General features: G+C 61.8%; 47 protein-coding genes and 1 tRNA gene (1 of these 48 running past the window's edge). 29 read left to right on the top strand and 19 right to left on the bottom strand.

What is annotated here, in order from left to right:
* The 3 genes in view from pgaB to pgaD are tightly spaced (at most 1 nt apart) and all read left to right on the top strand, a layout consistent with a single transcriptional unit that may run on beyond the window.
* Positions 1-378, top strand: partial view of a poly-beta-1,6-N-acetyl-D-glucosamine N-deacetylase PgaB gene (gene pgaB, locus F7R20_RS30695; RefSeq protein ID WP_081352598.1) — the final stretch only. The gene continues 1,620 nt to the left of window position 1, outside the view; 378 of the gene's 1,998 nt are visible here — the last part of the coding sequence; its start codon lies beyond the left edge, outside the window; its stop codon occupies positions 376-378.
* Position 379: 1 nt separating this feature from the next.
* On the top strand, positions 380-1,735 hold the full coding sequence (gene pgaC, locus F7R20_RS30690; RefSeq protein WP_003196462.1) for a poly-beta-1,6-N-acetyl-D-glucosamine synthase: 1,356 nt from the start codon (positions 380-382) through the stop codon (positions 1,733-1,735).
* Entirely contained in the window at positions 1,732-2,238 is a 507-nt protein-coding gene (gene pgaD, locus F7R20_RS30685; protein ID WP_003196464.1) for a poly-beta-1,6-N-acetyl-D-glucosamine biosynthesis protein PgaD, read from the top strand. The genes pgaC and pgaD overlap by 4 nt, the downstream gene beginning before the upstream one ends.
* A gap of 55 nt (positions 2,239-2,293) precedes the next feature.
* On the opposite strand, the gene F7R20_RS30680 is transcribed toward pgaD, so the two are convergent.
* Positions 2,294-3,826 carry an apoptosis inducing factor family protein gene (locus tag F7R20_RS30680; protein WP_003196466.1) on the bottom strand — a complete coding sequence of 511 codons (1,533 nt, stop codon included), beginning with the start codon at positions 3,824-3,826 and terminating at the stop codon, positions 2,294-2,296.
* Between the two features lie 139 nt (positions 3,827-3,965).
* On the opposite strand from F7R20_RS30680, the gene F7R20_RS30675 reads away from it, so the two are divergent.
* The 3 genes from F7R20_RS30675 to F7R20_RS30670 all read left to right on the top strand — a co-directional run bounded on the left by F7R20_RS30675 (position 3,966) and on the right by F7R20_RS30670 (position 6,208).
* Positions 3,966-4,526 carry a YbhB/YbcL family Raf kinase inhibitor-like protein gene (locus F7R20_RS30675; RefSeq protein ID WP_003196468.1) on the top strand — a complete coding sequence of 187 codons (561 nt, stop codon included), beginning with the start codon at positions 3,966-3,968 and terminating at the stop codon, positions 4,524-4,526.
* 155 nt (positions 4,527-4,681) lie between these two features.
* Positions 4,682-4,855, top strand: coding sequence for a hypothetical protein (locus F7R20_RS31760; protein ID WP_003196469.1), 174 nt, complete (start codon positions 4,682-4,684; stop codon positions 4,853-4,855).
* A gap of 39 nt (positions 4,856-4,894) precedes the next feature.
* Positions 4,895-6,208 carry an MFS transporter gene (locus F7R20_RS30670; protein ID WP_003196471.1) on the top strand — a complete coding sequence of 438 codons (1,314 nt, stop codon included), beginning with the start codon at positions 4,895-4,897 and terminating at the stop codon, positions 6,206-6,208.
* 9 nt (positions 6,209-6,217) lie between these two features.
* Here the strand turns inward: F7R20_RS30670 and F7R20_RS30665 are convergent, their stop codons facing one another.
* The gene (locus F7R20_RS30665) at positions 6,218-7,096 is read right to left on the bottom strand and encodes a LysR family transcriptional regulator (RefSeq protein WP_003196472.1); all 879 of its coding nucleotides are present in this window, start codon (positions 7,094-7,096) and stop codon (positions 6,218-6,220) included.
* A gap of 107 nt (positions 7,097-7,203) precedes the next feature.
* On the opposite strand from F7R20_RS30665, the gene F7R20_RS30660 reads away from it, so the two are divergent.
* The 5 genes from F7R20_RS30660 to F7R20_RS30640 all read left to right on the top strand — a co-directional run bounded on the left by F7R20_RS30660 (position 7,204) and on the right by F7R20_RS30640 (position 12,090).
* Positions 7,204-8,178 carry a zinc-dependent alcohol dehydrogenase family protein gene (locus F7R20_RS30660; RefSeq protein WP_033028043.1) on the top strand — a complete coding sequence of 325 codons (975 nt, stop codon included), beginning with the start codon at positions 7,204-7,206 and terminating at the stop codon, positions 8,176-8,178.
* A 123-nt stretch (positions 8,179-8,301) separates the two neighbouring features.
* Positions 8,302-8,883, top strand: coding sequence for a hypothetical protein (locus F7R20_RS30655; protein WP_003196476.1), 582 nt, complete (start codon positions 8,302-8,304; stop codon positions 8,881-8,883).
* Between the two features lie 176 nt (positions 8,884-9,059).
* The gene (locus F7R20_RS30650) at positions 9,060-10,733 is read left to right on the top strand and encodes a vWA domain-containing protein (protein ID WP_003196478.1); all 1,674 of its coding nucleotides are present in this window, start codon (positions 9,060-9,062) and stop codon (positions 10,731-10,733) included.
* Positions 10,734-10,903: 170 nt separating this feature from the next.
* The gene (locus F7R20_RS30645) at positions 10,904-11,476 is read left to right on the top strand and encodes an RNA polymerase sigma factor (protein ID WP_003196480.1); all 573 of its coding nucleotides are present in this window, start codon (positions 10,904-10,906) and stop codon (positions 11,474-11,476) included.
* The gene (locus F7R20_RS30640) at positions 11,473-12,090 is read left to right on the top strand and encodes a hypothetical protein (RefSeq protein WP_003196482.1); all 618 of its coding nucleotides are present in this window, start codon (positions 11,473-11,475) and stop codon (positions 12,088-12,090) included. The genes F7R20_RS30645 and F7R20_RS30640 overlap by 4 nt, the downstream gene beginning before the upstream one ends.
* A 62-nt stretch (positions 12,091-12,152) precedes the next feature.
* Here the strand turns inward: F7R20_RS30640 and F7R20_RS30635 are convergent.
* Positions 12,153-12,229, bottom strand: a tRNA-Arg gene (locus F7R20_RS30635).
* A gap of 350 nt (positions 12,230-12,579) precedes the next feature.
* Here F7R20_RS30635 and gabD point away from each other — a divergent pair.
* From gabD to F7R20_RS30620, 3 genes are all read left to right on the top strand, one after another.
* A complete protein-coding gene (gene gabD, locus F7R20_RS30630) occupies positions 12,580-14,022 on the top strand; it encodes an NADP-dependent succinate-semialdehyde dehydrogenase (RefSeq protein ID WP_003196484.1) in 1,443 nt (480 codons plus the stop codon).
* Between the two features lie 171 nt (positions 14,023-14,193).
* Complete coding sequence (gene gabT, locus F7R20_RS30625; RefSeq protein ID WP_003196486.1) at positions 14,194-15,471, top strand: 4-aminobutyrate--2-oxoglutarate transaminase; 1,278 nt, start codon at positions 14,194-14,196, stop codon at positions 15,469-15,471.
* Positions 15,472-15,609: 138 nt separating this feature from the next.
* Positions 15,610-16,824: a response regulator gene (locus tag F7R20_RS30620; protein WP_003196488.1), complete on the top strand. Its 1,215-nt coding sequence runs from the start codon at positions 15,610-15,612 to the stop codon at positions 16,822-16,824.
* A 148-nt stretch (positions 16,825-16,972) separates the two neighbouring features.
* Here F7R20_RS30620 and F7R20_RS30615 read toward each other — a convergent pair whose 3' ends face one another.
* Together F7R20_RS30615 and desA are read right to left on the bottom strand one after the other, a co-directional pair.
* Positions 16,973-17,962, bottom strand: coding sequence for a GGDEF domain-containing protein (locus tag F7R20_RS30615; protein WP_027912073.1), 990 nt, complete (start codon positions 17,960-17,962; stop codon positions 16,973-16,975).
* Between the two features lie 286 nt (positions 17,963-18,248).
* On the bottom strand, positions 18,249-19,436 hold the full coding sequence (gene desA / locus F7R20_RS30610) for a delta-9 fatty acid desaturase DesA (protein ID WP_003196493.1): 1,188 nt from the start codon (positions 19,434-19,436) through the stop codon (positions 18,249-18,251).
* 143 nt (positions 19,437-19,579) lie between these two features.
* On the opposite strand from desA, the gene dibA reads away from it, so the two are divergent.
* The gene (gene dibA, locus F7R20_RS30605) at positions 19,580-21,487 is read left to right on the top strand and encodes a phosphodiesterase DibA (RefSeq protein ID WP_003196496.1); all 1,908 of its coding nucleotides are present in this window, start codon (positions 19,580-19,582) and stop codon (positions 21,485-21,487) included.
* A gap of 499 nt (positions 21,488-21,986) precedes the next feature.
* Here the strand turns inward: dibA and F7R20_RS30595 are convergent, their stop codons facing one another.
* Positions 21,987-22,370, bottom strand: a complete 384-nt coding sequence (locus F7R20_RS30595) for a DUF6124 family protein (protein WP_003196498.1) — start codon at positions 22,368-22,370, stop codon at positions 21,987-21,989.
* A gap of 486 nt (positions 22,371-22,856) precedes the next feature.
* On the opposite strand from F7R20_RS30595, the gene oscA reads away from it, so the two are divergent.
* From oscA to F7R20_RS30555, 8 genes are all read left to right on the top strand, one after another.
* Positions 22,857-23,039, top strand: a complete 183-nt coding sequence (oscA, locus tag F7R20_RS30590) for a sulfur starvation response protein OscA (RefSeq protein ID WP_003186967.1) — start codon at positions 22,857-22,859, stop codon at positions 23,037-23,039.
* Positions 23,040-23,178: 139 nt separating this feature from the next.
* A complete protein-coding gene (locus tag F7R20_RS30585; RefSeq protein WP_003196501.1) occupies positions 23,179-24,192 on the top strand; it encodes a sulfate ABC transporter substrate-binding protein in 1,014 nt (337 codons plus the stop codon).
* A 177-nt stretch (positions 24,193-24,369) separates the two neighbouring features.
* Positions 24,370-25,188, top strand: coding sequence for a sulfate ABC transporter permease subunit CysT (cysT, locus tag F7R20_RS30580; protein ID WP_003196503.1), 819 nt, complete (start codon positions 24,370-24,372; stop codon positions 25,186-25,188).
* A gap of 12 nt (positions 25,189-25,200) precedes the next feature.
* Entirely contained in the window at positions 25,201-26,070 is an 870-nt protein-coding gene (gene cysW, locus F7R20_RS30575) for a sulfate ABC transporter permease subunit CysW (RefSeq protein ID WP_003196505.1), read from the top strand.
* Positions 26,071-26,073: 3 nt separating this feature from the next.
* Positions 26,074-27,063 carry a sulfate/molybdate ABC transporter ATP-binding protein gene (locus F7R20_RS30570; RefSeq protein ID WP_003196507.1) on the top strand — a complete coding sequence of 330 codons (990 nt, stop codon included), beginning with the start codon at positions 26,074-26,076 and terminating at the stop codon, positions 27,061-27,063.
* A 281-nt stretch (positions 27,064-27,344) separates the two neighbouring features.
* Complete coding sequence (locus tag F7R20_RS30565; RefSeq protein WP_003196508.1) at positions 27,345-28,706, top strand: hypothetical protein; 1,362 nt, start codon at positions 27,345-27,347, stop codon at positions 28,704-28,706.
* Positions 28,703-29,215 carry a hypothetical protein gene (locus F7R20_RS30560; RefSeq protein ID WP_003196510.1) on the top strand — a complete coding sequence of 171 codons (513 nt, stop codon included), beginning with the start codon at positions 28,703-28,705 and terminating at the stop codon, positions 29,213-29,215. The genes F7R20_RS30565 and F7R20_RS30560 overlap by 4 nt, the downstream gene beginning before the upstream one ends.
* Positions 29,212-31,389 carry a GMC family oxidoreductase gene (locus F7R20_RS30555; protein WP_003196512.1) on the top strand — a complete coding sequence of 726 codons (2,178 nt, stop codon included), beginning with the start codon at positions 29,212-29,214 and terminating at the stop codon, positions 31,387-31,389. The genes F7R20_RS30560 and F7R20_RS30555 overlap by 4 nt, the downstream gene beginning before the upstream one ends.
* Before the next feature lie 171 nt (positions 31,390-31,560).
* Here F7R20_RS30555 and F7R20_RS30550 read toward each other — a convergent pair whose 3' ends face one another.
* Entirely contained in the window at positions 31,561-32,085 is a 525-nt protein-coding gene (locus tag F7R20_RS30550; protein WP_003196514.1) for an Mpo1 family 2-hydroxy fatty acid dioxygenase, read from the bottom strand.
* An 87-nt stretch (positions 32,086-32,172) separates the two neighbouring features.
* Between F7R20_RS30550 and F7R20_RS30545 the strand changes: the two genes are divergently transcribed.
* On the top strand, positions 32,173-32,859 hold the full coding sequence (locus F7R20_RS30545; RefSeq protein ID WP_003196516.1) for a Crp/Fnr family transcriptional regulator: 687 nt from the start codon (positions 32,173-32,175) through the stop codon (positions 32,857-32,859).
* A gap of 66 nt (positions 32,860-32,925) precedes the next feature.
* On the opposite strand, the gene F7R20_RS30540 is transcribed toward F7R20_RS30545, so the two are convergent.
* Complete coding sequence (locus tag F7R20_RS30540; RefSeq protein WP_003196518.1) at positions 32,926-33,930, bottom strand: AraC family transcriptional regulator; 1,005 nt, start codon at positions 33,928-33,930, stop codon at positions 32,926-32,928.
* Between the two features lie 100 nt (positions 33,931-34,030).
* Here F7R20_RS30540 and F7R20_RS30535 point away from each other — a divergent pair, with 100 nt between their 5' ends.
* Positions 34,031-35,104, top strand: coding sequence for a fatty acid desaturase (locus F7R20_RS30535; RefSeq protein WP_003196520.1), 1,074 nt, complete (start codon positions 34,031-34,033; stop codon positions 35,102-35,104).
* Between the two features lie 127 nt (positions 35,105-35,231).
* On the opposite strand, the gene F7R20_RS30530 is transcribed toward F7R20_RS30535, so the two are convergent.
* From F7R20_RS30530 to F7R20_RS30520, 3 genes are all read right to left on the bottom strand, one after another.
* Positions 35,232-37,736, bottom strand: coding sequence for a TonB-dependent siderophore receptor (locus F7R20_RS30530; RefSeq protein ID WP_003196522.1), 2,505 nt, complete (start codon positions 37,734-37,736; stop codon positions 35,232-35,234).
* A gap of 85 nt (positions 37,737-37,821) precedes the next feature.
* Positions 37,822-38,823, bottom strand: coding sequence for a FecR domain-containing protein (locus F7R20_RS30525; RefSeq protein ID WP_003196524.1), 1,002 nt, complete (start codon positions 38,821-38,823; stop codon positions 37,822-37,824).
* The gene (locus F7R20_RS30520) at positions 38,813-39,313 is read right to left on the bottom strand and encodes a sigma-70 family RNA polymerase sigma factor (protein WP_003196525.1); all 501 of its coding nucleotides are present in this window, start codon (positions 39,311-39,313) and stop codon (positions 38,813-38,815) included. The genes F7R20_RS30525 and F7R20_RS30520 overlap by 11 nt, the downstream gene beginning before the upstream one ends.
* A 253-nt stretch (positions 39,314-39,566) precedes the next feature.
* Between F7R20_RS30520 and F7R20_RS30515 the strand changes: the two genes are divergently transcribed.
* On the top strand, positions 39,567-41,447 hold the full coding sequence (locus F7R20_RS30515) for a methyl-accepting chemotaxis protein (RefSeq protein WP_003196528.1): 1,881 nt from the start codon (positions 39,567-39,569) through the stop codon (positions 41,445-41,447).
* Positions 41,448-41,677: 230 nt separating this feature from the next.
* Here F7R20_RS30515 and F7R20_RS30510 read toward each other — a convergent pair whose 3' ends face one another.
* The 5 genes from F7R20_RS30510 to F7R20_RS30490 form a co-directional block, all read right to left on the bottom strand.
* Positions 41,678-42,148 carry an SRPBCC family protein gene (locus F7R20_RS30510; RefSeq protein ID WP_003196529.1) on the bottom strand — a complete coding sequence of 157 codons (471 nt, stop codon included), beginning with the start codon at positions 42,146-42,148 and terminating at the stop codon, positions 41,678-41,680.
* 32 nt (positions 42,149-42,180) lie between these two features.
* On the bottom strand, positions 42,181-45,720 hold the full coding sequence (locus F7R20_RS30505) for a non-ribosomal peptide synthetase (RefSeq protein WP_003196530.1): 3,540 nt from the start codon (positions 45,718-45,720) through the stop codon (positions 42,181-42,183).
* A gap of 10 nt (positions 45,721-45,730) precedes the next feature.
* Positions 45,731-46,663 (bottom strand): diiron oxygenase, encoded by a 933-nt coding sequence (locus F7R20_RS30500; RefSeq protein WP_003196532.1) that lies wholly within the window; start codon positions 46,661-46,663, stop codon positions 45,731-45,733.
* Positions 46,660-47,436, bottom strand: coding sequence for a DUF3050 domain-containing protein (locus F7R20_RS30495; RefSeq protein WP_003196534.1), 777 nt, complete (start codon positions 47,434-47,436; stop codon positions 46,660-46,662). The genes F7R20_RS30500 and F7R20_RS30495 overlap by 4 nt, the downstream gene beginning before the upstream one ends.
* Positions 47,437-48,120: 684 nt before the next feature.
* Positions 48,121-48,813, bottom strand: a complete 693-nt coding sequence (locus tag F7R20_RS30490) for a GntR family transcriptional regulator (protein WP_003196536.1) — start codon at positions 48,811-48,813, stop codon at positions 48,121-48,123.
* 269 nt (positions 48,814-49,082) lie between these two features.
* Here F7R20_RS30490 and lapG point away from each other — a divergent pair, with 269 nt between their 5' ends.
* Positions 49,083-49,706 (top strand): cysteine protease LapG, encoded by a 624-nt coding sequence (gene lapG / locus F7R20_RS30485; protein WP_371856198.1) that lies wholly within the window; start codon positions 49,083-49,085, stop codon positions 49,704-49,706.
* Positions 49,707-49,720: 14 nt separating this feature from the next.
* Positions 49,721-51,667, top strand: a complete 1,947-nt coding sequence (gene lapD / locus F7R20_RS30480) for a cyclic di-GMP receptor LapD (RefSeq protein ID WP_003196539.1) — start codon at positions 49,721-49,723, stop codon at positions 51,665-51,667.
* 599 nt (positions 51,668-52,266) lie between these two features.
* On the opposite strand, the gene F7R20_RS31755 is transcribed toward lapD, so the two are convergent.
* Entirely contained in the window at positions 52,267-52,434 is a 168-nt protein-coding gene (locus F7R20_RS31755; protein ID WP_155252622.1) for a hypothetical protein, read from the bottom strand.
* Positions 52,435-52,805: 371 nt separating this feature from the next.
* On the opposite strand from F7R20_RS31755, the gene F7R20_RS30465 reads away from it, so the two are divergent.
* Positions 52,806-53,150: a DUF6124 family protein gene (locus F7R20_RS30465; protein ID WP_003196543.1), complete on the top strand. Its 345-nt coding sequence runs from the start codon at positions 52,806-52,808 to the stop codon at positions 53,148-53,150.
* 151 nt (positions 53,151-53,301) lie between these two features.
* Here F7R20_RS30465 and F7R20_RS30460 read toward each other — a convergent pair whose 3' ends face one another.
* A complete protein-coding gene (locus tag F7R20_RS30460; RefSeq protein ID WP_003196545.1) occupies positions 53,302-53,640 on the bottom strand; it encodes a hypothetical protein in 339 nt (112 codons plus the stop codon).
* A gap of 141 nt (positions 53,641-53,781) precedes the next feature.
* Positions 53,782-57,671, bottom strand: a 3,890-nt coding sequence (locus F7R20_RS30455; protein WP_151180626.1) for a beta strand repeat-containing protein, incomplete at its 5' end; no start/stop codon positions are given.

Below are 57,671 nucleotides of genomic sequence, written 5' to 3'. Positions count from 1 at the left end.
ATGCTCAATCCGGAAAGCGAAGCCTGGTTCGCCCAGAACCTCGACGACTTCCTCGGCGCCTATGACTGGACGGCGCCGATGGCCATGCCGCTGATGGAAAAGCAGACCCTCCAGCAATCCGGCCCCTGGCTCGAGCGCCTGGTGGACACCGTCAAGGCTCGCCCCGGCGCGCTCAAGCGCACGGTGTTCGAATTGCAGGCCCGGGACTGGCACAGCAAGCCGGTCAGCGACATCGACGGCGAACAACTGGCCGACTGGATGGGGCGCCTCAAGCGCAAAGGCGTGACCAGTTTCGGCTACTACCCGGACAACTTCATCGAAGACCAGCCCGCTGTGAAAACCGTGCGGCCGGCGCTCTCCAACAAGTGGAATCCTTGACATGCTCGACAGACTGCTCGCTCTGCTGGTGCTGGCGATCGTCCTTGGGGTGCCCCTGGGCCTGATCTTCCTGGTCACCGGGCAATTCCTGATGGACTTCGTGTTTTTTTACCCGCTGTTCATGTCCGGGCTGTGGATCGCCGGCGGCCTGTATTTCTGGCTGCACTGGGAGCGCCACTGGCTGTGGAAGGACGACACCTTGCCACCGCCCTTGGCCGGCGAGCCGCTGATCAGCATCCTGATTCCATGCTTCAACGAAGGCGACAACGTCGCCGACACCATTCACGCGGCGCTGGGCCAGCATTACCCGAACATCGAAGTCATCGCCATCAACGACGGCTCGAAGGACAACACAGCCCAGATGCTCGATCAGTTGGCGGCTGAAGACCCGCGCCTGCGCGTGTTGCACCTGGCAGAGAACCAGGGCAAGGCCGTGGCCCTGCGCATGGGCGCCATCGCGGCGCGCAGCGAATACCTGGTGTGCATCGACGGTGACGCGCTGCTGGCGCCGAACACCTGTGCCTACCTGGTGGCGCCTATGCTGGACAACGCCCGCCTCGGCGCGGTGACCGGCAACCCGCGAATCCGTACCCGCTCGACTCTGATAGGCCGGGTCCAGGTTGGCGAGTTCTCCTCGATCATCGGCCTGATCAAGCGCACCCAACGGGTGTTCGGGCGGATCTTCACCGTGTCCGGCGTGATCGTCGCGTTCCGGCGCACCGCCCTGCACCGGGTTGGCTACTGGAGCCCGGACATGATCACCGAAGACATCGACATCAGTTGGAAGCTGCAACTGGATCACTGGAGCATCTTCTACGAGCCGCGCGCGTTGTGCTGGATCCTCATGCCCGAAACCCTGCGCGGCCTGTGGCGGCAACGGCTGCGCTGGGCCCAGGGTGGCGCCGAGGTGTTGTTCAAGAACATCCGTGGCATCTGGCAATACCGCCACCGCTACCTGTGGCCGCTGTTGTTCGAATATTGCCTGTCCACCGGCTGGGCGTTCACGTTCCTGCTGTCGGTGATTTTCTGGGGTGTCGGCAAATTCGTCGAAATGCCGGCGGCCATCGCGGTCGATCACCTCATGCCGCCAGCCTTCACCGGGTTGTTGCTGGCGGTGGTGTGCCTGCTTCAATTCGCGGTGAGCATCCTGATTGATCGGCGGTACGAAAAAGGCCTGTGGCACATCATGTTCTGGGTGGTCTGGTATCCGTTGGTGTTCTGGCTGATCAGCCTCTTCACCACCCTGGTGAGTTTTCCAAAAGTGCTGTTCGGGCAGCATCAGAAGCGTGCGCGCTGGATCAGTCCGGATCGCGGTATCAAACCGTTCGATGATCAGGAAGAGGAAGTGATCCGATGAAAATTATCAGGACCCGGCAACGGCCTTTTCTGGTGGTCATCGATGCGTTTTTCACCGTGCTGGCGTGGGTGGGGCTGTTGTACCTGCTGGTCAATGGGCTGTGGCCGCTGTTCGCGAGCCAGGCCGGTCCGCGCCCGGGTGGGTCTCTATTCGATACCCTGGGGACCTTGCAGGTCTATGGCTGGATCGCCTTGGTCAACGCGGTGCTGTTGATTACCTGGGCACGTTACCAACAGCGTAAAAGTCGCGGCTTCGCTCAGCGCCGGTCGCCGGCCCCGGTCGTGAATGACCAGGGCTTGAGCGCCAGTTTCAAGTTGACCGACGAACGCCTGGACACGCTGCGCCAGCCAGGCTCGAAGACTATTCACAACAACCAGGACGGCGACATCAGCCACGTCGTACCGCACTTCCACTTGCTCAGCCCCGACTTGCAGCCACCGCCCCTGGCGCCAATGGAGCGGCCACGGGTTATCCATTTGCCGGCGGATCAGTCCGTGCATTGATGCAAGCCGCGCCGGCGCTATCGCGAGCAAGCTCGCTCCCACAGGGGATTTGGGGCTAGGACGAAAAATCCCGGATCAGCCGCCATGCCTCGTCCACCGGCAATGGTTGTTTCATGCGCTGGGCCAACGCCGCCATGGCCCGGCCTTCATCACAGGCCACTGCGGCGGCAACGAGGCCGTCCTTGCCCAGCAGGGCAATAAAGGGCGGATGCTCGGGCGTGCCCTTGAATTCCACTTCGTCCCAGTGCTCGGCGTGGCCAAGATAGTCGTAGCGTTTGCCGAAGTGATAGGTCCAGAAAAACGGCACGTCCAGATAGTGCTCGTCGCCGCCGAGCATGTTCGCAGCGGCAATGCGCGCCTGTTGCTGGGCCAGGCGCCAATGCTCGATGCGCTGGGGCTGGCCGTTCAGAGGGAAGGTCGCGATATCGCCGACGGCCCATAAGCCATCAGTCACTCGCATGCCCGCGTCAACGGACAGTGACTGGTCCTGTTCCCTTGGCAATGCGGCGAAGGGCTCGGTGGCCGGGCGCACGCCGACGCCGATGATCACCAGGTCCGCGGCAACGCGCTGGCCGTTGTCCAGTACCACGGCTTCGACCTTGCCCGCGCCCTCGATCTGCGCCGCTTCGCTGTCGGTGCGGTACACCACACCATTGGCCCGGTGTCGGGCCAGGATGGCCTGGCCGACGCTCTCGCTCAATTGTGCGGCGAACGGCACCGGATGCCGGGCCAGGACCGTAACGTTCAGCTCGCGCTTGCGCAGGGACGAGGCGACCTCCATGGCGATGAAACTGTCGCCGATGATCACCGCCTGTTGCCTTGGCCGGACGGTGTCGAGAATCTGCCGGGCGTGGGCGATCGAACGCAGCACGAAGACTTGCGGCAAATCGATGCCGGGCAACGCTGGCATCTTGGGTACGCCGCCAGTGGCGATGAGCGCGGCGTCGTAGTCCAGGCTTCGGCCATCGGCGAGTTGGATGTGCCGAGCGTCGGGGTCCAAATGGGTGACCTCGCCGTGAAGCCTTTCGATGCGTTGCTGGGTGAAATAAGTTTCATCGCGCAGCGGCGACGTCTCGTTGACCGCCATGTCGCCGGCCAACACATACTTGCTCAGCACCGTACGGTCGTAGCCGGCTTCGGCTTCGCGGTCGATCATCAGGATTCGCCCGCCAAAACCTTTCTCGCGCAACGCCGCCGCGCAAGCCGTGCCGGCAGCACCGGCGCCGATGATGACAAACGTGCGCGGGTCATCGGCCGGCGGGACTTTATCGGTTGGCAGTGGTTGATCGTCGACCCAGACGTCACCCTCCCGCACCTCGACGTGATAGCGCGCCAGGCTGTCGAGGGCCGGCGGTTCGCACAGGGCGCCGTCCTCAGCCCGGAACGCGGCCTTGTGCCACGGGCAAATCAGCCTTCCGTGGCACACCGCGCCCTTGGCCAGTGGTGCGCCGGCATGCGGGCATTTGCCCTGGAAGGCGCGCACCTGATCGCCGGAGCGCAACAGCAGGATGGATGTGTCGTCGATTTTGACTTCGAGGCCGCGGTCTTCACGAACGTCGGCGAAACGGGCGACTTGATGCAGAGACATGGTCATTCTCCGGCAGGCGTTTCCCTTTGGAGTCGCAGGGCCGGAACGAGTTTCAGCATAATTGTCACTGCAACCTTGGCGAAGCTGCGGCTATAGTTCGCAGGCCGTCCATGGCCAGACACGCACAAGGTGCCCCGGTATGACCCGATTGAACTCTCTCTCCCCTTGGCTGGCGGCCGTCGCCCTGGTGCTGTGCGCACAAGGGGCTGTCCAGGCCGAGGAGCGTTTTACCCTCAGCATCCCCGGCGTGTCGGACGACCGCCTCTTCACGGCGGCAGCAGCCAGTGATGCCAACACCTGTGGTGGCAAGAACATTTCTCCAGCCTTGAGCTGGAACGCCGGCCCGCCCGGCACCCTCAGCTACGCCATCGTCATGTTGGACCCGGACGGCCAAAGGGGCCAAGGTGTCGACCACTGGATCCACTACGGCATCAAGGCCTCCACGCGGCAGATTCCGGCGGGTGCCGGCACCAAGTCCTCGTTGGAGGGCATGAGCGGTATCAACAGCAAGAACACTCACGGCTACATCGGTCCTTGCCCGCCTGTCGGCGACAGCGCTCACCACTACCTGATCCAGCTTTTCGCCCTGGACCTGCCGCCGGAAGCCCTGCCCGCCGACCTCACACGCGCCCAACTGATGGAAAAAATCAAAGGTCACGTCCTGCGCAACAGCAGCGTAGTGCGCCGCTACCACCGCTGACCCGAACAGCACAAACCCCTGTGGCGAGGGAGCTTGCTCCCACTGGGCTGCGACGCAGCCCCCCACAATGGCGCTGACGCTCCGACACAACATTGGCATCACGCGCCAAAAGCGAGCACTATCGAGTCCCTGTTCACTCATGCCGGAGGATGGCGATGACGCAGAAACCCGACGGCATCGCCCGCCTCCTGAACTGCCCCACCAAGGGCGACGAGATGCGCCGGGCCATCGCCCAGAGCCGCAAGGATTTCCTGCCTGCCGACGAGGCCGAAGACGCCGAGCCAGGCCAGCCACCGGTTGAACCGGTGATTAATGATCGCGACGACTGAGCCGTCGCCCTCTCTCAAACTTATCGTTCAAATCTGCCTATGACTGCCACCCCTGTTCTACCCGGTGACCGATTCAGCCGATCCGATTACAAGACCCTGGGCCTGGCCGCCTTGGGAGGCGCGCTGGAGATCTACGATTTCATCATCTTCGTCTTCTTCGCCCTGACCCTCAGCCAGTTGTTCTTTCCGCCGGAAATGCCCGATTGGCTGCGCTTGCTGCAAAGCTTCGGGATTTTCGCCACCGGCTACCTGGCCCGGCCCCTGGGCGGCATTCTCATGGCGCACTTCGCTGATCGCCTGGGGCGCAAGCGCGTGTTCAGCCTGAGCATCCTGATGATGGCCTTGCCGTGCCTGCTCATCGGCGTGATGCCGACCTACGCGCAAATCGGTTATTTCGCACCGTTGCTGTTGCTGGCGCTGCGTATCCTCCAGGGTGCGGCGGTGGGCGGCGAGGTGCCCAGCGCCTGGGTGTTCGTGGCTGAACATGCGCCGCTGCATCATCGCGGCTATGCCCTGGGTTTCCTCCAGGCCGGCCTGACCTTCGGCTACTTGCTGGGCGCCTTGACCGCAACAGCGCTGGCGCGGATCTACACACCGGCAGAGATTCTCGATTACGCCTGGCGCCTGCCGTTCCTGCTAGGGGGCGTTTTTGGCGTGATCGGCGTCTGGCTGCGTCGTTGGCTGAGCGAAACGCCGATCTTCATGGCCCTGCAAGCCAATCGCGAAGGTGCTGCGGAACTGCCGCTGCGCACGGTCCTGCGCGACCACCGCCAGGCGTTGCTGCCCGCCGCCATCCTGACCTGCGTGCTGACTTCTGCCGTGGTGGTGTTCGTGGTCATCACCCCGACCGTGATGCAGAAAAGCTTCGGCATGACCGCCAGCCACACCTTCGCCCTGAGCAGCCTGGGCATCGTGTTCCTGAACATCGGCTGCGTCCTGGCCGGCCTCATCGTCGACCGCATCGGCGCCTGGCGCACCGTCATGCTCTACAGCCTGCTGCTGCCTGTGGGCATTGCCGTGCTCTACGCCAGCCTGATCAGCGGCAGCGCCTGGCTGGGCCTGGCCTACGCCGTGGCCGGACTGGGTTGCGGCGTGGTCGGTGCGGTGCCTTCGGTGATGGTCAGCCTGTTCCCACCGAAGATCCGCGTGTCCGGTATCTCGCTCACCTACAACATCGCCTATGCCCTGTGGGCCAGCATGACACCGCTGATGCTGATAGCACTGGTGCCGTGGAGCCCATGGGTGTGCGTGGCCTATTGCGGGGTGATGGGCGCGGTGGGCGTGGCTGCGGCGGCGTATTTTCCAGGGCGCCATGGGAAAGCTGCGCAACCGTCATTGGCCTGTGGATCCTGATCCGGCTGTTCAAAGACGCTCGCGCAAAAAATCCACAAAGGCCCGGGTGCGTGCCGAGCGGCGTCGATCGTGACTGAACACGGCGCTGACGGGAAGCGCCAGCGGCTGGTAATCGGCAAGCACGGTGCAGACGGTTCCCTGGCGAATATCGGCAGCGAACAACCACTGCGGTGACAGCGAAACGCCCAGCCCCGACAGCACCATTTCCCGGATTGCCTCGCTGCTGTTGCAGGTAACGTTGCCCTTGATCGTGACGCTGTGCTGTCGGCCATCCTGGTCGAACCGCCAGACGTCGTAGTGCTCCAGCAGCGTGAACGCCAAACAGTTATGGCCGACCAGGTCAGCCGGTGCGAGGGGCTTGCCATGCTGTTGCAGATAGGCGGGGGAGGCGTACACCCGGCGCGGGCTGTCGCCGAGGGAAATCGCTACCAGCCCTTCGCTTTTTACCACGCCGATGCGAATGGCCAGGTCGATGTTCTCCTTCAACACATCCTCGTTCTGATCGCTTAGCCTCAAGTCGATCCGAAGCTGTGGGTGACGCGCGAGAAACTCGCCCACCAACGGCGCAATGCACAAGCGGCCGAAACTGACGGGCGCTGCCACGCGCAGAAGGCCGGCGATCTGTTCCTGCCCACTGGCGAAACTGAGCCGTGCCGCGTCCAGGCTGGCGAGTATGTCCTTGCTTTCGGCGTAGAAGCGCTGCCCCTGATCGGTCAGCGCGAGATGGCGGGTGCTGCGGGCAAACAGCGCCCCGCCCAGGTGTTGCTCCAACGCGCGGATCTGTTTGCTCACCGCCGGTTGGCCCAGGTTCAGTTCCCTGGCGACGGCCGAGAACGAGCCGCGCTCCACCACCCGCACGAACACCTGCATTGCGTCGAACAGATCCATCAGGATTTAGCCTCTGTCTGGAATAAATCCTATCCATTGTTGCTCACTTATCGGAATGCGTCTTCCCTCGCACTATGAACCTGCCCACTCATTGGAGGTTTACCGTCATGAACAACACCATGTCCGCCGCCGTTGCCGAAACCGCTCAGGCTGCGCTGATTGTCCGTTCCATCTCCCGGCCCATTCCCGGCAAAGGCCAGGTATTGATCAAGGTGCATGCCGCCGGAATCAACCCGCTGGACACCAAGATCGCGGCGGGAGGCGGTGCCCACGCACGCCAGCCGCTGCCCGCCGTATTGGGGATTGACCTGGCCGGGACGGTGGTTGAACGGGGAGAGGGCGTGAATGACTTTGCGCCTGGCGACGAGGTGTTCGGTATGGCCGGCGGGATCGGCGGGGCCCAAGGCGCGCTGGCCGAATACATCGCGGTCGATGCCCGCCTGATTGCGCCCAAGCCCCGCTCACTGAGCATGCGCGAAGCGGCCGCCTTGCCGCTGGCCTTCATCACGGCCTGGGAAGGCTTGGTCGATCGCGCCAACGTCCGGGCCGGGCAACAGGTGTTGATACATGGTGGGGCGGGCGGTGTCGGTCAAATGGCCGTGCAAATCGCCAAGGCCCGGGGCGCCGAGGTCTACGCCACGGGCTCGGCCAACAGCCTGGATTTCATCCGCGAACTGGGCGCGTCAGCCATCGACTACCGGACCCAGGACACCGACAGCTACGTGGGCCTGTACACCGATGGCGAAGGCTTCGACATCGTCTACGACACCGTGGGCGGCCCGACCCTGGATGCGTCCTTCAACGCGGTAAAGACCTACACCGGCCATGTGCTCAGTTGCCTCGGCTGGAGCCAACACAGCCTCGCGCCGTTGTCATTCCGCGGGGCGAGCTATTCCGGAGTTTTTACGTTGATGCCGCTGCTGACGGGCAAGGGGCGCGAGCATCATGGTCAGATCTTGCGGGAGGCCGCCGCTCTGGTTGAGTCAGGGCAGCTGCGGATCAAGCTGGATCAGCGCCGGTTTGGCCTGGAGCAAGTCAATGAGGCCTTTGCCCAGGTGGCCGAGGGGCGTGGAAAACGGTAGTGGACATTGGGATCGAGTGAGACGGGACCGCACTTCCTCAGGGCCAAACAACTTGAGCGCGTGTTCAAACGCCGTAGAATGCAGCCGCCATTATGCCGCTACCTCTCAAGGACGAATTCAAACATGCGAGTTTTTACCCTGTTGCTGGCCCTCTGCCTTATGGCAGGTTGTGCTTCCAAGCCTGATTACTACATTTCCCCTGCGCCAGTGGCGATCCCCGAGACCGCCACCTATTGGATCGACACGTTCAACGTTGAAGTCGTCGGCAAAAACGAACGCTTCCTGCCCGACGAAAAAGTCCGTGACCAGTTACACACCGACCTGATCGTCCGCCTGCTCGACGGCAATCGTTATGCCTCCAGCAAGGAAACCGCTGACTATCTGCTGGACATCAACGCCGTCTATGCGCGCCGTATTCAAGACACCCAAGGTGGTTTCATGAACAAGATCGTCGCCGACGGTACGTACCTGGCCAGTGTCGATTTCAATTATCAGGTCAAGGTGAAGAAGGCCGGTGTCGAAGTGCTGCACTTTGCCCAGGCCCGCCAGGGGCTGATGCCGGGTGGGGCGATCGGGCAACTTGAGGTTCTGAAAGGCATGACGGGGGCGCTGACGAACAGAGGCAACTCCGATGTCGAAGACTATTACACCAGTCATTTGAGCGGATTCATCGCCGATGATCTGCGGGGCATTCCGTCCCGCTAACAATGCCTGCTGCAACGTGCTGGCGATTGCTCCAATCGCGGTAACGGCCTGGCCACTCTGGGGTGGCCGGCGCAGTCTTTTCAGCACATCAAAAAAATCTTTTGGTCGTTAACCCGAACCCCATGCGCCCTGCGTCTGACTCTGTGAACGGATCATTCATTCACGAGGTTCAGCCCATGTCCCGTCCACTTCCCTTTATGCGTCCTGCTGCCCAAGGCTTCGCCGTGACTTTGCTGGTGGCGTTGGCCGGTTGTGGGTTGTCTTCCCGGGAGGCTGCCAAGCCGTCCGAACCGGTAGCCGTGGTGCCCAGTGTTGTGCCGCAAGGCGAGATTGTCGAAATGCACCCGTCGGCGGTCAAACGCATGGCGATGAAGCCGACATTGATGCCCGCCCCGAGCGTGGCGAACGATGCCCTCGCCGGGGGGTACCGCACTGAGCCGCGCGAGCAGTACGAAAAACTGCCGGACAACCCCATCCATAGCGTCGCCGAAACGCCGGTCTCGACCTTCAGCGTGGATGTCGACACCGGCAGCTATGCCAATGTGCGACGTTTGCTCAATCAAGGCAGCCTGCCGCCCGAAGGTGCCGTGCGACTGGAGGAAATGGTCAATTATTTTCCGTATAGCTATGCCCTGCCCACCGACGGTTCACCCTTTGGTTTGACCACCGAGGTGGCACCATCGCCGTGGAACCCTCACACCCGCTTGTTGCGCATCGGCATCAAGGCCAGCGACCGTGCTGTGGCGGATCTGGCGCCGGCCAACCTGGTCTTCCTGGTGGATGTTTCCGGTTCCATGGACCGTCGCGAAGGCCTGCCGCTGGTCAAGAGCACGCTGAAATTGCTGGTGGACCAATTGCGCGATCAGGACCGGGTATCCCTGGTGGTCTATGCCGGCGAATCCCGGGTGGTGCTCAAGCCCACTTCGGGGCGCGACAAGGTGACAATCCGCAACGCCATCGACCAACTCGACGCCGGTGGTTCCACCGCAGGCGCCTCGGGTATCGAACTGGCCTACCAGATGGCTCGGGAGAGCTTTATCGACAAAGGCATCAACCGCATCCTGCTGGCCACCGATGGCGACTTCAACGTCGGCGTCAGTGATTTCGACAGCCTCAAGCAGATGGCGGTGGACCAGCGTAAAAGCGGCGTTTCCCTGACGACGCTGGGCTTCGGTGTGGATAACTACAATGAACACCTGATGGAGCAATTGGCCGATGCTGGTGACGGCAACTACGCCTACATCGACAACCTGCTCGAAGCGCGCAAAGTCCTGGTCGACCAACTCAGCTCCACCCTGGCGGTGGTGGCGCGGGACGTGAAATTGCAGGTGGAGTTCAACCCTGCCCAGGTCAGCGAATATCGCCTGCTCGGTTATGAGAACCGCGCGTTGAAGCGTGAGGATTTCAACAACGACAAGGTCGATGCGGGCGAGATCGGCGCCGGGCATACGGTGACGGCCTTGTATGAAATTGTCCCGAAAGGCCAACCGGGCTGGTTGGAGCCGCTGCGCTATGCCAGCACGCCCCAATCGGAGGGTAAATCAGGCGAATTGGCGATGTTGCGCGTACGCTACAAACCCGCTGAGGGCGGTAGCAGTCGATTGATCGAGCATCCGATTGCGGGCGTGCAGGACGAACACAAGGCCAGCGATGACCTGCGTTTCTCGGCTGCCGTGGCGGCCTTCGCCCAGCAGCTCAAGGGTGATGGGCGTTACACTGGGACGATGAGCTTGAAGGACACTGCGCAATTGGCGCGCTCGGCCCGTGGTGATGACCCGTTCGGGCTGCGTGCCGAGTTCGTGCAGTTGGTGGAACTGGCCCAGAGCCTCGAGCCCGCGGCCAAGCGCTGATCCCGAGCACAACGAGGACCAAAATGTGGGAGCTGGCTTGCCTGCGAAGGCGGCGTTTCAGGCACAGCAGTTTCGCCTGACACGCCGCCTTCGCGGGCAAGCCCTGCTCCCACAGAGTCCTCTGCAATCTGCAAGACCGTGTTCTACATCGAAAGGAGTTCGTCCCCCACATGCCCGCTGCGCTTGATTCTCCCAGCGACGAATCGCTGCTGGCCCGCTACCGCAATGGCGATGGGGCTTCTTTCGAAGTCCTCTACGCCCGCCATCGGCAAGGGCTCTACCGTTTCCTGGTGTCCTTGAGCAACAAGGCCGAACTGGCCGAAGAAGTGTTCCAAGACACTTGGCTCAGCCTGATTCGCAGCACCACCCAGCCACAAGGCCGGGCGAGTTTTCGCACCTGGCTGTTCCAGATTGCCCGCAACCGCTTGATCGACCACTGGCGCAAGCATGGTGTCCGCAACCCGTTGCACGACAGCTACGACGAGCAGCTTCACGTCCAACCCGACGACACCAGCAGCCCTGAGCGACAGTTGACCCTGAGTCGAGACCAGGCGCGTCTCGACGCTGCATTGCAGGCTTTGCCCGAAGATCAGCGGGAAGTCTTCCTGCTGCGCCTGCACGGCGACCTGGAGCTGCCACAGATTGCCGCCTTGACCGGCGCCCCGCTGGAAACGGTCAAGAGCCGCTTGCGTTACGCCCAGCAGAAATTGCATCGCCTGCTGGCCGAGGAGGTACCCGCATGATCGACCCCAAAAACACCTCGGCCCCCGACGATGAAGTGCTGATCGAGCATTTCCGCCAACACGCCAGCGCCGAGCCGCCGGCCTCCCTGGACGCCTTCATCCTGGCCGCTGCCCGCCGTGAAGCCCCGACGCCCGCGCCAAGCCTGTGGCAGCGCTGGCTACAGGCCTGCCAACGGCCGCGCTGGCAAATGGCATTCGCCACGGTTGCCGGCGTGGCGCTGATGATCGGCCTGGTACTGCGTTCGCCCGTGACCCACGACGAACTGTCCGCACCCGCCTCGATGGAGTTTTCCGCCGATCGGCAAGCGCCCGCCGTTGCCGCTGCACCGCCGCCGGCGATGCCCGCCCCTGCACCGATCATCCGCATGGCGCCCCAGGGCGAACTGGCCCGAGCCCCGGCAAGCCCTGACCAGACCCTTGCGGAAAAGTCGGCGGCGAAAATGAGCAAACCCGCGCCCGCTGCACTGCCATCGTTGGAGCAAGGCTTGCTGGAGATACTGCGCTTGCGCGAGGCGGGAGAGAGCAAGGCTGCTGATGAAAAGCTGCTGGCGCTGCATCAGCGCTTTCCCGAGGAGGACTTGCCGGCGCGGTTGGAGGCGTTGCGCAAGCGTTGAGTAAGATCAGCGCCCACAAAAAAGCCCCAGGCCTTGCGACCTGGGGCTTTTGATTCTGAAGATGGTGCACCAGGCGGGATTCGAACCCACGACCCCTGCCTTCGGAGGGCAGTACTCTATCCAGCTGAGCTACTGGTGCGACGCGGGCGCCATGATACTCATATGCATCGCGGGCGTCCATGCTGCTGATTTGCCGGTGTTTTCATGAGGCTGGGCGGGCATCGGCTACGCTGATCAGAAAAAACGGGCAAATTCGTTTTTTTCGTTCTTTTTTTCGAACAGCCTATTGTCCTTCACCCCTATCGGCCCTAGGATTCGTTTGAGATTTCAAACGCTCTTGTCTGGGTGCTGAACCGCACGTCTGTGCTTTTGTGCGTTATTTCTGTGCTTCAGCCCGGTGAATGATTTCCCTGACGGCAGCCCCCCGAGGCGCCTTTCTACAAATCTAATTCGCTCCGCGCGTGCGCGGTGCTGTTAAGGAAAGCCGACATGCAGCTTAAAGACACCCAGTTGTTCCGCCAACAAGCCTTTATCGATGGCGCTTGGGTCGATGCGGACAATGGTCAGACGATCAAGGTCACCAACCCGGCAACGGGCGAAGTGCTGGGCACTGTGCCGAAAATGGGCGCCGCCGAAACCCGCCGGGCGATTGAAGCCGCCGACAAGGCACTGCCGGCCTGGCGTGCACTGACCGCCAAGGAGCGCGCCAACAAGCTGCGCCGCTGGTACGAATTGCTGATCGAAAACCAGGACGACCTCGGTCGCCTGATGACCCTGGAACAAGGCAAGCCACTGGCCGAAGCCAAGGGCGAAATCGTCTACGCCGCCTCGTTCATCGAATGGTTCGCCGAAGAAGCCAAGCGCATCTACGGTGACGTGATTCCCGGCCACCAACCCGACAAACGCCTGATCGTGATCAAGCAGCCGATCGGCGTGACCGCAGCCATTACCCCGTGGAACTTCCCGGCCGCGATGATCACCCGCAAGGCCGGCCCGGCCCTGGCTGCCGGTTGCACCATGGTCATCAAGCCAGCTTCGCAAACCCCGTTCTCGGCCCTGGCCCTCGTGGAACTGGCGCACCGTGCCGGGATCCCGCAAGGCGTGCTGAGCGTGGTCACCGGTAGCGCCGGCGACATCGGTGGCGAGCTGACCAGCAACCCGATCGTGCGCAAGCTGTCGTTCACCGGTTCGACCGAGATCGGTCGCCAGTTGATGGCCGAATGTGCCAAGGACATCAAGAAAGTCTCCCTGGAACTGGGCGGCAACGCGCCGTTCATCGTGTTCGACGACGCGGACCTGGATAAGGCCGTCGAAGGCGCGATCATTTCCAAATACCGCAACAACGGCCAGACCTGCGTCTGCGCCAACCGCCTGTACATCCAGGATTCGGTGTACGACGCGTTTGCCGAAAAACTGAAAGTGGCGGTGGCCAAGCTCAAGATCGGCAACGGCCTGGACGATGGCACCACCACCGGTCCCTTGATCGACGGCAAAGCGGTCGCCAAGGTGCAGGAACACATCGCTGATGCCGTCAGCAAAGGCGCGACCGTGCTGTCGGGCGGCAAGGCAATGGAAGGCAACTTCTTCGAGCCGACCATCCTGACCAACGTGCCGAAGAACGCTGCAGTGGCGAAAGAAGAAACCTTCGGCCCGCTGGCACCGCTGTTCCGTTTCAAAGACGAAGCCGAAGTGATCGCGATGTCCAACGACACCGAGTTCGGCCTGGCCTCGTACTTCTATGCTCGCGACCTGGGCCGTGTGTTCCGTGTGGCCGAAGCCCTGGAATACGGCATGGTCGGCGTCAACACCGGGTTGATTTCCAACGAAGTCGCGCCATTCGGCGGCATCAAGGCTTCGGGCCTGGGCCGTGAAGGCTCCAAGTACGGCATCGAGGATTACCTGGAAATCAAATACCTCTGCCTGGGTATCTGATCTGCTTCAAGCGCAAAGGGCACGAGAGCGCTGTCCCTTTGCGCGTTTCACCCGTTCTGTTTCTTGTGGCCGGAACGCTGCGGCAGTCGATCATCGCATGCTGTCGCAGTTGCCTCCCCGCCATGTATTCCTTGAGCCACGCCGACCGATGAGCGGCGAATGAGGACTGTAATGAGCAAGACTAACGCTGACTTGATGGCCCGCCGTACCGCCGCTGTTCCACGCGGTGTTGGCCAGATTCACCCGATCTTTGCCGAATCGGCGAAGAACGCCACGGTAACCGACGTTGAAGGTCGTGAATTCATCGACTTCGCCGGCGGCATCGCCGTGCTGAACACCGGCCACGTACACCCGAAAATCATCGCCGCCGTGACCGAGCAGCTGAACAAGCTGACCCACACCTGCTTCCAGGTCCTGGCCTACGAGCCCTACGTGGAACTGTGCGAAAAAATCAACGCCAAGGTGCCGGGTGATTTCGCCAAGAAAACCCTGCTGGTGACCACCGGTTCGGAAGCGGTGGAAAACGCCGTGAAAATCGCCCGCGCCGCCACGGGCCGTGCCGGTGTGATCGCCTTCACCGGCGCTTACCACGGTCGCACCATGATGACCTTGGGCCTGACCGGTAAAGTCGTGCCGTACTCGGCCGGCATGGGTCTGATGCCCGGCGGCATCTTCCGCGCGCTTTACCCGAACGAACTGCACGGCGTGAGCATCGACGACTCCATCGCCAGCATCGAGCGTATCTTCAAGAACGACGCCGAGCCGCGTGACATCGCGGCAATCATCATCGAGCCGGTACAGGGCGAAGGTGGTTTCTACGTAGCACCCAAGGAATTCATGAAGCGCCTGCGCGCTTTGTGCGACCAGCACGGCATCCTGCTGATCGCTGACGAAGTGCAGACCGGTGCCGGCCGTACCGGCACCTTCTTCGCCATGGAGCAGATGGGCGTTGCCGCCGACCTGACCACCTTCGCCAAATCCATCGCTGGCGGCTTCCCGTTGGCCGGTGTGTGCGGCAAGGCCGAGTACATGGATGCAATCGCGCCGGGTGGCCTGGGTGGCACCTACGCCGGTAGCCCGATCGCCTGTGCGGCGGCGTTGGCGGTAATGGACGTGTTCGAAGAAGAACACCTGCTGGACCGCTGCAAGGCGGTGGGCGAGCGTCTGGTGACCGGCCTCAAGGCGATCCAGAAGAAGTACCCGGTCATCGGTGACGTGCGTGCCCTGGGCGCGATGATCGCCGTGGAGCTGTTCGAAAACGGCGACTCCCACAAGCCGAACGCGGCAGCGGTAGCCCAAATCGTGGCCAAGGCGCGCGACAAGGGCCTGATCCTGCTGTCCTGCGGCACCTACGGCAACGTACTGCGGGTGCTGGTGCCGCTGACCGCGCCGGACGAGCAACTGGACAAAGGCCTGGCGATCCTCGAAGAGTGCTTCTCCGAACTCTGAGTGACGGTTGTGCGCTGATCCACAAAAACCCGCCTTCTGGCGGGTTTTTTCATGTCCGCGAACCTGCCCGGTGGATTTTGAGCTGTCTGGAACGGCCACCAAGGTCTAAGGTGCAAGTATGGCAAGGGAGCATGCTGCATGACTGCTGTGGATTTACCCGCTGTACCGCGTGTGTTGATCGCCGAGGCCGATCCGGCGTCCCGTGAGCTGCTTGAGCAGGTGTTGTCGGGTGTGCGCTGCGATGCTCGGGTGGACACTTGTGGCGACGGCAAAGAGGCTTTGGATTTGCTGGCGAAACATCCCTACGACCTGGTGATCGCCGATTGGGAGCTGCCGGGGGTTGATGGCCTGGCGATTCTGCGTGGCCTTCGCCAGCAGCATCGCACCCCGCCGTTGCCGTTCATCCTGATGAGCCGACGCAACGACAGCGCCAGCGTGCGCGAGGTCTTGCCGCTGGCGCCGACCGCGTATCTGACCAAGCCCTTGAACCGGGAGAACCTGACCCAGCGTTTGCAGGGGTTGTTGGTGGGCGGTGAAGAAACCTCCAACGATGCGCCGGTTCCGGGGCCGGGGTTGACCCTGATAGCTTTTCTGGAGCGTCGGCGTGATCTGTCCGAAGGCGCGCCGCTGATGACCGATGTGCAGGTGGCAGTCAAGCGCTGCCTCAACCCCGCTGGCCTGGATCTGAAGCTGCTGGAAGAAGAGATTCGTACCGACCCGCAAATCACTGGGGTGCTGATTGCGGCGGCCAACAGCGCTGCCCAGCATCAGGGCGGCGGCCCGGTGCAGACCGTGGCCCAGGCGCTGCACCAGCTCGGCACCGGGCAAAGCATGAACCTGATTCTCGGCCTGACCCTCAAGCGCTGCGCCCGGCTCACCGTTCCCTGTCTGGCGGACTATGCCAAGCGCTACTGGGAATTGTCGCTGCACACCGCGGAGTACGCCCGGATCCTGGCGCGGCTACTGGATCTGGAACCGGAGCGTTGTTACTGCGCGGGGCTGTTACACCGCCTGGGCGACCTGGCGCTGTTGCGTTGCCTGGAGGAGTGGACCCAGGCGGGTGGCGAGTTGGATGAGTTGGAGGAAGTAGGGAGTTGCCTAGATCAATACGGCGCCGGTTTCGGCTCGGCGCTGCGCACTCGCTGGCGCCTGCCGCTGGAGCTGCGTGAGTTGATCGCGGCAGCCTATAGCCTGGGTGGTGGGGTTTATTCCCGCGAGGCACTGGTGATGAACATGGCGGCGCAGATGGCCCACCTGACCGAGCATGAAGGACTTGAAGAGCTGGCCCGGGGGCGCACGGCACGGTTGCTGAAGATCGGCTTGCCGGAGTTGATGCGGTTGCGCCGCAAGTAGCACCACCACCTAACCCCCCTGTGGGAGCGAGCTTTGTGGGAGCAAAGCTTGCTCGCGATGCAGGCAACTCGGGTTCAAGTGGACACCGAGGCGCTGCTATCGCGGGCAAGCCTTGCTCCCACAGGGGTTCAGTGGCGGGACAACTCACTCAAGCCGCGATGATGCGGTTCTTGCCCTGGCGCTTGGCTTCGTACATGGCCGCGTCGGCGCGGGCGAACAGGCTGTCGAGGCTCTGGTCGTCGGCCGTGATGCCGGTCAGGCCCTGGCTGACGGTAATACCGAAGCCCCGTTCCCCGCTGCGGAAGGCCAGGCGCTGGATCTCCCGTTGCAACCGCTCGGCCACTTGCAGCGCCATGTCCGGGGCGCAGCCGGGGAACACCGCGGCGAACTCTTCGCCGCCGATCCGCCCGAACAGGTCACCGCGCCGGAGCACGGACCGCCCGCTTTCGGCGATTCTCTGCAACACGGTATCGCCTTCCTGGTGGCCGTAGGTGTCGTTGATCACCTTGAAGTCATCGATGTCGAGCAACAGGAACGCCATGGGCATGCCTTGTAGCCGTGCCTGCTCGAATTCACGGTGGGCGCATTCGAAGAAATGCCGGCGATTGCTGCTTTGGGTCAGCACGTCGGTGGTCGCCAGGCGCTGGAGTTCGCTTTCCAGCAGCTTCTTTTCGGTGATGTCTTCGGCAATGCCCACCACAATCACCGGTTGCCCTGGCTCGGCCTTGCGGTTGATGAAGCATTTGTCGCTCAGCCAGCGGATCTGGCCGTTGCCGGCGATGATGCGGTATTCACGGTCTTCGACGGCGCCTTTGACCAATACTTCGGCCAGGCTGCGTTCGGCGTATTCCAGGTCGTCGGGGTAGATTGCGTCGCGCCATTCGTTGAAGTCAGCCAGGACCAGGCCGGCGGGGCGGCCGAAGATCCGCTCGTAGGCGGGGCTGACATACAGCACTTGGCGGGTTTCCCAGTTGAACGCCCACAGCACGGCATTGACGCTGACCAGCAACGAGCTGAACAGCTGCTCACGCTCGCTCAGGCGCGCCACTTCACCCTGGGCATGCATCAGCGCCATGAGCGTCTGGGCTGCCTCGGGCCAATGAGGTAGGGAGTAATCCTGTAGGTTCTTGTCGACCATCGGTACAAATCTCAAAGAGCATGCACTGCTGTTGGTTCGCACGCGCTTTCTCCAAAACCCGCCTGGATGGCGAAGTGCTCTTTGAGATAGGGGATTTGGGGCGAAGTTCCTTTTCAGGCGACGAAGGGCGGGGGATTTAGCCGGTCAGTTTATGGGGGCTGAACTTGTGGCCAGAGATTGCCCCCGCTGGGCCTGTAGGAGCTGTCGAGCGGAGCGAGGCTGCGATCTTTCCCCTGACGCTTGAATCTCAAGCGAAAGATCGAAAGATCGCAGCCTTCGGCAGCTCCTACAGGGCCGTGGCAGGCCGTAGCGAGTAGGTCTTGAGCTGGTCGGCGAAGTCCCGCAGGGACTGGATGCCGCTGGCCTCGGCCTCGTGGACCCATTCCTTGATGGCGGCGAGCATGTCGTGGCCGTTGCTGCTGGTCTTGACCCAGATCTGCTGCAAGGCCAGGCGTTTCTCGTAGATCACCTTCAGCGCCTGGCTGTGTTCGAGCATGTTCTGGATGCGCACGTGGTGACGGTCGTCCAGCAGGCTGGTTTCCCGCGACAGCAGGCGTTTGGCCCGGTGGAACTGATGACGCACCGAGTGATCGACCTTTTCCAGTTCCTGCTTGACCAGCGGCGCGATGACCAGCCGGCGGTACTGCGCCATGATCTGGAAACGGTTGTTGAGAATCGCCATGGCCGTGTCCATGTCCAAGTGGCCCTTGCCTTCGACCCGGTGGGCGATCGGCGCAACCCGCTGGACCTTGGCCAGGCGCAGGACACTGAACACCCGGATCCAGGCCCAGCCCAGGTCGAACTCCCATTTGCGTACCGACAGCTTGGCCGAGTTGGGGTAGGTGTGGTGGTTGTTGTGCAGTTCTTCGCCGCCGATCAGGATGCCCCAGGGCACCAGGTTGGTCGCCGCATCGCGGCATTCGAAGTTGCGGTAGCCCACGGCATGGCCCAGGCCGTTGACCACGCCGGCGGCCCACACGGGAATCCACATCATCTGGATGGCCCAGATGGTGATGCCGATGGTGCCGAACAGCAGCAGGTCGATGACGCCCATGATCGCCACGCCCAGCAGCGGGAAGCGGCTGTAGAGGTTGCGCTCGATCCAGTCGTCGGGGCAGTTCTTGCCGTAGATGCGCAGGGTTTCCGGATTTTCCGCCTCGGCGCGATACAGCTCGGCGCCTTTGCGCAGCACGGTGGACAAGCCTTTTATGACCGGGCTGTGGGGGTCGTCGACGGTTTCGCATTTGGCGTGGTGCTTGCGGTGGATGGCGGTCCACTCGCGGGTGTTCTGTGCCGTGGTCAGCCACAGCCAGAAACGGAAGAAATGTTTGAGACCCGCATTGAGCTCCAGGGAGCGGTGCGCCGAATAACGGTGCAGGTAGACCGTGACGGCAATGATCGTGACGTGGGTCATCAGCAGGGTGACTGCCACCAGTGACCAGGCCGACAAGCCAAGAAAACCTTCGTACCACATAGGCTGTAGGGCCCTCATAAAGATAGAAACAGCCGTTGCATTATCACCGGCCCTACAGATAAAACCAGTCGGCCTTTCAGATAAGAGTGGCTGGATGTTTCTTCCTCTATAATCCACCTCTTTGTAGGGACATGGATGGCCGAATGACTGTCTATCAACGCAGTGCCATGCGCGTAGCGCTGCTTTATCTTGTGCTGTCAGTCATCTGGCTGCAACTGACTGGTTATTTATCGACCAGTTTCTTCGATCAATTCGCCGACAGACAACGCTGGCTACTGATCAACGGCTATGCCTGGGCTCTGTTCAGCGCCGGGTTGGTCTTCCTGGCGCGGGCGCGGATCTCGCGATTTTTCGCCAAGGGCGAGCACGGCGCCGATCGAGAGCGCCTGCGCCAGGCTGCCGCCGTCTTCGATTGCACCCGCGAAGGGGTGTTGGTGACCGACCGCAACGGCCTGATCGTGCACGTGAACCGGGCCTTCATCGCGATCACCGGTTATGTGCGGGACGAAGTGCTGGGCCAGCGCCCCAGCCTGTTCAAGTCCGGTCGCCACGGGCCGGAGTTCTATCGCGACATGTTTGCTTCCCTGAACAGCCAGGGCGAATGGAGCGGCGAGATCTGGAATCGGCGTAAAAGCGGTGAGATCTACCCGCAATGGCAGACGATCCGCGTCATTCGCGACGACAGCGGCGAGGTCAGCCATTATGTCGCGGTGTTTTCCGACATCAGCGCCATCAAGGACTCCGAGCACGAACTGGCTTACCTGGCCCATCATGACCCGTTGACCGGCTTGCCCAACCGCCTGCTGTTTTCCGATCGCACCGAGCAGGCCCTGGCGTCAGCGCAATTGCACAAGCGTGGCTGCGCCCTGTTGCTGCTGGACCTGGATCACTTCAAGAACATCAATGACAGCCTGGGTCACAACGTGGGCGATGAATTGCTCAAAGGCGTGGCCGAGCGGTTTCGCGGGCTTTTTGCGCCAGGGGTGACCCTGGCCCGGCTCGGGGGCGACGAATTTGCGGTGCTGGTGGAAAACTGCTCGCAGCCAGGCCAGGCAGCGGCGTTGGCCCGGCGCATCCTCGATGCCTTGAAAGAGCCCCTGCGGTTCGATGACCACGCATTGTTCATCAATGCCAGCATCGGCATCAGCCTGTTTCCCGGCGATGCCCTGAGCGCCGGGCAACTGCTGCGCAATGCCGATTCGGCGTTGTTCAAGGCCAAGAACGCCGGACGCGACGGCTATGCCTTGTACACCGAAGAACTCACGGCCCACGCCCAGCAGCGGGTCGAGATTGCCTTCGAATTGCGGCGCGCGCTGCAGCAACAGGAGTTGCGCGTTCACTACCAGCCGGTCCACGAGCTGGCGACCAGTCGTCTGATCGGTGTCGAGGCGCTGGTGCGATGGGAGCATCCCACGCGGGGGCTGGTGTCGCCGGCCGAGTTCATTCCCATCGCTGAACGTACCGGCCTGATTGCCCAGGTCGATGCCTGGGTCATGGACCAGGCCTGCCGGCAGATGTGTCAGTGGCAGCAGGCCGGCGTGGCGCTGTCGTTTGTCGCCGTCAACGTATCGAGTCGGTTGTTTGCCCGTCGCGAGTTGTATGACCAAGTCGCCCAGGTGTTGCACGACACGGGCCTGGATCCGGGTTGCCTGGAACTGGAAGTGACGGAAAGCGCGGTGATGGAAGACCCAGAGGTGGCACTGGAGCAGATGCATCGCCTGCGGGAGCTGGGCGTGCGCCTGGCCATCGACGATTTTGGCACGGGGTATTCGTCGCTGCTGCGGCTCAAGCGTTTGCCGGTGCAGAAGCTGAAGATCGATCAGGGTTTTGTCGCGGGGTTGCCGTGGGATGAGGATGATGCGGCGATCGTCCGGGTGATCATTGCCCTGGCCCACAGCATGGGTATGCAGGTGCACGCCGAGGGCATCGAGCAGCGTGAGCAGGCGGCTTTTTTGCTTGGCCAGGCTTGTGAGCTGGGGCAGGGTTACTGGTTTGGCCGGCCCGTGGCGGCGGCGCTGTTGGATTGGGATCGGGTGCCGGTTATTGCTTGATCCTCAGGGGTATTGATGTTGGTCGAGTGCATATCTGTTGCTGCGGTAACGGCGGCTTAGGGTTCCGCCCTGACGGCGGCTCACTTTTGAAGAGCCCGGAAGCCGGCCCAGTCAAAAGTAAGCAAAACGCTTTTGCCCCACCACTCGGCACCTCGCTTGGGCTCGGTGTGCCCTCACTCCGGCATTGCTCCGTGGGCCCACTCCACAATGCCTGCGTTCGGCCATCGTGGTTAACGGGGCGCCCGAGATCAACGTCCACCGCGAGGCGGCCTAGTAGCCGACCTGGCTCTGGGTGAGACCGCGTTTCCCCTGTGGGAGCGAGCTTGCTCGCGAAGGCGTCGGTTCAGCTTGCATCATTGTTGCCTGACACTCCGCTATCGCGAGCAAGCTCGCTCCCACAGTTGTTTTGGGTTGACTGTGGTATCCGCGACAACCCAATTCCCCTGTGGGAGCGAGCTTGCTCGCGATGGCGTCGGCTCAGCTTGCATCAATGCAAGCGCTACCCCTTGGCCCCAGGCGCCGCCATCTCCTTGGTTTCCAGATGATCCAACGCCCGCTCGACCAACAACTGCACCCCATCGGCCATGCGGCTGATCGCCAGGGCGACGCAGCGGCGTGAGTCATCCACGTCGTCAGCCAGGTCGGCGGCGATGGTGCTGATGGAGAGCAGGTCTTCGGAGGCGTTGGCGAGCAGGGTTTCGGTGTCGATGTGAGGGGCGACGATGAACAGCTTGGTGCTGTCGGGTTCAGGCGGTGAGGCGGGCTTGGGGTTGAGGTAGTAGTCGAGGGCGCGGGTGGCGGCGTCATCGAGCTTTTTTTCTTCCTGCGCTTGGACGCGGGATTTGTGGCCGTTTTGCGGCGGATTAGGTGATGGCTTGAACATAGTTGTACTCCGAAGTTTTCAGGAGCCAACACCGCTTCGCTTGCACAGTCGAGAGAGGTGGCAGCTATGCATAGGTGTGCAAGACCGGTCGGAGTACCCGGCAGACCCGAAGATCTCCCATACACAGCTGCCATAACGACTCGCGAGCATAAAAAAATGCCCGATGAATAGCCATCGACAATTGTGTCCTCCGCCGGACTTGCACGTCCGTGTCACCGTTTTTTGCGATGACGAACAGAGGTTATCCGCGCCATAGAGCGCTGCCTAGTTCATGAACAGCCCGGCGTTTTGAAGGAAATATCCGAGGGTTTGGCAGGGAAAAGCCCCCAATCACCCCTGCCGTAGGGCGTCGGCTACTTTATGTAATTTTGGTTATATAAAAATTCTTAAATAGTCTTTTTAAGAATATCCGCACTTATCTAGTATTGCTCCCACGCCGCAAGCAGTGCCGCCCACTGCCAGGCATTCATTCAAAGGAGCAGCAGCATGAGCGCATCTCTACGTAGCGTTGACGGCCAGGACGAAGCAACCATCTTGCGCGAGATCCAGAGCGCATTGCGCGATCTGCGTTTTGGGGCGGTGGAAATCACCGTGCACAACGCGCAGGTGGTTCAGATCGAACGCAAGGAAAAATTCCGGCTGCAGCAGCCGAGTCATAAGCCGTCTTGAAGAAAGACAAAAGATCGCAGCCTTCGGCGGTGCCTACGGGGGGCTGAGTGTAGGAGCTGCCGAAGGCTGCGATCTTTTTCTACAAGCCAAACGAATTTCCAGAAGCCATAAGAAAACCAGAATTCCAGGAGCTTTCACCATGTCGTCCATTCGTCGTTATGCCCTGGCCGCGCTGGCCAGTGCTGTTTTTGCAGGTTCCGCCGTCGCCAAGGATTACGAGCTGCTCAACGTGTCCTACGACCCGACGCGTGAGCTTTACCAGGATTACAACGCCGAATTCGCCAGTTTCTGGAAGAAAGCGCACCCGGACGACAGCGTGAAGATCCAGCAGTCCCACGGTGGTTCGGGCAAGCAAGGCCGGGCGGTGATCGATGGTCTGCGGGCCGACGTGGTGACTCTGGCCCTGGCTGGTGACATCGATGAAATCGCCAAGCTGGGCAAATCCCTGCCAGCGGACTGGCAAACACGCCTGCCGGAAGCCAGCACGCCCTACACGTCCACCATCGTGTTCCTGGTGCGCAAGGGCAACCCCAAGGGCATCAAGGATTGGGGCGACCTGATCAAGAACGACGTGTCGGTCATCACCCCGAACCCGAAGACCTCCGGCGGTGCGCGCTGGAACTTCCTCGCCGCCTGGGCCTATGGCCTGAAGGCCAACGGGGGTGACGAAGCCAAGGCCAAGGAATACGTGCAGGCACTGTTCAAGCACGTGCCGATCCTCGACACCGGTGCCCGTGGCTCGACCATTACCTTCGTCAACAACGGTCAGGGCGACGTATTGCTGGCCTGGGAAAACGAAGCCTTCCTGGCGTTGAAAGAGGACGGTGGTGCGGACAAGTTCGACATCGTCGTGCCGTCGCTGTCGATCCTCGCCGAACCGCCTGTGGCGGTGGTGGACAAGAACGCCGAGAAAAAGGGCAACCTGGAGATCGCCGAAGCCTACCTCAAGCACTTGTACAGCCCGGCCGGCCAGGAAATCGCCGCGAAAAATTTCTATCGTCCACGGGACAAGGATGTGGCCGCCAAGTACGCCCGGCAGTTCCCGAAACTGGACCTGGTGACCATCGACAAGGACTTCGGCGGCTGGAAAAGCGCCCAACCGAAATTCTTCAACGATGGTGGCGTGTTCGACCAGATCTATCAGGCGCAGTAAGCTGAAACAAAGCTAAATCCGGACACCGAATTTGTGGCGAGGGGATTTTGTGGGAGCAAGGCTTGCCCGCGATGGATGCGATGCGGTCCTTCAGAAACCGAGTCGCCTCTATCGCGGGCAAGCCTTGCTCCCACCCAGTCTTGCTTCCATGTTTAGTGTTTTTAACCAAGGACCTTTATGTCGCGTCGCATATCCCCCGTCATACCCGGCTTCGGGCTGACGCTGGGCTACACCCTGGTGTACCTCAGTCTGATTGTGCTCATACCCCTGGCGGCGATGTTCGTGCATGCCGCCCAGCTCACCTGGGAACAGTTCTGGGCGATCATTTCGGCGCCGCGTGTGCTGGCGGCCCTGAAACTCAGTTTCGGCACCGCGCTGTACGCCGCCATCATCAACGGCGTGATCGGTACGTTGCTGGCCTGGGTACTGGTGCGCTACACCTTCCCCGGTCGCAAGATCATCGACGCGATGATCGACCTGCCGTTCGCCCTGCCCACCGCCGTGGCCGGTATTGCCCTGACGGCGTTGTATGCGCCGACCGGCCTGGTCGGCCAGTTCGCCACTGACCTGGGCTTCAAGATCGCCTATACGCCGCTGGGCATCACCCTGGCGCTGACCTTCGTGACGTTGCCGTTCGTGGTGCGCACGGTGCAGCCGGTGCTGGCCGATATTCCCCGTGAAGTCGAAGAAGCCGCTGCCTGCCTCAGCGCCAAGCCATGGCAGGTGTTCCGCCACATCCTCGTGCCGGCGTTGTTGCCGGCCTGGTTGACCGGCTTCGCCCTGGCCTTTGCCCGTGGCGTGGGCGAGTACGGTTCGGTGATTTTCATCGCCGGCAACATGCCGATGAAAACCGAGATCCTGCCGCTGCTGATCATGGTCAAGCTCGACCAATACGACTACACCGGCGCCACCTCCATCGGCGTGCTGATGCTGGTGGTTTCCTTCGTCCTGTTGCTGCTGATCAACCTGCTGCAGCGGCGCATCGAAACCCCATAAGGAGGTGCGAACATGTCCCAATCGTCTATTTCCGCGGCCTCCACCAATGCCGCTCGCCGCGGCAGTGCAACGTCGCGGCGCGTGTTGATCGGCCTCGGCTGGCTGATTTTTGCGCTGTTTCTGCTGTTACCGCTGTTCATCGTGGTGTCCCAGGGCCTGAAGCTCGGGCTGGGGGCGTTCTTCACCGCGATCTTTGAACCCGACGCACTGTCGGCGTTGAAGCTCACGGTGGTTGCGGTGCTGATCTCGGTGCCGCTGAACCTGGTGTTCGGCGTCAGTGCCGCGTGGTGCGTGAGCAAATATTCATTCCGCGGCAAGAGCATGCTGGTGACGCTGATCGACCTGCCGTTCTCGGTGTCGCCAGTGATCGCGGGCCTGGTCTACGTGCTGATGTTTGGCGCCCAGGGCTTGTTCGGGCCGTGGCTGTCGGATCACGACATCCAGATCGTGTTTGCGCTGCCGGGCATCGTCCTGGCGACCATCTTCGTCACCGTGCCGTTCGTGGCTCGTGAACTGATCCCGCTGATGCAGGAGCAGGGCACCCAGGAAGAGGAGGCTGCGCGCCTGCTCGGCGCCAATGGCTGGCAGATGTTCTGGCATGTCACCGTGCCGAACATCAAGTGGGGCCTGATCTATGGCGTAGTGTTGTGCACCGCCCGGGCCATGGGTGAGTTCGGCGCGGTGTCGGTGGTGTCCGGGCACATTCGCGGGGTGACCAACACCCTGCCGCTGCACGTCGAGATCCTCTACAACGAATACAACCACGTGGCCGCGTTCGCTGTGGCGAGCCTGTTGCTGATCCTGGCGCTCTTCATCCTGCTGCTCAAGCAGTGGAGCGAAAACCGAATCAACCGCCTGCGCGCCAGCGCCGCGGAGGAATAAGTCATGTCGATCGAAGTCCGTAACGTCAGCAAGAATTTCAACGCGTTCAGGGCCCTGGACGAGATCAGCCTGGATATCCAGAGCGGCGAGCTGGTGGCGCTGCTGGGCCCGTCGGGTTGCGGCAAGACCACTCTGCTGCGGATCATCGCCGGCCTCGAAACCCCGGACCAAGGCAGCATCGTGTTCCACGGCGAGGACGTGTCCGGCCACGACGTGCGTGATCGCAACGTCGGTTTCGTGTTCCAGCACTACGCCTTGTTCCGCCACATGACGGTGTTCGACAACGTTGCCTTCGGCCTGCGCATGAAGCCCAAGAACCAGCGCCCGAACGAAAGCCAGATCGCGACCAAGGTCCACGAGCTGTTGAACATGGTGCAGCTGGACTGGCTCGCCGACCGTTACCCGGAGCAGCTGTCCGGCGGCCAGCGCCAGCGTATCGCCCTGGCCCGCGCCCTGGCGGTGGAGCCCAAGGTGTTGCTGCTGGATGAACCGTTCGGCGCCCTCGACGCCAAGGTCCGCAAGGAACTGCGCCGCTGGCTGGCGCGGCTGCACGAGGACATCAACCTGACCTCGGTGTTCGTGACACACGACCAGGAAGAGGCCATGGAAGTCGCCGATCGGATCGTGGTGATGAACAAAGGCGTGATCGAGCAGATCGGCTCGCCCGGCGACGTCTACGAAAACCCGGCCAGCGATTTTGTGTATCACTTCCTCGGCGACTCGAACCGCCTGCACTTGGGTGAGGACCGGCATGTGCTGTTCCGCCCTCACGAAGTTTCGCTGTCGCGCTCGGAGCTGGAAGACCACCACGCCGCCGAAGTGCGCGACATCCGTCCGCTCGGCGCCACCACTCGGGTGACCCTGAAGGTGGAAGGCCAGAGCGAGCTGATCGAGGCGGAAGTGGTGAAGGATCACGACAGCCTGGTGGGCCTGGCGAAGGGCGAGACGCTGTTCTTCAAGCCGAAGGTCTGGCAGAAAGTCGCCAACCTCTAAAAGCAAAAGCATCGTCGGAACGCCGCCCGGAGCAAGCTCGCTCCCACAGGGGATTTGTGTGTGGCGCAGATCCATTGTGGGAGCGAGCCTGCTCGCGATGGCGTCCTCGACATTACCTCGATCTGAATCTGAATAACGACGTTTCTGTTTGCTTCAATCGGTTCTACTTCTGCACCTGTCCTTGAATCAAACCCTACCTAGACTCTGACTTGCCAGGAGGCAGTGAGAGTCCAATGACGGACCGGTGTTATCTCCTGGCGCCTGATGCCAAGGAGATGAGTATGAGAGTGGAAGTCAGTCGGCATGGCCCGCTTGGCTGTGCATTGTTAGGCGTCTTGCTGGCCCCGGCCGCCAGCGCCGCCCCCTCGTTGTCCCCCCAGATACCCTTCGATGTCACGGTGACCAAGCCCGTTTCACTGGTCAGCCTGCAAGCCAATTTCGATGAGCTGTCGTGGCAGACCTTCATCGCCCTGAGCTGGCCGGCGCTGGATAACGGCGACCCCAATACCGGCACCTCCATCGGCAAGCAGGATGGCGCCACCGTGTGGGAAAGCTGGAAAGAGAGCTACCAGATTTTCCGCGCCAAGGGCCAGGCCCCGCTGCCCTGGAATGCCCCGGCGACCCTGCCCGAAGCGTGCAAGTCGCTCAAGCCCGGTCGCCTGTTGCAGCAAATGGGCAAGGTGCCCGATGTGCTGGATGAATTTATCCAGCCCTTCGAGAGCGGCCCGCTGGTGGACCAGAACGGTACGTACACGCGCAACGAAATCGTGGTCAACCAATCGATGTTCAACGGCATCGTCGACAACGGCCTGTACAGCATTGAAGGACAGCAGGCGTTTTTCGCCGCGAAGCCGACCAATGCCGTGGCGTTCAGTTGTGGTTCCACCGAGACCAAGCAGGTCGGCGCGGTGATGGTGAAGGCGTCGTGGAAAGTACTGGGCCCCAACGACAACCGGCAGGACTTTCACACCGTCGATGCGCTGGTCTACACCCCGGGCAACAACGACCCGAGCCATGGACCGATTGTCGCGGAGTCGTGCGTGTCCGAGCCGGTCGGTTTGGTGGGGTTGCACATGGTCCATAAGACCGCCAGTGCGGCGCAATGGGTCTGGTCAACCTTTGAGCATGTGAAAAACGTGCCGGAAAAAACCACGCCCGTTGCCCAGCGGACGGGGCCTTATCTGTTCTACAACGCAGCCAGCACAAGCGACATCAACCAGCCGCCACCACGGCCATGGAACCCGGCGGTCAAGGCGACGCCCTCGCAGATCGTGCGCGACGTGCCGCTCACCGAGGCCACCAAAAAACTGAACGCTACGTATCAAGGTCTGTTGCGTACGGTGAACCCGAAGAGCGTCTGGGCGAACTATCAACTGATCAGTACCCAGTGGCCGTCAGACCCGCCCAAGAACTGCCAGATATCGGCCGCCAACCCGCTGGGCAGCCCTGCGCCCTCGTTCCTGGCCAACGCCACGCTGGAGACCTACATCCAGGGCACCGTGCCCCAGGCGTCTTCCAGTTGCATGGCTTGCCATGGCAATGCGGCCACCCATGTCACCGAGTCGCCGCGTACCAGCTTCGCGGATTTCACCTATTTGCTCGAACGCGCACAGTCCACCAGTGGACAAGGAGCCAAGCAATGAGCAGCAATCTGGATAATTTCGTAGGCCTGTCATCAGCCCTTATTGGCATCTCGACGGATCGTTTGGCACCTCAGATCGACCCGGTCGGTTTGCCGCCGATCTTTCTCGATTATGTCACTGCGCGAGTTCCTTCCGACGTGCTCAACGCGCTCTTGACTCAATACGCCACCCTGGTGGCTGAGCACTTCCCGCCCGACCAGATCGCCCAGCAGATACTGAAGTTCAACATGCAACCGACGATTCCACGCACGGTACTCGCCGCGCGCTCGATCATGAAGCTGTGGTTGTTGGGCGTCTGGTATCAACCGTTCGATATGGCGCCTTTCAAGAAAGATGATTCAGCGGTGGTGTCCGATCAGGCCTACATCCACAGCTGGGCCTGGAAAATCGCTCAGGCTCACCCGATGGGCTACAGCGAATCGTTTTTTGGGTATTGGAACAGCGCGCCCTCCAGCCTTGAAGATTTGACCGGCGTATCCGCTAACGGACAGCAAGGAGCGTTGTCATGAGTACCGAACAAGCCGAAGTGGTGATCGTTGGCGCAGGCCTGGCCGGTAGCATCATTGCCTATCAGTTGAGCATGGCCGGGATTGATGTACTGGTACTCGAATCGGGGCCGGAGATACCGGTCAATCGTGCCCAGTATCTGGAGCGTTTCTATACCGCGACGCTGAAAACCCCTGAGTCCCCTTACCCACCAAGCACGACACTGGACCCACATCTCAAGGGGCCGGCCGAACTGAACGCTCCACGGGCGACCATTGCCGATCTGCTCAATGGCAACTGGAACAACCCGGCGGTCAGCTACTTGGTCCAGAAAGGCCCGATGCCCTTTACGAGCACTTACGAACGGGTGGGTGGCGGCACGACATGGCATTGGGTCGGAACCTGCCTGCGCATGGTGCCGAACGATTTTCGCCTGCGGTCCAAGTATGGCGTCGGGGTGGATTGGCCGATAGGTTATGACGATCTGCAAAGCGCCTATTGCCGGGCGGAAGCGGAAATCGGTGTGTCGGCCAACGTCGCCGACCAAGGTTATCTGGGCATGACCTTTCCCGAGGGTTATGCATTCCCGATGCGCAGCATTCCGTTGTCGCTGGTCGATGGCAGCTTTGTCACGGCTGTCACGGGACAGACGTTCGATAGCCTGCCGCTGGTAGTCAGCCCGACGCCGGCTGGGCGCAACTCCCAACCTTATGCCGGTCGCCGGGTATGCGCCGGCAATACCAACTGCACGCCGATCTGCCCGATCCAGGCCAAGTACGACGCCACTGTGACCATGAACAAAGCGTTGAATACTGGCAAGGTCCGCGTGCTTTATCGAACCGTGGCCAGCAAAGTAACCGTTGGCACTGACAGCAATATCAATGGCATCGAGTTCAAGCAATATCAGTTGGAAGATGGCCCCGTCACTGGAACCGGCGTGGCAATAGGACAACGTTATGTGATCGCCGCCCATGCGATCGAAACACCGAAACTGCTACTGCACTCCGGCGTGGCCAACAGCAGCGGGCAAGTGGGGCGCGGCCTGGCTGACCATCCCATTTATCTGGCGTGGGGGTTGATGCCCGAGGGCAAGGCGATTTTCCCCTACCGGGGACCGCTATCGACGGCCGGCATCGAAAGCCTGCGCGACGGTGCCTTTCGCAGCGATCGTGCGGCGTGGCGTATCGAGATTGGCAACGAAGGTTGGAACTGGCCGGCCGGTGATCCCTACACCACGGTCGCTGACTTTATCGATGGGAAGAACAATGGCGGCGCCAACCCGAGCAATAAATTGCTATCCGGAACGGCGTTGGTACAAAAGCTCAACGACGTCTTCACCCGCCAGTTCCGGATCGGTTTCCTGGTCGAGCAGGTCGAGGACGATCCCGACCACGCGCAATGCTACATCGTGCCCTCGACCCAATACACGGACCGGCTCGGCATCCCTCGGCCGGAAATCCACTACAACCTGTCCGAGTACACCATGAAGGGTTTCCAGCAGGCGAAAGTACTGGCGACACGCATCATCGAGGAGCTGCTCGGTGCCCAGGAGTTGACGGGCATCATCGGACCTGGATGTTTTACGTACGACAAGGTGCCCTACAGCTTCCAGGGCGCCGGCCACCTGATGGGGACTTATCGCATGGGCGATGACCCCACCAAGTCTGTGGTGGACAAGTACCAGCGCAGTTGGGACCACAAGAACCTGTTCCTGGTGGGCGATGGCGTGTTCCCCAGCACCGGCACCTCGAACCCGAGCCTGACGATTGCGGCGCTGTCGTTCCAGGCTGGGGATACGCTGGCCAATGACCTGCGGGCGGTGACGATGCAGGTCCAATCCAACGTCGCCTGGCAGGGCACTGGCGTGCAGGTCAACGGGTTGGTACCGCGACTGGTGCGCTATGTCAGTGGGCGATGGTGTGCCAGTCCGCAGGGTGGCAATGTCGATGGAAATGGCGGTTCGAGGCACATCGACTACAGCAGCTATGCCTTGCCCGGTGCCGCCGAAGGCGCCTTGATCGGTCGCGTGGGCAATGATGGCAAGCCGTTCCTGGTGGGTGACCTGGGGCAGGTTCCGGGCGACCAGCAAGGGGAACTGCAACTGTGCATCAACGATGACCTGACCGGGCAGCACGGGTCTGGCTTGAAAGATAACACCGGCGCGCTGACGATTCGGGTCGAGTTTGGTGCGCTGTAAGGCTTGAGCGGTAACGGTCCAACTCCTGTGGGAGCGAGCTTGTGGGAGCAAGGCTTGCCCGCGATGGCATCGCCTCGGTCTATCAGTTACACCGAGGTGTTTGCATCGCGGGCAAGCCTTGCTCCCACAGGTTCGTTCCCACAAGGGGGGAGGCGGGGTATTGCGGTGTTTTCAGGCGGCCGAGCGCTGGTTGCGCAACGCCACCGGCCCGACGCGCTCTTCGATGGCCTGCTTCAGTTCGCCGCGAAGCCCCAGCAGAAAACCCGCTTCCACTACCACAAACAGCGGCCCGACAATCAGCCCGGTGAGGTCGTCGACGAACGCCGGCTTGCGGCCTTCGTAATAGTGACCGACGAACTGGATCACCCAACCCACCACGAACATCCCCAGGCCACTGCCCAGCCACACCAGGGTGCTTTGCGCGGCGAGCACCTGGCCCAGCCATAGCGCCAGGCCCAGCAGCACCGTCATCAACACCCCCAGGCGCAACTCCAGGCGCAGGTAGAACCAGGCACTGGCCACGGCCACCAGCAGCGCCGGCGACACGAGGACTGCGCCCACTGGCCAGCCGGGCCGTGACAGCAGCACGGCGACGGCGACGAAGATCAGCGGGATACCGATGAAATGGCTGGCGATGTTGCGCGGGTCGCGATGATAGGCGGCGTATTGACTGAGATGATCGACGAGGCTTTTCATTGTTGTTCCTCCTGAGGTGATGCCTGCATGATGCCCAGGTACCACAAGGCGTTCTGTCAGTTAGCCGACACTTGTCCCGGAGTTTCCATGAATTCGCATCCCTGGCACTCACACCTGATGGCCGGCCACTGGTACAGCCATCTGCCTGTTGAGTTACACAATAGTCTGCTGGGCATGGCACGGGTGCGCCGCCTGCCGCCGGGGCATCGGTTGTTCCAGCGTGGCGACCCACCGTGCGGGCTGTATGCCGTGCTGGAGGGCGCGGTGCGCGTCGGTGCGGTGAACGAACAGGGCAAGGAGGCGTTGCTGAGCGTGGTAGAGGCGCCCCACTGGTTCGGTGAAATCTGCCTGTTCGATGGCCAGCCGCGCACTCATGATGCGGTGGTTGTCGGTCAATGTACGCTTCTGCACGTGCCCCAGGCGCCGTTGCTGGCATTCCTGCAAGAGCAGCCGATCCACTGGCGGCATCTTGCATTATTGATGAGCCACAAACTGCGCCTGACCTTCATCAACCTCGAACACCTGAGCCTGATGCCCGCCCCGGCCCGCGTGGCCCACCGCCTGCTGCTGATCGCCGAAGGCTACGGTGAAATCGAACCGGCCCGCCGGGTCCTGCAACTGCCCCAGGAACAACTGGCGCTGATGCTCGCGCTGTCACGCCAGACCACCAACCAGATCCTCAAGGACCTGCAGGCCCAGGGCATCCTGCACCTGGGTTACGGCGAGATCGAAATCCTCGACATCGAGCGGTTGCGGGCCCTGACCACGCCCTGAACCCGATCTGAACCTTTTGGGAGCGAGCTTGCTCGCGATTGGGGGCAATCCAGGCACTGCAAATCCCTAGCGCAACCCTTCCCGAAACTGCCCTGGCGTCATCCCGGTCCAGCGCTTGAATGCGCGGCTGAAGCTGCTGGCATCGGCAAAACCCAACAGGTAGCTGACTTCGCTCAGCGAGCAATTCGGATCCCGCAGGTGCAGCAGCGCCAGATTCTCCCGGCACTCGTTGAGCAGGGCGTCGAAACGGCAGCCTTCGTCGGCCAGGTGCCGTTGCAGGCTGCGCAGGCTCAGGTGCATGGCTTGGGCGATGCGTTCGGCGCTGGGCTCGCCTTCGGGCAATTGGGCCTCGATGGCCGAACGTACCTTGCGCTCCCAGGTCAGCGGCTTGAGCTGGGCGAGGGTGCGTTCGAGCACGGTTTCGTTGTGTTCGGCCAGTTCCGGGTTGGCGTCGTCCAGATGGCTGTCGAAATCAGCGAGGTTGAACTCCAGGCAATCCTGCGCGGCGCCGAAATGCACCGGCGAGCGGAACACTTTGTGCCAGGGGCTGGGGTCCGCCGGTTCCGGGCGCCGCAGGTACACCGCCAGCGGTGCGTAATCACGGCCGAGGCGGTTGCGACAGGTGCGCACGTAAATCGCCGTGAACGCGTCGATGGCTTCAAAGGCTGGCACCGGTCGGCCCGGCGGCACCTCGAGGCTAAAGCGATAGCGGTCCTCTGCGCGGATCAGTTGGAGGGTCAGTGCATCGCTGACCACCGGGTGATAGCGCACGATCCGTTCGAACACTTCCCGCAGGCTGCCGCTCGCCACCAAGGCATAACCCAGTGCGTGAAACGTGGTGGGGCTGACGAAGCGCGACACCCGCAGGCCGATGGCCGGGTCGCCGCTGGCCTGCACGGCCAATGCCCACAGGCGGGTAGTGGCCGAGAGCGGGTAACGGGCGTTCGGGTCGTCCATCCATTGCGGGTCGAGGCCGGCCTCGACGCACAAGGCGTGGCTGTCCAGGCCCAACGCATCGAGCTGTTTGCGCAGGGCGCGGGTCCAGCTGGCAAGGGAGGTGGGTTCAGTCATGACGATTGGCGCTTGCGGTCAACAGGTTGGCGTTTACGGCTACCACCCCGTGGGACTACGCCCGGCAGGATGAGCACATCTCTAACAGAGGATGTAAGCCATGCACGGCACTTGCGCAAGCCCCGAGCGATTGAATGCACAACAACGATCGGCCCATATTCGCCAGGTGGTCCTGGCCCGGGGCGAAGAATTGCGCCAGCGCTATCCGATCCTGCGCCACCAGGATGCGTTGGGCGCGGGCATCCTGGCGTTCGCCCTGGCCGGGATGATCGGTTCGGCGCTGCTCTACATCAACGGTCACCTGGCCGGGTGGGCGTGCCTGTTGCTCAACGCGTTTTTCGCGTCCCTGACCCACGAGCTGGAACACGACCTGATCCACAGCATGTATTTTCGCAAGCAGCGCCTGCCCCACAACTTGATGATGGGCCTGGTGTGGCTGGCGCGGCCGAGCACGATCAATCCGTGGATCCGTCGCCACCTGCACCTCAACCATCACAAGGTGTCCGGCAGCGAGGCCGACATGGAAGAGCGGGCCATCACCAACGGCGAGCCCTGGGGACTGGCGCGGTTGCTGATGGTCGGGGACAACGTGATGTCGGCCTTCATCCGCCTGCTGCGGGCCAAGAGCTGGGCGCACAAGCGCAGCATTCTCAAGCGTACGCTGAAGGTGTATTTCCCGCTGGCGTTGCTGCACTGGGGCGCCTGGTATGTGTTTCTCGGTTTTCATGGGGCCAACGGCATCGCCAGTCTGCTGGGGACTTCAATTGATTGGTCGTCCACAACGCTGGCGGTTATGCACGTGATCGACATCGCCGCGGTGGTGATCATCGGCCCGAACGTGTTGCGCACCTTTTGCCTGCATTTCGTCAGCTCGAACATGCACTACTACGGCGACATCGAGCCGGGCAATGTCATCCAGCAGACCCAGGTGCTCAACCCCTGGTGGCTGTGGCCGTTGCAGGCGTTCTGCTTCAACTTCGGCAGCAGTCACGGCATTCATCATTTCGTGGTGAAGGAGCCGTTCTACATTCGTCAACTGACGGTGCCGGTGGCGCATGAGGTGATGCGCGAGATGGGTGTGCGGTTCAATGATTTTGGCACGTTTGAACGGGCGAACCGGTTTGTGCGGGAAGAGGGTGTGGTGCGGGAGGAAGGGGATACGGTTCGGGTCTGATCGTTCCCATGCTCTGCGTGGGAACGCATCCCGTGACGCTCCGCGTCACACTCCAGAAGCGGAACGCGGAGCGTCCCTGGCGACGTTCCCACGCGGGAGCGTGGGAACGATCGATCTGAGGAACAGGTTAGAACTGATAACTCACCGTCGCCGCCACATTGCGTTCTTCACCCATGTAGCAATAGCTCAGGCTGGCGCACGAAGCGACGTAGGTTTCGTTGGTCAGGTTGTTCGCGTTCAGGCGCACGTCCACGCCCTTCAAGCCGACCTTGCCCAGGTCATACCCCACCGAGGCATCGAACAACGTGTAGGACGGCACCTTCATGGTGTTCTCCGCATCGGCCCAGCTGTAGCCGACATAGCGCACGCCGCCACCCAGGCGCAGGCCGTCGAGGGCGCCGCTGTCGAACTTGTAGTCAGCCCAGACCGAAGCCATGTGGCGCGGGGCCTGGGTCGGTGAGTTGCCCTTGTTTTCGATGATGTCGGTGGTGGTGCTCAAGGTGCTGATCATCGATTTCGAGTATTCGATGTCGGTGAAGGTGTAGCTGCCCAGCACTTTGAATTGTTCGGTCAACTGCAGGTGCGCTTCCAGTTCCAGGCCCTGGGAGCGCACGGCCCCGACGGCGCGGTAGAAGTTTTCCTGGGGCAGTTTGGTCGCCAGGTTTTCCTGGTCGATGCGAAACAGCGAGGCGGTGTACAGGTCATCGGTGCCCGGCGGCTGATACTTCAGGCCCAGTTCCCATTGCTTGCCATCGGTCGGCGGCAGTGGGTTGCCGGCGCTGTCTGCGTAGGAGTTCGGATTGAACGACTCGGAGTAGCTGATGTACGGCGCCAGGCCGTTGTCGAACAGGTACAGCGCCCCGGCGCGGCCCGTGAGCTTGGTGCGTTTGTCGTTGATCTCGGTGCCTTCCGGGCGGCCAAATTCGGCGATGCGGTTTTCATCCGAGGTTCGGACCCAGTCCTGGCGCAGGCCGAGGGAGAAGCGCCATTTGTCCATTTCCACCAGGTCTTGCAGATACACGCCGGTCTGCTCCAGGCGCCGCAGGTAACTGGTGGGGCTGAAGTAGGTGATGGTCGAGTTGCCGTAGGTCGGGTCTAAGGCATTGATCGGCGCGAGGCTGCCGCTGGTCCAGTCGACCACGGTTTTGCGCCGCTGGTAGTCGACCCCCATCAGCACGGTGTGCTTGGTCGCGCCGGTAAAAAATTCGGCTTGCAGCATGTTGTCGACGATGAAGGAGTGGAGCTTTTCTTCGGCGCCGGTGTAGTAGCGGTTCAGCTCGTTGCTGGTGGGCGTGGTCCAGCCATAGGCGTAGACCTGATCGTTGGTGACTTGGGAGTCCAGGTAGCGGAAGTTCTGCCGGGCGGTGAAGACATCGTTGAAACGGTGCTCGAACTGGTAGCCGAACGACTGCTGGTCGCGTTCGTAACCGTCGACGCCAGGCTCGCCTTCGAAGAAGCTTTCGGAGATCCGCCGGCCGTTGCGCTGATGCAAGGTGCCGTCGGCCGGCATGCCACCGTGGTAGCCGCCGTCGGGGTCATGCTGCAGGTAGGCTTGCAGGGTCAGCGAGGTGTCCTCGCTGAAGTCGATGTTCACCGTGGGCGCGAGGGCGAAGCGTTTTTCCTTGTTGTGGTCGAACTGGGTGTCGGAGGTGTCCGCCAGGCCGATCAGGCGATAGGTGATGCGTTTGTCGTCATCCACGGGGCCAGTGAAGTCGAAGCCCATGCCGCGTTGGCCCTGGGTACCGACCGTGGCCTGGATCTGGTGATAAGCCTCGTACTGTGGCTTCTTGCTGGTGAGCGCTACCAGGCCGCCGGGCGAGCTGCGGCCGTAGAGCACCGAGGACGGACCCTTGAGAATGTCGACCCGCTCCAGGAAGTACGGATCGACCTGCATCGAGCTGTAGGTGCCGCTGTCGCCCATGGACTTGAGGCCGTCGAGGTAGATGTTATCCACCGAGCCGTCGTTGAAACCGCGCATCGCCACGTAGTCGTAGCGATGGGTCGCACCGTAGGGGTTGGTCAGCACGCCGGGGGTGTAGCGCATGGCCTGGGACACGGTTTGCGCGCCCTGGTCGTCCATTTGTTCGCGGGTGACCACGGACACGCTCTGGGAGGTTTCGCGCAGGGCGGTACTGGTCTTGGTGGCGACCTGGCTGTGGGTGGCGTTGTAGCCTTCCATGCTGCCCAGGGCGTTACCCAGGGCGAAGCCCTTGATGTCGGTGGTCGGCAGTTCCAGCGTGCTGCCAGCGGTCTGGGTTTGCAGCACGTAGCTGCTGCCATCCTGGCTGACGGCAACCAGCCCCGAGCCGCTGAGCAGTTGGCTCAGGGCCTGGTCGGGCGAGTACTCGCCCTTGAGTCCCGGGGACTGGACGCCGCCGGTTTGCGCCGGCGTGCTTGCCAGGGTGATCCCGGCCTGGCGGGCGAACTGGTTCAGTACGTCGCTCAGTGGGCCGGGGGCGATGTTGTAGCCCTGACGGCTGGCGGTCACACCGCTTTGTGCGGCGAGCGCGAGCATCGGCACGACGCTGACCCCAAGCGCAGTGGAGAACAGCGCTGCATGGATCGCCTGGCGCAACAGGCCCGGTTGCGCAGAGAAGCCGAAGGGGTTCTTGAGAAGCAAGCGCTCAGTCATTGTAGGTTCCGTTGGAGTCGCTGAAGGCAGATAAGGGGTGCTTACTGTCCTAGCCGGACGCCGGCCTGAAACCCGCCAAAAAAAATCAAGCCAGGCGCTGCACCGTGATCCACCAACGGGTTCGATAACGGACTTGCACGGGGAGCGTGCGTAGCAGGACGGCGAGCAATTTGTCGGTGTCCTCCAAACGAAAAACCCCCGACAAGCGCAGGTCGGCAATCGACGCCGCGCAGTTCAAATAGCCTGGGCGGTAGCGTCCTACTTCGTTGAGAAAGTCTGCCAGGCGCATGTTGCGCGTGACGATCAAGCCGTCGGCCCAGGCGCCTGCGTCCATGTCCAGCGGCGGCGCCAGGGTCGCCGTCGATGTGGTGACCAGGTAGCTTTGCCCGGCCTCGACCTGAATGGGTGTGCCATCGCTGTTTGGGTGCGAACGGATAACCACCCGGCCGCTGGTGACGCTCAAGCGTGTGCAGTCGCTGTCCTGGCGCACGACGAAGCGCCCTTCCAGGCCTTCGAACAGGCCATGGCGGCTTTGTACCCGCAGCGGGCGCCCCGGGTCGCGGCCACAGGTGACCATGATTTCGCCGCGGGCCAGGGTAATCAGGCGCTGCCGGGCGCTGAAATCCAGGTTGGCGGCGCTGTGGGTATTGAGCTCTAGCCGCGTGCCGTCCGGCAGCTGGAAGCCTCGGCGCTCACCGGTGGCGGTGGCGAAATCGGCATTCCACGGCTGCCAGCCCAGGTCCTTGCCCAGCCATGCCGCGCAACCCACAAGTGCGACGCCCGACAACAACTTCAGGGCCTGGCGACGACTGAGGCGCTGGGCGCTGTTTTCCAGGGTATCCAGGGCGACATGAGCACCGGGCACGGCCCGCAGGTTGGAGGTCAATTCACTGTGCAGCGATTGCACCCGTTGCCAGGCCAGTTCGTGTTCCGGGTGGGCGGCGCGCCAGGTGTCGCACTGTTGGCGCAGGGTCGGGTGGGTGGTGTGATTGCGCAGGCGCAGCAGCCAGTTGATCGCCTGCCTGACCACCTGTTGCGACGGGCCGTTGCGTCGGCTCTGCAAGTGCTCCGCCGGCTCAGCTTTCATAGCGCAACACATAGCAGTGGTACAGCGCATCGGCGACGTAGCGTTCCACCGAGCGCAACGAAATGCCCATCTGTTCGGCAATCTGCTTGTACGTCAGGCCTTCGCACTGGGCCAACAGAAAGGCCCTGCGCACTTTTGGCTTGAGGCCTTCGAGCATCCTGGCGATGGCTTCGAGCAGTTCCAGAATCAGGGCCTGTGCTTCAGCACCAGGGGTTTCGGCTTCCGGCAGGTGAGCTATGGTTTCCAGGTAGGCGCGTTCGATTTCCGCTCGACGCCAATGGTCGATCACCAGGCCTTGGGCGATGGTGCGCAAAAAGGCGCGTGGGGCGCGAAGCTCCAGGCGTTCGCTACGCTGCAACAGGCGCATGAAGGTGTCTTGGGCCAGGTCCGCGGCATCGGCGGCGTTGCCCAGGCGGGTGCGCAGCCACGTATTGAGCCAGCCGTGATGACGGCTGTAGAGCGCCTGTACTGCAAACTCGGGAGATGACATGGACGCAACGGCCTGGATGTTACAAATGATAATAGGTCGCATTGTCATCAGCCGTCGGCGAATTTGCAACCACCGTTCGCTCGCCGTGTCCTCCCGTCGGCTATTTCTTCGCATCCCTAATTATTTGTACAGGTTTGCCGACAGACTTGTACGTGTGCACCAAAGTGGAGCGGATTGATAACCGCTCGCACTGTTACATGGAACGTTGCAAATCTGGAATGCACCCCCACTCCTTGCATAAGAAGCCTCATCAATGAATCTAAAGTTCAGCCACAAAATCCTTCTTGCCGCCTCTGGTGTGGTGGTCCTGGCTTTTGCCCTGTTCACGCTCTACAACGATTATTTGCAGCGCAACACCATCGGCAGCAGCCTTGAGTCGTCCATCGAGCAATCCGGCGACCTGACGGCCAGCAGCATCCAGAACTGGATGAGTGGCCGGATACTGGTACTGGAAAACCTGGCGCAAAACATCGCGCACCAGGGCGCTACTGCCGATCTGCCGGGGCTGGTCGATCAGCCGGCGCTGACCTCGAACTTCCAGTTCACTTATGTGGGCCAGGCCAACGGCGTCTTCACCCAGCGCCCGGACGCCAAAATGCCTGACGGCTACGACCCGCGTCAGCGCCCCTGGTACAAACAGGCGGTGACCGCCGATAAAACCATGCTGACCCCGCCTTACCTGGCGGCGGTGGGTGGCCTGGTGGTGACTGTTGCCCTGCCGGTGAAGCACAACGGCGAACTGCTCGGCGTGGTGGGCGGCGACCTGAGCCTGGAAACCCTGGTGAAAATCATCAACTCCGTGGACTTCGGTGGTATCGGCCATGCGTTCCTGGTCAGCGGCGACGGTCAGGTAATCGTCAGCCCGGATAAAGACCAGGTGATGAAGAACCTCAAGGACATCTACCCCGGTACCCCGGTGCGCATTGGCAAGGGTATCCAGGAGGTTGAGCTGAACGGGCAGGACCGTATCCTTTCGTTCACCCCGGTTACCGGCCTGCCGAACGCCGAGTGGTACATCGGCCTGTCGATCGACAAGGCCAAGGCCTACGCGCCGTTGAGCCAGTTCCGTACGTCTGCGCTGATTGCGATGTTTGTCGCGGTGGCGGCCATTGCGTTGCTGCTGAGCCTGTTGATCCAGGTGCTGATGCGTCCGTTGACCACCATGGGCCGTGCCATGCAGGACATCGCCCAGGGCGAAGGCGACCTGACCCGGCGCCTGGTGGTGCAGGGCAAGGATGAGTTCGCGGTGCTGGGTGGCTCGTTCAACCAGTTCGTGGAGCGGATTCACGCGTCGATCTCGGAAGTGTCTTCCGCCACTCGCCAGGTGCATGACCTGTCGCAGCGGGTGATGACCTCGTCCAACGCTTCGCTCGTCGGCTCGGATGAGCAGAGCGCTCGCACCAACAGCGTGGCTGCGGCCATCAACGAGTTGGGCGCCGCGACCCAGGAAATCGCCCGCAATGCCGCCGATGCCTCGCAACATGCCAGCGGTGCCAGCGAGCAGGCCGATGACGGTCGCCAGGTGGTGGAAAAAACCATCCAGGCCATGACCGAGCTATCGCAGAAAATCAGCCTTTCGTGCACCCAGATCGAAACCCTGAACGCCAGCACCGACAACATCGGCCACATCCTGGACGTGATCAAGGGCATCTCCCAGCAAACCAACCTGCTGGCCCTGAACGCGGCCATCGAAGCGGCCCGTGCCGGTGAAGCCGGGCGTGGTTTTGCGGTGGTGGCCGATGAAGTGCGCAACCTGGCGCATCGCACCCAGGAGTCGGCGGAAGAAATCCACAAGATGATTACCTCGCTTCAAATCGGCTCCCGTGAAGCGGTGACTACGATGAACGCCAGCCAGACGTCCAGCGAAGAAAGCGTGGAAGTGGCCAACCAGGCCGGCCTGCGACTGGTCAGCGTGACGCAGCGTATCGGTGAGATCGACGGCATGAACCAGTCGGTGGCTGCTGCGACCGAAGAGCAGACCGCTGTGGTTGAAACCCTCAACATGGACGTCAGCCACATCAACCTGCTGAACCAGCAAAGCGTGGCCAACCTCAATGAAACCCTGAAGGATTGCGATGCCTTGTCGCAACAGGCCAATCGACTGAAGCAACTGGTGGACAGCTTCAAGATCTGACCCAGTCGCAAGCCGACCCACCGCCATCGCGAGCAAGCTCGCTCCCACAGGGGACTGGCGGTGGGTCGGTATTTTGCATTCAACCCCGGAACCAAAACTGTGGGAGCGAGCCTGCTCGCGATGGCGGCCATCCAGTCAACATCGCCGACACAGACCCACCGCTTTCGCGAGCAAGCCCACACACATAGGTTTGGTGGTGGCCCTGAGTCTCAAGGCCACCCTGGAGCAGGTTATGCCTCGGGGAACATCCCCTGCACATTCCCCATCGCCTCATCGGCGAAGCCCTGGAGGAAATCCCGGAAGCCCGCCGGCGTGTGGGCGTCGGTGTGGTCGGCGATGATGGTCCAGGTGGCACGGCAGCGGTTGTCCGCCAGGGGTTCGACGCGCATGGCTGCCCACAGGTTGTCGATGCCCAGGGTGTTGTAGATCAGCGTCCAGGTCATGTGCATGGCCTGGTCGTCGCGGCTGTTGAGCTGTTCCACCACCAGGTTCTGCCCATCGCGGAAGAATTTCTTGCGCAGGGACCTCACACCCTCGCCGGTCATTTCGATGTGCTCCAGTGCCGGAATGAAATGGTTGAATCCGCCAAAATCACCCACCACGTCCCAGACGCGCGCCGCGTCGGCCGCGACCTCCACCGAGGTTTCGACCTGGCAGGCTTGGGGGTTTTTGATCAGGGTGTCGGGTTGAAATGCACTCATGGTCTTGCTCCTTGCTTTGGGTTGAGGGTGTTTCAGATGAAGTCGATGGCCTTGAGGTAATCGGCGCCGCGACGCAGCAGGGCCGGGGACTTTTCCGGGTAGCTGGCGCCCATCTGCCGCACGCCGGCGCGGGCGTTGTCGTGGCTGATCAGCGAGATATCGCCGATGTCTTCCTCGAAGCCGTTGAGGTAGAAACCCAATACGCCAAACAACGCGTTGTCGGCATCGACCCGAGCCAATTGCCGTTGCCACTCGGCAACGCTGACCAACGAAAATTCCCGGCCGCTGTCGCGAAACGAGGCGACGTAAGCGTCCCAGCTCAAAGGCTGCGGGTTGTGCAGGTTGAACACCGCTTGCGTCGGCTGGTAGCGGCTGGCGTGGAAGGCGATGAAGCGGGCCAGGAAATCCACCGGCATCAGGTCGAAATTGAGGGACAGCTCCGGCACCTGGCCGAGCTGGATCGAGCCTTTGAGCATCAGCATCAACCGATTTTTATGGGGCTGGCAGACCCCGGTCAGGCTGTTGAAACTGATGTTGCCGGGGCGGAACAGATTGACCGACACCCCGCGATCCCGGGCCCGTTGCAGGATCCGTTCGCCGACCCATTTGGACAGGTTGTAGCCGTTCTTGATGTAGATCGGCGGCGTCTTGGCGGCTGGCTGTTCCAGCACCTGGCCGTCGGCGTCCAGGGCACTGGAGGCGGAAAGCGTGGAGACGAAGTTGAAGATCTTCTTGCTGCGCCCTTCACACAGGCGCAGGCATTCGAAGATCGGCTCCACGTTGTCCCGCGCCAGGGACTCGTAGTCGAGCACATGGTTGACGTGGGCGGCGTTGTGCACCAGCGCGCCGAAGGTACGGTCGATGCGGGCGTAGACGTCGTCCGGCAAACCCAGTTGCGGTTGAGTAATGTCGGCGGCGTACACACTGACGCGGTCCAGGTCCAGGTGGGTCAGGTGATTGTCCTGAAGGGCTTGGGAGAAGCGCTCGGCCGCGCTTTGTTCCGCGCTCGCGCGCACCAGGCACGCGACTTCGGTGGCGCCCCAGGCCAGCAGTGCCTCGACGATGTGCACGCCGAGAAAACTGTTGGCGCCGGTCACCACCACCTTGTGCACATCGCCGCATTGGCTGATGGGCAATGGATCGAGGTTGAGCTCGGCCTCGGCATCGATGAAGGCCTGGGGGCTGAGGATCGATGCACTGTTTTGATCAGGATCGTCCAGCAACTTGGCCAAGGTCATCAGCGTCGGTGCTTCGATGAAGCGATTGATCGACAGGCTGCGGCCGAACGTCTGGCGGATGCTCAACAGCAGTCGCGACAGCAGGATCGAATGCCCACCGAGGTTGAAGAAACTTTCGTCGGTGGCGATGTCCTCGACCGGCAGTTCAAGCAGTTCGGCCCACAGTTGCTGCAGTTGTGTCTCGAGGGCGTTCTGCGGCTGCCGGCGTTGGCCGTCGACCTGCACCTGCACCGCCATGGCGAGCAAGGCCCGGCGATCGACCTTGCCGTTGCTGGTGTACGGCAGGCTCGGCAATTCGACGTAGGCGGCCGGGTGCATGTAGCTGGGCAAGCTGTTCTGCACATGCTCGCGTAACGCCTGGAGGGCGTCACCGGAGTGCTCGGGATGAACCAGGAACGCCAGGATCCGCCGCCGTTCATCGACCCCCACCGCCACTTGGCGAAACAACTGGCTATCGCGCAGGCAGTGCTCGATTTCCTCGGGCTCGACCCGAAAACCGCGGATCTTCACCTGGTTATCGCGCCGACCACACAGTTCGATGCCGTTGTCGGTCCACTGGCCGATATCACCCGTGCGATAGACCCGCAGCGTTTGCCCGGTGGGCAGCGTCAGGTCGAGGTAACGTGTCGCGGTCAGCGTCGGGTCGTTCAGATAACCCAGCCCGACGCCCGGGCCGGCGATGTACAGCTCGCCGGGAACACCCTGGGGAACCGGCTGCAACTGTTCGTCCAGGATCAGCACCCGGCCATTGGCGATGGGCACGCCGAGGTTGCGGTTGTTGTCGCCGACGCCGAACTGTCGTGTGGTCGCCAGCACCGTGGTTTCGGTCGGGCCGTAGATGTTGTGGAACTGGCATTGTGGCGCGAGCTGTTCGATCACGAACGGTTCGCAGACATCGCCACCGGTGATCAGGTGCGCCAGGCCCAACGGTGTATCAAGGGGCATGACGCTCAGCAGCGCAGGCGGCAGGAAGGCATGGCTGATGTGCTGCTGGTGAATCAACGCGACCAATTGCTGCGGATCGCGGCGCTGGTCTTCGCTGGGCACCACCAGCAGGGCGCCGTGGATGAAGGTCGGGAGGATATCCAGCAGCGACGCGTCGAAGTTGATGGTGGAAAACTGCAACGCCCGGCTGTCTCGTTGCAACCCGACGTAGTCGCCGTACCAGGCACAGAAGTGACTGAGGTTGCGGTGGCTGAGCAACACGCCCTTGGGCTGGCCGGTGGTGCCGGAGGTGTAGATCGCCACGGCTGGTTCGTCGCTGTCCACTGTGCGGCGGATCAACGAGGTCGGGATGCCGGGCTTGGGCGATGGCAGTTGCTGGACATTGAGCGTTGGCAACGACAGGTCGCCCAGATCGCTGTCGCCGTCGTGCAGCAGCAGGTCGGCCTGGGCATTTTCCAGGATGAAGCGCCGACGTTGCGCCGGGTGCTGCGGGTCCAGTGGCAGGTACACTGCCCCACAGCCCAGCACTGCCAGGATCGCCGCATACAGGTGCGCGGACTTGGGCAGGCAGACACCGATCACCTTGTGGGAGGAAGGCCTGTGGGAGGAAGGCTTGCCCCCGATGAACGATGACGCGGTTGGGTTGAGAACCTCGGTGTCCTCATCGCGGGCAAGCCTTGCTCCCACAGGTTCTCCAGCAGATCCTTTCTCATGTTCTGCTCGGTGCAGTATTTCCAGCATCGGTTGCTGCAACCTCAGCGCCAGGCGGCGCAAGGATTTGTAGTCGATGAGTTGTCCATCGACCCACAGGGCCGGTTGCGTCGCGTCGTCGAGCATGCGCTGTTCGATGCTGTGCATCACCGGCACATCGGCGGCGGCCAGCAGCCAGTGCACTGGCGGCCGATTGAGGCCGTGCTCGAACGCCAGCGGCTCCAGTGCATCGAGCCCGAGCAGAGGTTGGTCGACAGCGTCAGCGTGCACCGTCGGCCAGTGATCGAAGCAGGTGTCATCCCGGGATAACTGGCTGACCAGCCGTGCGCCGGTCTCGACCACGGTCGCCAGGGTACGCAACCGCAGGGACTGACCGCTGCCATCGCTTTGCGGCGCAATCACTTCCTGGCATAACAGCCGCTGCGCGCCGTCGCGCAATATCACCACCGGTTGCGGCAATACCTCGCCGGGTAGCGTGCGCAGCGCCACGCGGACCTGGAGGCATGAGAGGGCTTCAATGGCCCGCGGTGTCGTACCGTCGTCGATCAACAGGTCGACCGCGCCGTGGTTGGCCGGCGATTGCCGATCCACGATGCCATGGCCGTGCAGCTCCAGTTCCCGGGCCAGTTCGGCCATGGCCTGGCTGGTGCCAGACACTGCAATTTCGAGGCGTTTCATCGAAAGGTCCTCATGGAGTCAGATAATCAGCGAGGGCGTCGCGTACGCAGGGGGACGCGAGCATCGAGCTGCTGCGGAAAAAGCGCGTGATGTTGCCCACCAACGGGTGAAAACGATTGATGGGGTAGGCCAGCGCACTGGCCTCTTCACGCAGCGACTGGCGTACCGATTCGTCGACGGGCAGGTGGGCGATCAGCTCGAAGTCGAACGCTTGCTGCAGGTCGCTCGCCAGGTACTGGACGATGAAACCGGGCATCAAGCGCGCAATCGCCGCGCGGTCCTCTTCGGGCGCGGTGCGCCAGTAAATCTGCACCAGTCGCGTCCAGAAACCGGAGTGCCGGCCCTCGTCGAGCAAGTGATCGGCCATCAGCCCCTTGATCGAGGCCTTGACCGAGTCGTCCCGGGCGAAGGCCGCCACTTCGTTGGTGACGGTGTTCTCTGCGATGGCGATGCAGATCAGTTCCACGGCGCTGAGCAGATGTTCCGGCGCCTGGGCCAGGGTCGCCGGTATCGCGCGGCTGAGTTCGATCTGCCCCGGCAACGGGATCGGTTCGATGCCGGTCATATCGATGGTCTGCTGCATGAAGTCCATCGCCACCAGCGCGTGATAATCCTCATCCACCACCACGGTCATCGCGTCGTAGCGGCAGGCGAACGGGAATTCGATGCCGAAGCGGTTCTTGGCGATGCGGCGGGCGGTGTGGTCCACCAGTTCGGTCTCGAAAATCACCACGTCGTTGATGAACTTGTAGAGGCTCTGCACCAGCACAAAGTCGCGCAATTGCGGACAGTGGCTGAGGAAGGTCTGGCTGTGCACCAGCGGCTGGCGGCTCATGGGGAAGATCAGTTTGTCGTCGTCTTCGACCCGGCGCCGTGGCCGGGTACGGATCGTCGCGCGGCTTTCCCAGGCGTCGGCGAAAGATTGGTATTCGACAGCGTTCATGGCGTCACCTGTGCAACCGGCTGGGCCATGCTCTGGCGCAAGCCATCCCACAAGGCCGCGCGGCTGTGGACAGCGGCGAGCGCGGCGACCAGTACTTCGGTTTCGCGCTGCGGGTCGCCATCGATCAGCCGGGCCAACAACTTTTCTGCCGCCGGGCCATGGTCTTCGGAATCGACTTCGATGTGCCGCTGCAGGTAATAACGAAAGGTCGGCGCCTGATCCAGGCCAATGCCCCAAGCGTCGAGCATGCGCTGGAACATCTGCGGGATGACACTCTCGCGACCATGCACGAAGGCCGCTGCCACGCTGTGGGCCGGGGCGTGCAGGGCGGTGTGCAAGGTCTGGCGGACAAACCGTGCCGCCGCCGGTTCGACCTCGACGCTGTCCAGCGCAGTTTCGGGGCTGACGCCTTCCTGTTGCAGGGTGATGAATTGCTCGATCGCGCGGGTATCGGCACCGATTTCCCGCATGGCGTCCAGGTACAGTTCGAAGTGGCTGCAATAGCCTGCGCCGGGGCGGTCATCCGACTCTTCTCCCAGCACGATTTCATTGATCAGGCGTGCCGCGTGCGGGTCGGCCGGCGGCAGCCAGGGCAGGTGGACGCAGGTGAGCTCGCGTTGCAGCCGCTTGGTCAGCGACATGAAGTCCCAGACGGCAAAGACATGGCTTTCCATAAAGCGGCGTAACAGATCGATTGATGTAATCTCGGAAAAAACCGGGTGTTGGCCAAGTTCGTGTTTTTTTAGAGATAGTTGTTCTTTGGTTGGCTGCATCGGAACGTCCTCATCAATGATATTTTGTCCGGAAGGTTGCTCGTTATTTAATTAAGGCGAGCGGGTGCCTGAACCGGAATCCATGAATTGCCCAAGGGGCTTAAGTATTCTCTTTTAATCGTAATTTCGGCTTTGGATGCCAGTATTTGCTTGGCTTGTCGCAAGTCGAAAGGGTCGCCAGTAACGCGACGAATAAAAAACTAATACATGAAACAAGTAAGCGGCAAGTACTTTTTTAATTATTTAAAGTTAGTGTTTTATTGGGCGCGAAGAGGGCTGTTAAAACTTTTTATATAAGTTTTATTTGGGCGAAGAAGCTCCTTCCGATTTAGGGGTATCAGAATCGAATAGTTCGAGTGAATGCCTCACTCGGAGCACTTCAGGGATCGGGGAGTTAAGACGTTTTATGTTATGGGCAGGACGTCGGTCGGACATCCGATCATCCCGCCGGTTGGACGACGCTCCTTGCGTATTGGCTTCGATTCGTCTGGCCTCAGCCAGGCGTTGACTTCTTCAGGTCTGTTTTGAATCGACAAGCGCAAGAGTGAGCCCAAATCGATGGCAGTGCCATTGAACTGATGGGACGACGAGTCGCGGCCACGGCCAAGCCGCGCCGCGCAGGCGACAAGTGAGTCGGAAGGATATGTAAGAAGTTTTTACGCCGGCTGGACCGTCGAGGTGGGATCAAAGATTCGACGACTGTTCCAGGTACCGGCGCATGGTGACCGAGGCTTTTTCCAGGTGTCGCTCCAGCAATACGACGGCGTTATCGATGTCCTTGGCACGCGCGGCGTCGAGCAGCGCGCGATGATCGTCCTGGCTCAACTTGCCCAGCCCCATGGATGACAGATGAAAACGCAGGAAGCGCTCTTCTTCATTGAGCTCGCGCTCGATCAGGTCCAGCAGCTTGCTGTTGGGTGCCTTGTGATAAAGCGACATGTGGAACAGCCGGTTGAGCTTGCCGATCTGGGCGTGATCGGTTTCCGTTTCCAGCTGTTCGATGTACTGGGCGGCCAGTGCCAGGTCGTTGTCATCTAGCAGTGGAATGGACAGGCGCAAGGCGAACGATTCCAGGACCGAGCGCAGGGCGTAGGTTTCTACCGCATTGTTGGTGATCAACGGCGCCACCACGGCGCCCTTGTGCTGAACCACATTGAGCAGTGACTGCGCTTCGAGCTGGCGCAATGCCTCGCGCACCGGCATGCGGCTCACGCCGAACAGGTCGGCCAGTTCCTGCTGGCGCAGGGCGGTGCCGCAAGGCAGGCGTCCATCGAGGATGGCCTCGCGCAGAGACTCTTCGATGATCGAGCGAGCCTGGTCAGCCGGGATGGGGCCGTTGACCTGGATAGTGCTGAGTGGTTTGGGCTTTTGTGTCACGACAACACCTGACTGATAGTAACGACAATTGGATCCAAGCCAACGTTAGTTACAGATTGCCAAGCCGTCAAAATCTCGCGGCCCCAGTTCCTGAACTAAAGTTTAGTCTGCTTGCGGTGATTGCAACCTGCCATTGTTTTTTACCCGGCCAGGCTTCACCATCCAACGAATTTCCAACGGCCCTTTTCGGACGTATTCCCTTGGCTGCACCTTTCCCTGTTCTCAGGTCCTTGCGCTGGCTGTGTTCGGCATTGTTGCTGGCCGGCCTGATGCTGGGTGGCTTGCAGGCTGACTGGGACTTTGCGCAGATCAGCCGACGGGCGCAAGCGTTATATGGTCCCTTGGGCGAAGGTCAGCAACGGATCGACGCATGGCAGCAACTGTTGGCGACCCAGAAACAGATCCCGGAACTGGAACAGCTCAAGGTGGTGAACCTGTTTTTCAACAAACAGGTGCGCTACGTGGAAGACATCGACCTGTGGCGCGAGGTCGACTACTGGGAGACCCCGATCCAGGCCCTGTGGAAGGGCGCCGGCGATTGTGAAGACTACGCCATCGCCAAGTATTTCAGCCTGCGCCATCTCGGGGTGTCCAGTGACAAGCTGCGCATCACCTACGTCAAGGCCTTGCGGCAGAACCGTGCGCACATGGTGCTCACCTATTACGCCACGCCCGAGGCGATGCCGCTGGTACTCGACAGCCTGATCGACGGCATCCTGCCGGCCAGCCAGCGAACCGACTTGCTCCCGGTCTACTCTTTCAATGCCGAAGGGCTGTGGCTGCCGGGCGCCAAGGGCAACAAGAAAGTGGGTGACACCAAGCGCCTGTCCCGGTGGCAGGATGTGTTGAAGAAAATGCAGGCCGAAGGTTTTCCGGTCGAGACGACTAACTAGGAGCGCGCGCTCAGATGTCCTTGTTCAAACAGCTGTTGATCGCTATCTGTCTGTTCCTGGTGGTTGCCTTCAGCGGCAGCTTCATGGTCAGCCTGGAGAGTTCGCGGGCCCAGTACGTCAATCAGTTGCGCTCCCACGCCCAGGACGCGGCCACGGCGCTGGCGTTGTCGCTGACGCCGAACATCGACGACCCGGCGATGGTGGAGCTGATGGTCAGCTCGATCTTCGACAGCGGCTACTACGCCAGCATCCGCGTGGTCGACGTGGCCACCGACAAGACCCTCGTCGAGCGCACCGGCACGCCGGACGCCGGCAGCGTGCCGCAATGGTTCGTCAAGCTGATCGGCCTGGAACCGGCCGGAGGCGATGCCATCGTCAGCCGCGGCTGGGAACAGGCGGCCCGGGTTGAAGTGGTCAGCCACCCGATGTTCGCCCTCGCCAAGCTGTGGCAGAGCGCGTTGGGCAGCCTGGGTTGGCTTTTGCTGTGCGGTGCCGTGAGCGCGGTGCTGGGGGCCTTGCTGCTGCGTCGTCAGCTCAAGCCGCTGGACTACATGGTGCACCAGTCCCATGCCATCGCCCGTCGCGAGTTCCTGAGCCTGCCAGAGCTGCCGCGCACGCCTGAACTGCGCCGCGTGGTGCAGGCGATGAACCAGATGGTCGAGAAGCTCAAGGCGCTGTTCCAGGAGCAGGCCGAGCGCAGCGAGAAACTGCGGGTCGAATCCTACCAGGACAACCTCACGGGCCTGGCCAACCGGCGCTACTTCGAAATGCAGCTCAATGCCCGGGTGAGCAACCCGGAGCAGGCCAGCTCCGGTTATCTGCTGTTGCTGCGGGTCAAGGACTTGGCCGGTTTGAACCAGCGGCTGGGCGGGCAGCGCACCGACCAGTTGCTCCAGGCCGTGGGTGAGCAATTGCTGCGTGAGTGCGCGCGGTATCCGGAAACCCACAATCTGGTCACACGTATTCGCGGTGGGGAGTTTGCGGTGCTGGCACCTGGGCTGGTGCGCGAGGAAGCGCTGCAACTGGCGCAGAACCTTGAGGCTGCGTTGGCGAGCCTACATGCGACCGGCGCGACGGATGTGGCGTCGGTGGCCTCCATCGGGCTGGCGCCGTTCGTCCATGGCGACTCGCCGCAAGCGGTGCTCCAGCTCGGCGACCAGGCCCTGGCCCAGGCCGAAAGCCAGGGCGAACCGGGTTGGGCCTGCCTGGATCACAGCGCGGTGGCCAGTGTCGGTGACGATCACCATGCCTGGCACACGTTGCTCGACCAGGCGTTGAATCATCAGCGTTTCGAACTGTACTTCCAGCCGGTGGTGGCCGCCCAGGACACCCAGGTGGTGCTGCATTACAAAGTGCTGTCGCGGCTGCTCGACGAGCATGGCCAGACCATCCCCGCCGGGCGGTTCCTGCCCTGGTTGGAGCGCTTCGGCTGGACTGCGCGCCTGGACCGTTTGATGCTTGAACAGGTGCTCAGGCAAATGGCCGGGCATGAACAGTCTCTGGCGTTGAACCTGTCTTCGGCGACCTTGGCCGATCCGCAGGCGCTGAACAAGATCTTTGAGATCCTGCGGGCGCATTCCAACCTTGGGTCGCGCCTGACCCTGGAGATTGGTGAAGAGCAATTGCCGGAGCAAGCGGTGCTGGAGCAGTTGACCCGGCGTCTGCGTGAGTTGGGCTTCTCCTTGAGCCTGCAGCGTTTTGGTGGGCGGTTCAGCATGATCGGTAACTTGTCGCGTTTGGGGTTGGCTTACTTGAAGATCGATGGCAGTTATATCCGCGCGATTGATCAGGAAAGTGACAAGCGACTGTTCATCGAGGCGATCCAGCGGGCTGCTCACAGTATTGACCTGCCGTTGATTGCTGAGCGGGTTGAGACGGAGGGGGAGTTGGCGGTGATTCGTGAGATGGGGTTGTTTGGGGTTCAGGGGCAATTGGTGGGTGAGCCTAAGCGTTGGGGGTGAGGCGGTCTTTTATCCTTCTGACTGAGTACATATCCGTTTCTGCGGTAACGGCTGCTTAGGGTTCCGCCCTTACGGCGGCTCACTTTTTTTCAAACGCCAAAAAAAGTAAGCAAAAAAGGCTTGCCCCACCACTCGGTGCCTCGCTTAGGCTCGGCATGCCCGAACGCAGGCATTGCTCCGTGGGCCCGCCGCGAGGCGGCCTGGTAGCCGACCTGGCTCTCCCGGTCGTACACCCGTCAGATCTGTTTGAGCAGGACCTGTGGGAGCAAAGCTTGCTCGCGAGGCGGCCTGACAGCCGACCTGGCTCTCCCGGTCGTACACCCGTCAGATCTGTTTGAGCAGGACTTGTGGGAGCAAAGCTTGCTCGCGAAGCGACGGCACATTCAGCATTGATGCAAGCAGACCCACCGCCATCGCGAGCAAGCTTTGCTCCCACAGGGACCGGCGGTGGACACTGATCTTATAAACGACCAAAAACCTATGTGCGAGCTTGCTCGCGATAGCGGTGGTTCAGTCACATGGATGCTGGGTTTGCCGGCCTCTTCGCGAGCAAGCCCGCTCCCACAGGGGAAACGCAGTCCCTCCAAGAACCAGGTCGGCTACCAGGCCGCCTCGTGGTGGACGTTGATCTCGGGCGCCCCATTAACCACGCTGGCCGAACGCAGGCATTGCGCAGTGGGCACCTCGGCATGGATGCCGAGGTAGCCGCGCTGGGCCATGGATGGCCCTTCGCGGCGGCCCACGGAGCAATGCCGGAGTGAGGGCACACCGAGCCTAAGCGAGGTGCCAAGTGGTGGGGCAGAAGCGTTTTGCTTACTTTTGACTGGGCCGGCTTCCGGGCTTCTCAAAAGTGAGCCGCCGTCAGGGCGGAACCCTAAGCAGCCGTTACCGCAGAAACGGATATACACCCCCCTCTAAAAGTAAGGTCCTAGGAGATTTCCTTCGAGTTGTAGCGAACGTGGTGAACTTGTCCGGCGTCTGCCTCGTGGCTAGTCTGGGTTTGTCACTGAAAAAACGGTGACACGGACGTGCAAGTCCGAAATATCTGTTTAGGGCGAAACGGCCCATGCCATTCAGCGATCTCATTTGGACTCGCTGTGTAGCAAAGGCTCCTTACTAGTCGTTTAGGAGTTCTCCAATGACAACAGCGGAAACGAAAAACACCTCACGCAGCTCCACCACACTCGACGAAGCCGCCGAACGCGTCCTCGACTACTACCTCAATCCCAAACCCACCGATGAAGCCTCGGGAAAAAACCAAACTGCCCAGCTCTTCATGGTCTCCCCGGACATCGACACCGAAACCCTCCTGGCCAATGCCTCCGAAGACCTGCTGTCCATCAGCGCCATCGCCGCCGACCTGGCTGACGACGTCGACGGCTCGCGCCGCAGCGTGATCCTGGCGATCAGTCGAATGGCCGATGGGGTGCATCTGTTGGTGGAGGGGGCGATGGATCGGCTTGAAGTGCAAGCGTCGAATTGACAGACCTGCGGTGAATTGACGATTGTCATCGCGAGCAAGCTCGCTCCCACAAGGGATCTGTTGGCGAATGGAAAATAGCGCCCTGACACAGATCCACTGTGGGAGCGAGCTTGCTCGCGATGAGGGCAGCCCGACACCGATGAAACCAGGGCTAGATCAACCCCTTCTCATCATCATCGATCAACCGGCTCAACCCGCCCAAGGCTTCCCGGGCCTGGGTGCGGTCCATCAGCTTGGCCTGGGCCGCCGGTGGCAGGTCGGTGACGCGGATCACGCCTTTGCTGGTCAGCACCTGGATCAAGTCATCGAGTACCCGGATCATCTCCAGGTCGCTTTGCTTGAGCTGCTTGAGGCTGTTTTCCACCGCCTGGTTGGCGAACCAGTCCTGGATCTCGTGGTTGTCGGCCGGCAAGGTTTCGGTGGCCTCGGCGTAAGCGGTGGCTTCTACGCGCACCAGCAGGCCTTGTGCATCGCGTTGCACATAAAACATCGGGCATCCCTCATGTATGAAGCGGCATCATGCTGGGCAGCATAGGCCAACTGTGGGGGAGTATGGAGGGTGGAGACGAAATCGTCATCCTGGGAGCAGCCATGCACGACCGCCCTGTGAAGGGCGGTCGTGAGGGCCCGGTCAGCTGTTGTTGTGATCGACCTTGATGGTCGGGTCGCTGCCGGCGATCAACGAGTTCAGGTTCACGTTCGACCAGTTGTTGCCTTCGAGCTTGATCGTCACGTCCGGGGTCGCGGCGCCGCCGTTGGCCCCATTGAACTGACCGGAGGTGCTGACCTGCAGCGACGATACGCCATCGACCGTGCTGATTTTCAGGAAGTGGTCGATGGTGCTGCCGCTTTCGCCCTGCAACAGATCCCGCAGGTCGATCCGGTCGCCTTCGCTGGCCTTGAAATCCTTGATCACGTCGGTGCCAGTGTCGCCGGCCTTCCAGACAAAGGTATCGCCGCCCAGGCCGCCGATCAGGGTGTCATTGCCCTGGCCGCCGATCAGTGTGTCGTTACCCGTGCCACCGAGCAGGATGTCATTGCCCTTGCCACCGTCGAGCGTGTCGTTGCCGCCCTGGCCGAAAATGATGTCGTTGCCGGCGCCGCCCAGCAGGGTGTCATTGCCATCGTGGGCACCGGACACATCGAACGCGGTGTAGTGTTCGGTGATGTACTGGTGCACGTTGCTGGTGGTGACCTTGCTGACGTCCACGCCGTTCTGCTGGGCGACGAAAGCCTGGATGGCCTGGTAGCCCTCGCCGGCAACGCCGTTGAAGCTCACCAGGTCGCCGAACAGGATGTCGTTGCCGTTGCCGCCGTTGACCGTATCGGAGCCCGGCAAGGTCGCTTCGGTGTGGCCGATGATCGAGTTGGCCAGGTTGTTCGGGTCGATGTTGGTCTGCGGCGTCGAGTCCGAGTCGTAGGGCTTGAGGTCGTTCAGAGTCACGTCGTTGTTCAGGCCGATGGCCTCGACGGTGCTCAGGCCCTTGAGCAGCGTGAAGCTGTCGGTCGAGCCCGCTGCCGAATCGACATAGTTCCAGTAATCGCCATAACCGGTGCCGCCCTGGTTCGACAATTCAAAGGTGCCATTGCCCTCGGCATGCACGGTGCCGACATAACTGTCGTTCCAATTCTTTCCGCTTTTGGTCGACAGGTACATCTGGCCGTTTTCGTAGATGGTGTACTTGTGCGTGCTGTCGATCGTCTGGGTGTAGTACTTGCCGACGGTGTAGTTGGCTGCGCTCAGCACATCATCGAGCTTGACGTTGCCGTACAAGGTCGGGTTGGTCTGTTCGCCGGTCTGGTAGAAGGTCGGTTTGCCGTCGGTAATGAAATACGTCAGGTTTTTCGCGCCGGTATTGTTCAAGGCCTGGGTGCTGTTGAAGAAGTTCGCCGTGGTCTTGAACACGTCTTCGTAGTTGGTGCCGCCACCGGACACCATCGAGTCGAGCACGCCTTTGAGCAGGGTCAAGGCGTTCGGGTCGTTGAGGTTGACCGCGACGGTCTTGTTCACCTGGTTATCAAAGTCCGCCAGGAAGATATTCACCGTCCCGGCGTTACTGCCCATGCTTTGCTTGAGGGTGTTGAACACCGAGGTCAGCGAGGCCTTGGCCGCTGCGATGGACGAGTCGCTCATGCTGCCAGAGCTGTCGACCATGAAGGCGATGTTGTAGTTGACGCCCGGCACTACGGTCAGCCCGCCAATGTCGGCGACGACGATGTCGTTGCCGTCGGTGCCGGTGACGTTGTCACTGCCCGACGTGGCGGTGATGGCGTTGTAGGTCGCCGGGTACACGGTGACTGGGATTTGCGCCGTGGTGGTCGCCGATCCTCCGAGGGCTTCGGTGGAGGTGGAGGTCACGGTCAGATTGAGCTGGCCGTTGTAATAGGTCGGTGGGGTCAGGGTCAGGCTGCCCAGGTTCCAGCCACTGACCGATGCTTCGCCGTTGCTGCCCACGGTCGCGAAGTGGCCCGCGCCGTCGCTCAGCACACTCCCTTCCGGCATGCCGCCAATCTTCACGCTCAGGCTTTCGGAGCCGTCGGTGTCGGTCAGGGCGGTGGTGATTTTCGACAGGTGCACGCTGGTGCCTTCGGCGCCTTCGTTGAGCTTGAAGCCGTCGTAGTAGCCTTCGCCGTTGGTGCCGTGCAGGTCGGAGACGGTCACGCCAGAATTCGCCAGGTCGGTCACGCCGGTATAGAGCGGCACGCCGGCACTGCTCAGGTCGACCGGTGTGCTGCCGTTGACCGACAGGTTCACGTCATAGCTGCCCGGGCCGGTCTGGTTGTGGTGGTAGATGTCCAGGGTGTAGTAGCCGCTGGTGGTCGGCGTGAACGAACCGTTCAACTGGCCGCCCGCCCCCCAAGTGGTGGCCGCGGCGGTTTTGCCGCCGATGGTCACCAGCAGGCTGTCGTCGCCGGTACCGCTGAAGGTGTAGGTCTTGCCGGCTTCGAGGAAGATCAGGCCCGAGGTTTTCGACGCGGTGCCCGGGTTGACGTTGCTGTCGGACTGCACGTTGGTCACGGTGCTGCTGCTGTTCGGCGTGCCGGCGGCATCGATCACCGACTTGAGCGTGCCGGACGGCGCGCCGCTGCCATCGGTGCCCAGGCCCGACAGGCCGGTCCAGACTTCCTTGATCAAACCGGTGGAGGTCACGTTGTTGCCGGCCACGTTGAGAGTCGGTGCGTCGGCGACTGGGGTGATGTCGATCTTCACGGTGCTGGTATTGCCCAGCGCCTGGCCGTCGGTTGGCTGGAACTTGACCTGTGCGTAGTCGGCCTGGTTGTTGCCCGTGCTGCTGCCAACATAACCATTGGCGCCGGATTCGTTGGCGTCCGGAGTGAAGCGCAGCTTGCCGGCGTCGATGTCAGCCTTGGTGAAGGTCTGGTTGTTGGCCACGTCTTTCCAGGTTGCACCGTCCAGATACTGCAACTTGCCATCGGCCGGCAGCTCGGTGATTTTCACACCCAGGCTGGCGGCGGAACTGTCCACGTCGCTGATGCCGAACGTCGACCAGCCGAGGACCAGTGAAGTGTCTTCGGTACCGGTCACCGCGCCGCCAGTGGCCACTGGCGCGTCGTTGACCCCGACCACGTTCACGGTGGTGGTGGCAGTGTTGGAGTAGCTCGTGCCGTCAGTCACTGTCACGGTGATGATGCGCGGTACGGTGCTCGGATCTTCGCTGTTGTTGATGAAGCTGATGTTCTTGATCTGCTGCATGTAGTCGGCCAGCGTCGCATTGCCCGTCAGCGTCAGGACGACCTTGCCGTCGGTGCTGTTGGCGTTGATGCTGATGCCGTTGACGCTGTTGCCCAGGTTCAGCGCATCGCCAGGCTGACGGTTGGTCAGCACGATGGTCGCGCCGGTCAGCATGGTGCTGTCCGGGTCAGTGATGCTCAGGTCGGTGTCGGCGATGGACACGCCCGGACCGGTGGTGCCTTCGGTGAAGGTCACCTGGTAATCGGCGCCGGTCTTGCCGCTGGAGTTGTTGGCGTCCAGGTCGAGTGCCGGTGGCGCATCGTTGTCGATGATCGAGGTACTGACGCTGCCATTGGTGCCGCTGACCGCCAGGTGCTCGAAGTTGCCACCGGTGGCCGAGTCGATCTTGACCACGAAGTTCTCGGTGCCTTCGGTGATCTTGTCGTCCAGCGTCGCCACGTTGAAGGTGGCGCTGGTAGCGTTGGCCGGGATCTTCACGGTGTAGACACCGGTGAAGTCCGTGCCATCGGCGGCGGTGCCGCTGTAGACGATCTTGAGCGTCACCTCTGTTTGCGCCGGGTTCGTCAGGCTGACGGTATAGGTGGCCGCCTGGCCTTCGGTGACCGACGTGCTGCCGGTGATGCTGACGGTGGTGTTGTCGATGGTGTCGGTGACATCGGTCACTGCTGGCGTGGTGCTCGGAACCAGGTTCTCGAAGTTACCACCAGTGGCTTTATCGATGCTGACTTCGACTTTGCCGGCGTCTTTGTAGACGTCGTCTTTTGGCGCATCGACAGTGACGGTGCCAGTGGTGGCGCCCGCAGCGA

This window comes from Pseudomonas brassicacearum subsp. brassicacearum, from assembly GCF_008801605.1.
Classification (GTDB): domain Bacteria; phylum Pseudomonadota; class Gammaproteobacteria; order Pseudomonadales; family Pseudomonadaceae; genus Aquipseudomonas; species Aquipseudomonas brassicacearum.
Note: the sequence above shows the minus strand (reverse complement) of the source record. Positions and strands in the feature narration are given on the sequence as shown.

Bases quoted from the DNA above. Each gene is read 5' to 3' on its own strand.
- F7R20_RS30500 (WP_003196532.1), bottom strand. From the start codon at position 46,663: ATGAACGCTGTCGAATACCAATCTTTCGCCGACGCCTGGGAAAGCCGC.
- F7R20_RS30595 (WP_003196498.1), bottom strand. From the start codon at position 22,370: ATGTTCAAGCCATCACCTAATCCGCCGCAAAACGGCCACAAATCCCGC.
- cysT (WP_003196503.1), top strand. From the start codon at position 24,370: ATGTCGCGTCGCATATCCCCCGTCATACCCGGCTTCGGGCTGACGCTG.
- F7R20_RS30555 (WP_003196512.1), top strand. From the start codon at position 29,212: ATGAGTACCGAACAAGCCGAAGTGGTGATCGTTGGCGCAGGCCTGGCC.
- F7R20_RS30460 (WP_003196545.1), bottom strand. From the start codon at position 53,640: ATGTTTTATGTGCAACGCGATGCACAAGGCCTGCTGGTGCGCGTAGAA.
- pgaD (WP_003196464.1), top strand. From the start codon at position 1,732: ATGAAAATTATCAGGACCCGGCAACGGCCTTTTCTGGTGGTCATCGAT.
- F7R20_RS30530 (WP_003196522.1), bottom strand. From the start codon at position 37,736: ATGACTGAGCGCTTGCTTCTCAAGAACCCCTTCGGCTTCTCTGCGCAA.
- F7R20_RS30560 (WP_003196510.1), top strand. From the start codon at position 28,703: ATGAGCAGCAATCTGGATAATTTCGTAGGCCTGTCATCAGCCCTTATT.
- F7R20_RS30680 (WP_003196466.1), bottom strand. From the start codon at position 3,826: ATGTCTCTGCATCAAGTCGCCCGTTTCGCCGACGTTCGTGAAGACCGC.
- F7R20_RS30655 (WP_003196476.1), top strand. From the start codon at position 8,302: ATGCGAGTTTTTACCCTGTTGCTGGCCCTCTGCCTTATGGCAGGTTGT.
- F7R20_RS30645 (WP_003196480.1), top strand. From the start codon at position 10,904: ATGCCCGCTGCGCTTGATTCTCCCAGCGACGAATCGCTGCTGGCCCGC.
- F7R20_RS30540 (WP_003196518.1), bottom strand. From the start codon at position 33,930: ATGACTGAACCCACCTCCCTTGCCAGCTGGACCCGCGCCCTGCGCAAA.
- F7R20_RS30535 (WP_003196520.1), top strand. From the start codon at position 34,031: ATGCACGGCACTTGCGCAAGCCCCGAGCGATTGAATGCACAACAACGA.
- pgaC (WP_003196462.1), top strand. From the start codon at position 380: ATGCTCGACAGACTGCTCGCTCTGCTGGTGCTGGCGATCGTCCTTGGG.
- F7R20_RS30660 (WP_033028043.1), top strand. From the start codon at position 7,204: ATGAACAACACCATGTCCGCCGCCGTTGCCGAAACCGCTCAGGCTGCG.
- F7R20_RS30620 (WP_003196488.1), top strand. From the start codon at position 15,610: ATGACTGCTGTGGATTTACCCGCTGTACCGCGTGTGTTGATCGCCGAG.
- desA (WP_003196493.1), bottom strand. From the start codon at position 19,436: ATGTGGTACGAAGGTTTTCTTGGCTTGTCGGCCTGGTCACTGGTGGCA.
- gabT (WP_003196486.1), top strand. From the start codon at position 14,194: ATGAGCAAGACTAACGCTGACTTGATGGCCCGCCGTACCGCCGCTGTT.
- F7R20_RS30550 (WP_003196514.1), bottom strand. From the start codon at position 32,085: ATGAAAAGCCTCGTCGATCATCTCAGTCAATACGCCGCCTATCATCGC.
- F7R20_RS30665 (WP_003196472.1), bottom strand. From the start codon at position 7,096: ATGGATCTGTTCGACGCAATGCAGGTGTTCGTGCGGGTGGTGGAGCGC.
- F7R20_RS30565 (WP_003196508.1), top strand. From the start codon at position 27,345: ATGAGAGTGGAAGTCAGTCGGCATGGCCCGCTTGGCTGTGCATTGTTA.
- F7R20_RS30615 (WP_027912073.1), bottom strand. From the start codon at position 17,962: ATGGTCGACAAGAACCTACAGGATTACTCCCTACCTCATTGGCCCGAG.
- lapD (WP_003196539.1), top strand. From the start codon at position 49,721: ATGTCCTTGTTCAAACAGCTGTTGATCGCTATCTGTCTGTTCCTGGTG.
- lapG (WP_371856198.1), top strand. From the start codon at position 49,083: ATGCTGGGTGGCTTGCAGGCTGACTGGGACTTTGCGCAGATCAGCCGA.
- F7R20_RS30675 (WP_003196468.1), top strand. From the start codon at position 3,966: ATGACCCGATTGAACTCTCTCTCCCCTTGGCTGGCGGCCGTCGCCCTG.
- F7R20_RS30510 (WP_003196529.1), bottom strand. From the start codon at position 42,148: ATGAGTGCATTTCAACCCGACACCCTGATCAAAAACCCCCAAGCCTGC.
- F7R20_RS30495 (WP_003196534.1), bottom strand. From the start codon at position 47,436: ATGCAGCCAACCAAAGAACAACTATCTCTAAAAAAACACGAACTTGGC.
- F7R20_RS30650 (WP_003196478.1), top strand. From the start codon at position 9,060: ATGTCCCGTCCACTTCCCTTTATGCGTCCTGCTGCCCAAGGCTTCGCC.
- F7R20_RS30585 (WP_003196501.1), top strand. From the start codon at position 23,179: ATGTCGTCCATTCGTCGTTATGCCCTGGCCGCGCTGGCCAGTGCTGTT.
- F7R20_RS30465 (WP_003196543.1), top strand. From the start codon at position 52,806: ATGACAACAGCGGAAACGAAAAACACCTCACGCAGCTCCACCACACTC.
- F7R20_RS30545 (WP_003196516.1), top strand. From the start codon at position 32,173: ATGAATTCGCATCCCTGGCACTCACACCTGATGGCCGGCCACTGGTAC.
- F7R20_RS30520 (WP_003196525.1), bottom strand. From the start codon at position 39,313: ATGTCATCTCCCGAGTTTGCAGTACAGGCGCTCTACAGCCGTCATCAC.
- oscA (WP_003186967.1), top strand. From the start codon at position 22,857: ATGAGCGCATCTCTACGTAGCGTTGACGGCCAGGACGAAGCAACCATC.
- F7R20_RS30570 (WP_003196507.1), top strand. From the start codon at position 26,074: ATGTCGATCGAAGTCCGTAACGTCAGCAAGAATTTCAACGCGTTCAGG.
- dibA (WP_003196496.1), top strand. From the start codon at position 19,580: ATGACTGTCTATCAACGCAGTGCCATGCGCGTAGCGCTGCTTTATCTT.
- F7R20_RS31760 (WP_003196469.1), top strand. From the start codon at position 4,682: ATGACGCAGAAACCCGACGGCATCGCCCGCCTCCTGAACTGCCCCACC.
- cysW (WP_003196505.1), top strand. From the start codon at position 25,201: ATGTCCCAATCGTCTATTTCCGCGGCCTCCACCAATGCCGCTCGCCGC.
- gabD (WP_003196484.1), top strand. From the start codon at position 12,580: ATGCAGCTTAAAGACACCCAGTTGTTCCGCCAACAAGCCTTTATCGAT.
- F7R20_RS30505 (WP_003196530.1), bottom strand. From the start codon at position 45,720: ATGAAACGCCTCGAAATTGCAGTGTCTGGCACCAGCCAGGCCATGGCC.
- F7R20_RS30515 (WP_003196528.1), top strand. From the start codon at position 39,567: ATGAATCTAAAGTTCAGCCACAAAATCCTTCTTGCCGCCTCTGGTGTG.
- F7R20_RS30640 (WP_003196482.1), top strand. From the start codon at position 11,473: ATGATCGACCCCAAAAACACCTCGGCCCCCGACGATGAAGTGCTGATC.
- F7R20_RS30670 (WP_003196471.1), top strand. From the start codon at position 4,895: ATGACTGCCACCCCTGTTCTACCCGGTGACCGATTCAGCCGATCCGAT.
- F7R20_RS30525 (WP_003196524.1), bottom strand. From the start codon at position 38,823: ATGAAAGCTGAGCCGGCGGAGCACTTGCAGAGCCGACGCAACGGCCCG.